Source organism: Paenibacillus sp. FSL P2-0322 (genome assembly GCF_037975315.1).
Classification (GTDB): Bacteria; Bacillota; Bacilli; order Paenibacillales; family Paenibacillaceae; genus Paenibacillus; species Paenibacillus polymyxa_B.
The window spans coordinates 1,142,501-1,200,171 of record NZ_CP150243.1; the positions used below are offsets into that span (position 1 = coordinate 1,142,501).

General features: G+C 48.9%; 37 protein-coding genes, 7 tRNA genes, 2 rRNA genes and 1 pseudogene (1 of these 47 cut by a window edge). 42 read left to right on the forward strand and 5 right to left on the reverse strand.

From position 1 onward, the window contains the following. The first annotated feature begins 29 nt into the window (after positions 1-29). The 9 genes from MKY24_RS05200 (at position 30) to MKY24_RS05240 (ending at position 3,877) form a co-directional block, all read left to right on the forward strand. Positions 30-2,957: ribosomal RNA gene (locus MKY24_RS05200) — 23S ribosomal RNA — on the forward strand. Between the two features lie 145 nt (positions 2,958-3,102). Beyond that, a 5S ribosomal RNA gene (rrf, locus tag MKY24_RS05205) occupies positions 3,103-3,219 on the forward strand. A 70-nt stretch (positions 3,220-3,289) separates the two neighbouring features. Continuing rightward, positions 3,290-3,363 (forward strand) — tRNA-Lys (locus MKY24_RS05210). Positions 3,364-3,374: 11 nt separating this feature from the next. Next, positions 3,375-3,455: transfer RNA gene (locus MKY24_RS05215), tRNA-Leu, on the forward strand. Between the two features lie 10 nt (positions 3,456-3,465). Then, positions 3,466-3,540: transfer RNA gene (locus MKY24_RS05220), tRNA-Gly, on the forward strand. A 7-nt stretch (positions 3,541-3,547) separates the two neighbouring features. After that, positions 3,548-3,624, forward strand: a tRNA-Arg gene (locus tag MKY24_RS05225). Between the two features lie 12 nt (positions 3,625-3,636). After that, a tRNA-Leu gene (locus tag MKY24_RS05230) sits at positions 3,637-3,716 on the forward strand. Between the two features lie 7 nt (positions 3,717-3,723). Further along, positions 3,724-3,797: transfer RNA gene (locus tag MKY24_RS05235), tRNA-Pro, on the forward strand. Positions 3,798-3,807: 10 nt separating this feature from the next. Continuing rightward, positions 3,808-3,877, forward strand: a tRNA-Gly gene (locus tag MKY24_RS05240). Positions 3,878-4,251: 374 nt separating this feature from the next. Here the strand turns inward: MKY24_RS05240 and MKY24_RS05245 are convergent. Continuing rightward, the gene (locus MKY24_RS05245; RefSeq protein ID WP_155613648.1) at positions 4,252-4,395 is read right to left on the reverse strand and encodes a hypothetical protein; all 144 of its coding nucleotides are present in this window, start codon (positions 4,393-4,395) and stop codon (positions 4,252-4,254) included. Positions 4,396-4,775: 380 nt separating this feature from the next. Here MKY24_RS05245 and MKY24_RS05250 point away from each other — a divergent pair. Beyond that, positions 4,776-5,238 (forward strand): annotated as a pseudogene (locus tag MKY24_RS05250) (phage tail protein). 497 nt (positions 5,239-5,735) lie between these two features. On the opposite strand, the gene MKY24_RS05255 reads toward MKY24_RS05250, so the two are convergent. Then, on the reverse strand, positions 5,736-6,125 hold the full coding sequence (locus MKY24_RS05255; RefSeq protein ID WP_226887791.1) for a hypothetical protein: 390 nt from the start codon (positions 6,123-6,125) through the stop codon (positions 5,736-5,738). A 7-nt stretch (positions 6,126-6,132) separates the two neighbouring features. Between MKY24_RS05255 and MKY24_RS05260 the strand changes: the two genes are divergently transcribed. Both MKY24_RS05260 and MKY24_RS05265 read left to right on the forward strand, forming a co-directional pair. Continuing rightward, a complete protein-coding gene (locus MKY24_RS05260; RefSeq protein ID WP_339201519.1) occupies positions 6,133-6,492 on the forward strand; it encodes a TetR-like C-terminal domain-containing protein in 360 nt (119 codons plus the stop codon). Positions 6,493-7,011: 519 nt separating this feature from the next. After that, the gene (locus MKY24_RS05265; RefSeq protein ID WP_339201521.1) at positions 7,012-8,124 is read left to right on the forward strand and encodes a collagen-like protein; all 1,113 of its coding nucleotides are present in this window, start codon (positions 7,012-7,014) and stop codon (positions 8,122-8,124) included. A 362-nt stretch (positions 8,125-8,486) separates the two neighbouring features. Here the strand turns inward: MKY24_RS05265 and MKY24_RS05270 are convergent, their stop codons facing one another. Both MKY24_RS05270 and MKY24_RS05275 read right to left on the reverse strand, forming a co-directional pair. Further along, positions 8,487-9,338, reverse strand: coding sequence for an aldo/keto reductase (locus MKY24_RS05270; protein ID WP_339201522.1), 852 nt, complete (start codon positions 9,336-9,338; stop codon positions 8,487-8,489). Positions 9,339-9,684: 346 nt separating this feature from the next. Continuing rightward, positions 9,685-10,167 (reverse strand): MerR family transcriptional regulator, encoded by a 483-nt coding sequence (locus MKY24_RS05275; RefSeq protein WP_023987240.1) that lies wholly within the window; start codon positions 10,165-10,167, stop codon positions 9,685-9,687. A gap of 176 nt (positions 10,168-10,343) precedes the next feature. On the opposite strand from MKY24_RS05275, the gene MKY24_RS05280 reads away from it, so the two are divergent. The 25 genes from MKY24_RS05280 (at position 10,344) to MKY24_RS05400 (ending at position 48,277) form a co-directional block, all read left to right on the forward strand. Beyond that, on the forward strand, positions 10,344-11,477 hold the full coding sequence (locus MKY24_RS05280) for an NADH-dependent flavin oxidoreductase (RefSeq protein ID WP_076157685.1): 1,134 nt from the start codon (positions 10,344-10,346) through the stop codon (positions 11,475-11,477). Positions 11,478-11,523: 46 nt separating this feature from the next. Then, entirely contained in the window at positions 11,524-12,264 is a 741-nt protein-coding gene (locus MKY24_RS05285) for an SDR family oxidoreductase (RefSeq protein ID WP_339201523.1), read from the forward strand. 671 nt (positions 12,265-12,935) lie between these two features. After that, positions 12,936-16,961: a DUF5695 domain-containing protein gene (locus MKY24_RS05290; protein WP_339201524.1), complete on the forward strand. Its 4,026-nt coding sequence runs from the start codon at positions 12,936-12,938 to the stop codon at positions 16,959-16,961. Positions 16,962-17,096: 135 nt separating this feature from the next. Continuing rightward, positions 17,097-18,395 (forward strand): alpha-glucosidase/alpha-galactosidase, encoded by a 1,299-nt coding sequence (locus MKY24_RS05295; RefSeq protein ID WP_069079686.1) that lies wholly within the window; start codon positions 17,097-17,099, stop codon positions 18,393-18,395. 13 nt (positions 18,396-18,408) lie between these two features. After that, complete coding sequence (locus MKY24_RS05300) at positions 18,409-20,235, forward strand: sensor histidine kinase (protein ID WP_339201526.1); 1,827 nt, start codon at positions 18,409-18,411, stop codon at positions 20,233-20,235. Between the two features lie 16 nt (positions 20,236-20,251). Continuing rightward, positions 20,252-21,844, forward strand: a complete 1,593-nt coding sequence (locus MKY24_RS05305; protein WP_339201528.1) for a response regulator — start codon at positions 20,252-20,254, stop codon at positions 21,842-21,844. A gap of 123 nt (positions 21,845-21,967) precedes the next feature. Next, positions 21,968-23,323 carry a sugar ABC transporter substrate-binding protein gene (locus MKY24_RS05310; protein ID WP_339201530.1) on the forward strand — a complete coding sequence of 452 codons (1,356 nt, stop codon included), beginning with the start codon at positions 21,968-21,970 and terminating at the stop codon, positions 23,321-23,323. A gap of 33 nt (positions 23,324-23,356) precedes the next feature. Continuing rightward, positions 23,357-24,262, forward strand: coding sequence for a sugar ABC transporter permease (locus MKY24_RS05315; protein ID WP_339201531.1), 906 nt, complete (start codon positions 23,357-23,359; stop codon positions 24,260-24,262). Continuing rightward, positions 24,259-25,185, forward strand: coding sequence for a carbohydrate ABC transporter permease (locus MKY24_RS05320; protein ID WP_339201533.1), 927 nt, complete (start codon positions 24,259-24,261; stop codon positions 25,183-25,185). Before MKY24_RS05315 ends, MKY24_RS05320 begins: the two co-directional genes overlap by 4 nt. Positions 25,186-25,405: 220 nt before the next feature. Beyond that, positions 25,406-26,461, forward strand: coding sequence for a Xaa-Pro peptidase family protein (locus tag MKY24_RS05325; RefSeq protein ID WP_338533689.1), 1,056 nt, complete (start codon positions 25,406-25,408; stop codon positions 26,459-26,461). Between the two features lie 69 nt (positions 26,462-26,530). Further along, positions 26,531-28,054, forward strand: coding sequence for an Ig domain-containing protein (locus tag MKY24_RS05330; protein ID WP_339201535.1), 1,524 nt, complete (start codon positions 26,531-26,533; stop codon positions 28,052-28,054). Between the two features lie 46 nt (positions 28,055-28,100). Beyond that, positions 28,101-29,309, forward strand: coding sequence for an FAD-dependent oxidoreductase (locus MKY24_RS05335; protein ID WP_023987252.1), 1,209 nt, complete (start codon positions 28,101-28,103; stop codon positions 29,307-29,309). Beyond that, entirely contained in the window at positions 29,306-30,307 is a 1,002-nt protein-coding gene (locus MKY24_RS05340; protein WP_071559122.1) for a proline racemase family protein, read from the forward strand. Before MKY24_RS05335 ends, MKY24_RS05340 begins: the two co-directional genes overlap by 4 nt. A 63-nt stretch (positions 30,308-30,370) precedes the next feature. Beyond that, the gene (locus tag MKY24_RS05345; RefSeq protein ID WP_028543234.1) at positions 30,371-31,258 is read left to right on the forward strand and encodes a dihydrodipicolinate synthase family protein; all 888 of its coding nucleotides are present in this window, start codon (positions 30,371-30,373) and stop codon (positions 31,256-31,258) included. A gap of 15 nt (positions 31,259-31,273) precedes the next feature. Next, entirely contained in the window at positions 31,274-32,710 is a 1,437-nt protein-coding gene (locus tag MKY24_RS05350; RefSeq protein WP_339201536.1) for an aldehyde dehydrogenase family protein, read from the forward strand. Further along, positions 32,703-33,017 carry a (2Fe-2S)-binding protein gene (locus MKY24_RS05355; protein WP_068938458.1) on the forward strand — a complete coding sequence of 105 codons (315 nt, stop codon included), beginning with the start codon at positions 32,703-32,705 and terminating at the stop codon, positions 33,015-33,017. The genes MKY24_RS05350 and MKY24_RS05355 overlap by 8 nt, the downstream gene beginning before the upstream one ends. After that, the gene (locus MKY24_RS05360; RefSeq protein ID WP_023987257.1) at positions 33,014-33,349 is read left to right on the forward strand and encodes a (2Fe-2S)-binding protein; all 336 of its coding nucleotides are present in this window, start codon (positions 33,014-33,016) and stop codon (positions 33,347-33,349) included. Before MKY24_RS05355 ends, MKY24_RS05360 begins: the two co-directional genes overlap by 4 nt. After that, positions 33,346-34,569, forward strand: coding sequence for an FAD-dependent oxidoreductase (locus tag MKY24_RS05365; RefSeq protein WP_254347658.1), 1,224 nt, complete (start codon positions 33,346-33,348; stop codon positions 34,567-34,569). Before MKY24_RS05360 ends, MKY24_RS05365 begins: the two co-directional genes overlap by 4 nt. Positions 34,570-34,655: 86 nt before the next feature. After that, the gene (locus tag MKY24_RS05370; protein WP_339202272.1) at positions 34,656-36,956 is read left to right on the forward strand and encodes a beta-L-arabinofuranosidase domain-containing protein; all 2,301 of its coding nucleotides are present in this window, start codon (positions 34,656-34,658) and stop codon (positions 36,954-36,956) included. A 437-nt stretch (positions 36,957-37,393) separates the two neighbouring features. Next, positions 37,394-38,338 carry a copper amine oxidase N-terminal domain-containing protein gene (locus MKY24_RS05375; protein ID WP_339201537.1) on the forward strand — a complete coding sequence of 315 codons (945 nt, stop codon included), beginning with the start codon at positions 37,394-37,396 and terminating at the stop codon, positions 38,336-38,338. Between the two features lie 7 nt (positions 38,339-38,345). Next, a complete protein-coding gene (locus MKY24_RS05380; protein WP_339201538.1) occupies positions 38,346-41,636 on the forward strand; it encodes a DUF5704 domain-containing protein in 3,291 nt (1,096 codons plus the stop codon). A gap of 193 nt (positions 41,637-41,829) precedes the next feature. Beyond that, complete coding sequence (locus MKY24_RS05385) at positions 41,830-42,717, forward strand: LysR family transcriptional regulator (RefSeq protein ID WP_048481493.1); 888 nt, start codon at positions 41,830-41,832, stop codon at positions 42,715-42,717. Positions 42,718-42,912: 195 nt separating this feature from the next. Then, entirely contained in the window at positions 42,913-44,133 is a 1,221-nt protein-coding gene (locus MKY24_RS05390; protein ID WP_339201539.1) for a M20 family metallopeptidase, read from the forward strand. Beyond that, positions 44,130-45,548: an AbgT family transporter gene (locus MKY24_RS05395; RefSeq protein WP_339201540.1), complete on the forward strand. Its 1,419-nt coding sequence runs from the start codon at positions 44,130-44,132 to the stop codon at positions 45,546-45,548. Before MKY24_RS05390 ends, MKY24_RS05395 begins: the two co-directional genes overlap by 4 nt. 236 nt (positions 45,549-45,784) lie before the next feature. Further along, positions 45,785-48,277, forward strand: a complete 2,493-nt coding sequence (locus MKY24_RS05400; RefSeq protein WP_339201542.1) for a rhamnogalacturonan lyase — start codon at positions 45,785-45,787, stop codon at positions 48,275-48,277. Positions 48,278-48,609: 332 nt separating this feature from the next. Here the strand turns inward: MKY24_RS05400 and MKY24_RS05405 are convergent, their stop codons facing one another. Next, complete coding sequence (locus MKY24_RS05405) at positions 48,610-49,659, reverse strand: substrate-binding domain-containing protein (RefSeq protein WP_068938462.1); 1,050 nt, start codon at positions 49,657-49,659, stop codon at positions 48,610-48,612. A 500-nt stretch (positions 49,660-50,159) separates the two neighbouring features. Here MKY24_RS05405 and MKY24_RS05410 point away from each other — a divergent pair, with 500 nt between their 5' ends. The 5 genes from MKY24_RS05410 to nifD form a co-directional block, all read left to right on the forward strand. Further along, positions 50,160-50,360 (forward strand): GH32 C-terminal domain-containing protein, encoded by a 201-nt coding sequence (locus tag MKY24_RS05410; RefSeq protein WP_023987267.1) that lies wholly within the window; start codon positions 50,160-50,162, stop codon positions 50,358-50,360. An 87-nt stretch (positions 50,361-50,447) separates the two neighbouring features. Beyond that, a complete protein-coding gene (locus tag MKY24_RS05415) occupies positions 50,448-53,705 on the forward strand; it encodes a GH32 C-terminal domain-containing protein (protein ID WP_339201544.1) in 3,258 nt (1,085 codons plus the stop codon). Positions 53,706-53,976: 271 nt separating this feature from the next. Beyond that, positions 53,977-55,476: a nitrogenase cofactor biosynthesis protein NifB gene (nifB, locus tag MKY24_RS05420; RefSeq protein WP_264454108.1), complete on the forward strand. Its 1,500-nt coding sequence runs from the start codon at positions 53,977-53,979 to the stop codon at positions 55,474-55,476. A gap of 6 nt (positions 55,477-55,482) precedes the next feature. Continuing rightward, a complete protein-coding gene (nifH, locus tag MKY24_RS05425; protein ID WP_023987270.1) occupies positions 55,483-56,349 on the forward strand; it encodes a nitrogenase iron protein in 867 nt (288 codons plus the stop codon). A gap of 88 nt (positions 56,350-56,437) precedes the next feature. Then, on the forward strand, positions 56,438-57,671 hold the 5' portion of the coding sequence (gene nifD / locus MKY24_RS05430; RefSeq protein WP_339201545.1) for a nitrogenase molybdenum-iron protein alpha chain. It continues 215 nt past the right edge of the window; 1,234 of the gene's 1,449 nt are visible here — the first part of the coding sequence; its start codon is at positions 56,438-56,440; its stop codon lies beyond the right edge, outside the window.

The following is a 57,671-nucleotide window of genomic DNA, read 5'->3' on the forward strand; positions in this document are numbered from 1 at the left end:
AGCGAATCGTATTTACGATGTAAATACTAGGTTAAGCTACAAAGAGCACACGGAGGATGCCTAGGCGCCAGGAGCCGACGAAGGACGTGGCGAACAACGATAAGGCCTCGGGGAGCTGTAAGCAAGCTTTGATCCGGGGATGTCCGAATGGGGAAACCCGGCTGTCTTCATCGACAGTCACTTTCTGCTGAATACATAGGCAGAATAGAGGCAGACCAGGGGAACTGAAACATCTAAGTACCCTGAGGAAGAGAAAACAATAGTGATTCCGTCAGTAGCGGCGAGCGAACGCGGATTAGCCCAAACCAAGGAGCTTGCTCCTTGGGGTTGTGGGACGTCTCACATGGAGTTACAAAGGAACCGGTTAGATGAAGAGGTCTGGAAAGGCCCGCCAGAGAAGGTAAAAGCCCTGTAGTTCAAAACTTGTTCTCTCCGAGACGGATCCCGAGTAGTGCGGGGCACGTGAAACCCCGTATGAATCCGGCAGGACCATCTGCCAAGGCTAAATACTCCCTGGCGACCGATAGTGAAGCAGTACCGTGAGGGAAAGGTGAAAAGCACCCCGGAAGGGGAGTGAAATAGATCCTGAAACCGTGTGCTTACAAGAAGTCAGAGCCCGATCTATGGGTGATGGCGTGCCTTTTGTAGAATGAACCGGCGAGTTACGTTCCCGTGCAAGGTTAAGGTGAAGAGCTGAAGCCGCAGCGAAAGCGAGTCTGAATAGGGCGATCTTGAGTACGTGGACGTAGACCCGAAACCGGGTGATCTACCCCTGTCCAGGGTGAAGGTGCGGTAACACGCACTGGAGGCCCGAACCCACGCATGTTGAAAAATGCGGGGATGAGGTGGGGGTAGCGGAGAAATTCCAATCGAACCCGGAGATAGCTGGTTCTCCCCGAAATAGCTTTAGGGCTAGCCTCGGAAAAAAGAATCGTGGAGGTAGAGCACTGATTGGGTGCGGGGCCCGCAAGGGTTACCAAGCTCAGTCAAACTCCGAATGCCATAGATTTAGTTCCGGGAGTCAGACAGTGAGTGCTAAGATCCATTGTCGAAAGGGAAACAGCCCAGACCATCAGCTAAGGTCCCCAAGTGTGTGTTAAGTGGGAAAGGATGTGGAGTTGCACAGACAACCAGGATGTTGGCTTAGAAGCAGCCACCATTGAAAGAGTGCGTAATAGCTCACTGGTCGAGTGACTCTGCGCCGAAAATGTAACGGGGCTAAACACACCACCGAAGCTATGGCTTGATGCTTGCATCAGGGGTAGGGGAGCGTTGAATGCGGGTTGAAGGTGTACCGTAAGGAGCGCTGGACTGCATTCAAGTGAGAATGCCGGTATGAGTAACGAAAAGATCTGTGAGAATCAGATCCGCCGAAAGCCTAAGGGTTCCTGAGGAAGGTTCGTCCGCTCAGGGTAAGTCGGGACCTAAGGCGAGGCCGATAGGCGTAGTCGAAGGACAACAGGTCGAAATTCCTGTACCACCGTAATCCGTTATGAGCGATGGGGTGACGCAGTAGGGTAGTGACGCGGACTGATGGATGTCCGTCTAAGCAGTGAGGCTGGTGTGTAGGCAAATCCGCACATCGTTAAGGCTGGGCTGTGATGGGGAGCGAAAATTGTAGTAGCGAAGGTCATGATCTCAGACTGCCAAGAAAAGCCTCTAGCCAGGAGAAGGTGCCCGTACCGCAAACCGACACAGGTAGGCGAGAAGAGAATTCTAAGGCGCGCGGAAGAACTCTCGTTAAGGAACTCGGCAAAATGACCCCGTAACTTCGGGAGAAGGGGTGCCTCGGTAGGGTGAATAGCCCGAGGGGGCCGCAGTGAAAAGGCCCAAGCGACTGTTTAGCAAAAACACAGGTCTGTGCGAAGCCGCAAGGCGAAGTATACGGGCTGACGCCTGCCCGGTGCTGGAAGGTTAAGGGGAGTGGTAAGCCTTCGGGCGAAGCTATGAACCGAAGCCCCAGTAAACGGCGGCCGTAACTATAACGGTCCTAAGGTAGCGAAATTCCTTGTCAGGTAAATTCTGACCCGCACGAATGGCGTAACGACTTGGGCGCTGTCTCAACGAGAGATCCGGTGAAATTTTAATACCTGTGAAGATGCAGGTTACCCGCGACAAGACGGAAAGACCCCATGGAGCTTTACTGCAGCTTGATATTGAATTTGGGTACGATCTGTACAGGATAGGTGGGAGCCGTTGAACCTTGAGCGCCAGCTTGAGAGGAGGCATCCTTGGGATACCACCCTGATCGTATCTAGGTTCTAACTTGGTACCGTGATCCGGTGCGAGGACAGTGTCAGGTGGGCAGTTTGACTGGGGCGGTCGCCTCCTAAAGAGTAACGGAGGCGCCCCAAGGTTCCCTCAGAATGGTTGGAAATCATTCGAAGAGTGCAAAGGCAGAAGGGAGCTTGACTGCGAGACCTACAAGTCGAGCAGGGACGAAAGTCGGGCTTAGTGATCCGGTGGTACCGCATGGAAGGGCCATCGCTCAACGGATAAAAGCTACCCTGGGGATAACAGGCTTATCTCCCCCAAGAGTCCACATCGACGGGGAGGTTTGGCACCTCGATGTCGGCTCATCGCATCCTGGGGCTGAAGTAGGTCCCAAGGGTTGGGCTGTTCGCCCATTAAAGCGGTACGCGAGCTGGGTTCAGAACGTCGTGAGACAGTTCGGTCCCTATCTGTCGTGGGCGTAGGAAATTTGAGAGGAGCTGTCCTTAGTACGAGAGGACCGGGATGGACGTACCGCTGGTGTACCAGTTGTTCCGCCAGGAGCACCGCTGGGTAGCTATGTACGGAAGGGATAAGCGCTGAAAGCATCTAAGCGTGAAGCCCCCCTCAAGATGAGATTTCCCAGTATGTAAGACCCCTTGAAGACGACGAGGTAGATAGGTTGGGGGTGGAAGTGCAGTAATGCATGGAGCTGACCAATACTAATCGGTCGAGGGCTTATCCTAAAATAAAACGCAAATAAGTTTCGGATCCAGTTTTCAGGGTGTAAGTTTTGTATTGTATAAGCTCAAGTAGCTTATATGAAACAAGCGAACACACAGCATTTGGCGATGCTGATTCCTGTTAAAGAATTTACGATGTAAATTCATGTTTGGTGGCGATAGCGGAGGGGTTCCACACGTACCCATCCCGAACACGACCGTTAAGCCCTCCAGCGCCGATGGTACTTGGACCGCAGGGTCCTGGGAGAGTAGGACGCCGCCAAGCAACCCCATAATGGGGATTTTTTTTCGCCTATCAGGCTATTGATTATACATACAAAATTAAATTTTTAGATGGGGCTATAGCTCAGTCGGTAGAGCACCTGACTTTTAATCAGGGTGTCGAAGGTTCGAGTCCTTCATGGCTCCCATTGTATTCATGCGCGTGTGGCGGAATTGGCAGACGCACTAGACTTAGGATCTAGCGTCATTGACGTGGGGGTTCAAGTCCCTCCACGCGCATCTTGTTTTTGCGGACGTGGCTCAGCGGTAGAGCATCGCCTTGCCAAGGCGAGGGTCGCGGGTTCGATTCCCGTCGTCCGCTCCACTTATTAGTCCCCTTAGCTCAGCTGGATAGAGCGTTTGACTACGAATCAAAAGGTCGGGAGTTCGAATCTCTCAGGGGACGCCATTAACTTCATAAGCCGGTGTGGCGGAATTGGCAGACGCGCGCGACTCAAAATCGTGAGGGAAACCGTGGAGGTTCGAGTCCTCTCACCGGCATCTATTTCGGGATGTAGCTCAGCTTGGTAGAGCACCTGGTTTGGGACCAGGGGGTCGTGTATTCAAATCGTGTCGTCCCGATAAATTAATGGCGGGTGTAGTTCAATGTAGAACTCCAGCCTTCCAAGCTGGTAGCGTGGGTTCGATTCCCATAACCCGCTTTATATAGATGAAAAAGAAGAGATGGCTTATTTTTATGCCATCTCTTCTTTTTTACTTTTAAACTATTCCTATCCACATGACAACCAGTAGAAACTCCAAGGCAATCTCCTCCGTTCCTTTGCGTTATTAACATACATAGGCAACTTCCAGAATTCTTATTTTCTGATCTCCTCCATATACTTAAGTTTCAGTTCGCAGTTCAGTTCTTGAAGGAAATATCAGCATGCAGACAGAAAATCTCATCAGAAATTGCCCCACCTCCTGCACCCCGCAACCTAACTTTGTTATCGGCGAGAGAAGCAACCGCTCCAGATCCAGACCTTCAATCTGCTTAACTATCGGTCAATGGGCTTTGAGCGAAGCGCTGACCGAGTCATCTTCGTCTGAGAAGCAGCCAGTACACCCCGCTCTGATCCCGGACCTCGAACAGGGTCACTACTTCAACAGTTGAAGATATCCGATCCGGGTAACGAAGAAGTCGCTCGGGTGGTGCCGAGCACATAGGCTTCGTACTCATTTGGTTTACGTATGCAGGTATTCCCCTTCCATGCAGAGGGGCTTTCCCAAACAAACATGGCCTAACGGCCACCATCATGAATGAAAATGTCTTGGCTTGTGAATCTGAACCTCCTTAATGGAAGTACAGGGCACAGGCCGAGATTTTTTTGGTAGGACATACTCTGAGTCCTTAATTTCCCGACCTCAAGGAACTATAGGCAGCATCGTATTGTCTCGCTGGTCGAATATTTAAAGCGGTGTTGGTGAATACCAGTCTATGTGAACACTATTTAACAAACTAACTAACAAATTCGCCATTCAAATCTTCTCTTGAATCGATTTTGGTGAAATGTGGACTCCTGCTGTTAGGGCGTAAAGAGAGAAGAGGAGGAATAGAAATTGTCGTATCTGGTTGATTTTAAAGATGTGTCTACGGTTGGTTTAGAGTCTTCACCTGTAGCAGAAGCGCTTGCGGGTTTACGTGCTAATGAAGCCCGTTATTTTATGAATAAATACAAGTATGAATTTACGGTTGTACCCGCTAGCGAAAGCCAGGAGAGCCTTGATTATGTGAACCGAATTTTGATAGAAGAACGTGATAATGCGTTTGCGGCTAAACCTTTAGAAACGTCGCGTTTTCAAGTGGAAAATATCCAATTCACCTACGTTTTTTATGAGGATGGTCTTGCAATCAATGTCATGTATACGGTGGATGACTCTAAAAAGCGGGCCGTTGGTTTTAAGCTTTCTGAGGGGATGGAGGTACCAAAAGAGTTAGAAGAGAAGTTTAAGTTTGCTAGGCAGGAGTCTAAACTAGCTGGAACAATCCGGGGCTTCTTTTGTAATTAAAGGACAATATTAAAGTAAGCAAAAGCGCAAACGGAGGAATCCATCCCCTTATTCTCTTTGCAAAAAAATGTGAAATCAAAGAAAGGGCTATCCCGCAAAAGGATGGCCCTTTCTTTGAAGGAATGATGAAAAGCAATTTTGATTGAGAAAATGCTAGAAATAATAGGGAAAGATACCGCTTATCATATGATTATCATACAGGAAGATCGCGGGTAGTCTCTGATAAGGAGGCTACTTTTCGAGAACTTGCCCTTCAGCCAACGTGGTGAACCATACCATAAGTAAAGACGAAAAATTTTCTTGGGGGAAGTGACCTAACAATACGATTAGCCAGAATAGTTCGATGCGAATGAAGATAACAACACTCAGTGTGGTATACATTCGTGTTGATCTCGTGTTTTAATATCCAAACTTCTATTTCATACATGTTGTTGCTAGTCTATGTCTTGCTTCGCTTTTCTCAAGTGCTTTATTAAGCGGCCCATGATCGATTCTCGGTCTCGCCTCCAATCAGTTGTTGAAGTAGTGAGACTGTTCGAGGTCGTGGATTAGTGCAGGCTGCACAGGCCGCCATCCCAGAAGTTCCTGAGTTGCAACGCTTGATCTTGGGATATCGAGCGCTGCAAGTGTACTGAGGAAGCCGAAGTGGGTGTCTGCTTCTTCACGGGAAATGCTGACTACAGGCACGTTCAGGTGTTTACCGATAACACTTGCGATGTCGCGAAATGGCACTCCTTCATCTGCGACCCCATTTAGTCGTGAACCTGCGGGCGCCTTTTCTAACGCAAGGCGGTATAGATGTGCGGCGTCAAGGCGGTGCACAGCCGGCCAGCGGTTGGTCCCCTCTTCCACATAGGCTGAGAAGCCCTTCGTTTTGGCAATGTTGATCAGTCTCGGCACAAATCCTGTGTCACCCTCACCGTGTACCGAAGGACAAAGCTCTACGATTGAACGAAAATTTCGTGTCCTAGCGGGCCTAGGCTCCTTTTTGCAGCATCCGGAATTTGCCGAAGCAGGAACAGCCGGGATTTTCGAGCCATGGGTTGTTGTGAACCGCGAGCTTATGAACCGAGCCGTCGTCCGCGGTGAAATTCCCGCTCACGCGGACATTGAGATGGCTTGTCAGGTCATTACTTCAATGGCTTCCTTTCGCGGACTCATCCAGCGCAAACCGTTCGACAAGCCTTTCTTCACAGTGCTAATCGATGGCATTCTACTGCCTGCACTCAAAAACCCGCAAACAGCTCCAAATATCATGGACAGATGATGACCAGGCGCTTACCAGAAGAATCTACAAGGTGGATCAATCACAGAAATGATTCAACTAACGGGAAACGATATTTGAATTTAGAACAGGGAGCACACTGCCACTGTGAGGTACAAAAAAAGACCCAAATGTGACTTAGGTTGACGCAATGAAGGATGATTTAAATTATGTAATCATACTGAAATAGTGTTGTGGCTTGTGGTATAACATCACCCTACTAAACACCCAATATTCTAAAAATGGTTTTTAGTCTAGCGAATAACCGGCTATTCGTCCATGCCTAAAATAAACAACTCACGTACACTGAACCATATTTATAGGGAGGTGTCGTTGTTGAGTTGTCTGGATAAAAAAAAACGTGCAAAAAGAAAACCACAATTGTTTGCCATCCAAAAGAAAAGAAAAAAGAAACGGTTGAGTTTTCTGGATAAAAAAAAATCGTGCAAAAAGAAAACCGCAATTGTTTGCCATCCAAAAGGGAAAAAAAAGAAACGACGTCTTCTAGTTATTAAAAAAATAGTGCGGGTACCGTGTCCCCCACCTAAAGGTCAGCAATTACTTCAAGGACTTGCGGGAGCAATTGCAGAAGCTGGACCTCAAGGGCTTGCAGGAGCACTTGGCCCCCAAGGATTGGCAGGGCTTGCAGGAGCGATAGGCGCACTTGGTCCCGAAGGACTTGCAGGAGCACTTGGCCCCCAAGGATTGGCAGGACTTGCAGGAGCGATAGGAGCACTTGGTCCCGAAGGACTTGCAGGAGCACTTGGCCCCCAAGGATTGGCAGGGATTGCAGGAGCGATAGGCGCACTTGGCCCCGAAGGACTTGCAGGAGCACTTGGTCCCCAAGGACTTGCAGGGATTGCAGGAGCACTTGGGGCGCTTGGCCCTCAAGGACTTGCAGGAGCACTTGGTCCCCAAGGACTGGCAGGGATTGCAGGAGCGATAGGTGCACTTGGCCCCGAAGGACTTGCAGGAGCACTTGGCCCACAGGGACTTGCAGGGATTGCAGGAGCAATTGGCGCAGCTGGATTGGCAGGACCAGCAGGACCAGCAGGACCAGCAGGACCAGCAGGGCCAGCGGGACCAGCAGGAGCAGCAGGACCAGCAGGGCCAGCGGGACCAGCAGGAGCAGCAGGGCTAACAGGTCCAGCAGGAGCAACAGGAGCAACAGGAGCAGCAGGAGCAACAGGAGCAGCAGGACCAGCAGGTGGAGTATTAGGCTTTGCAGATTTCTTTGCCTTGATGCCTCCTGATAATGCAGCAACTGTTGCTCCCGACACGGACGTGAGTTTTCCGCAAGATGGTCCAATCAGTGGGACTGCAATTACCCGTATAAATGCGAGTTCTTTTAACTTGGCTACAATTGGCACTTATCAGGTTTTGTTTCAGGTAGGTGTAAACGAACCGGGTCAACTCATTTTAACACTCAACGGCGCTGACCTGGCTTATACGGTGGTCGGGCGTGCAACAGGTACTTCTCAAATAGTAGGAATGGCTCTTGTACAAACAACGGTCATTAATTCAGTACTCACAGTGCGAAATCCTGCTGGCAATGCCGCGGCACTCACGATCACTCCATTAGCTGGAGGAACAAGACCAGTTTCCGCGCACCTTGTTATTACGCAGGTTGCATAGAGGGAAAGAAATGCAGTATTTTTCGATAATAATGCCAATATCAAATAGAGGCCGCCCTCAATATTTCTGCGGTGCAATAATTTGGTAAGGGGACATTGTGCTCCTACGACATAAATGTATTGCTTTGTAGCGATCACCGCCGACAGGGGCGTTTCTCCAGACATCTGTGATGGGGGACGTCCCTTCTTTGATAAATGTATTAAACTAACGGGGAACGATAGTTCAATAAATACATTGATACCGCAAACGAAAAAGAGGAGTAGATTTCCTTAGGGCATCTACTCCATACTTCTAACGGTTATTGTTAAATTGTTGGTTCTTTTGCCGTAATCAAAACCTACGGGTGATCTTTTGAAAGAGGGTTAGATATCGAGTTTACGGCTACCGATCCATTTCACCATGTCAGGATCGCGATGTGAAAAGAACAGGCTCTGTTTCGTATCTAACGTAGTAATCGACTCCATATCCTCATGGCTTAACTCAAAGTCAAAGATATCGAAGTTTTCGATAATTCTTTCTTTACGAACGGACTTTGGAATCACAACAACTTCTCTTTGTGTCAACCAGCGTAAAACCACCTGAGCAACGGATTTATTATACTTTTCAGCTATGGCTGCCAATATCTCATGCTGGAACAAGTTATTTTTCCCTTCAGCAAAAGGCGCCCAGGATTCGATCTGAACATTATTCTCTTTCATGAATTTTGCATTTTCAATTTGCTGATTGAATGGGTGCGTTTCAACCTGGTTTACGGCAGGAACTACTTCATTATGAATAATCAAATCGATCAGGCGATCCTCATGGAAGTTACTAACGCCGATTGCACGGACCTTTCCTTCACGATACAATTCCTCCATAGCTCGCCAAGAACCAAACACATCTCCATATGGCTGGTGAATTAAATACAAATCCAAATAATCCAACCGCAATCTTTCCAGTGATTTTTCAAATGCCTTTTTTGTACGCTCATAACCAGTATCCTGAACCCAAAGTTTCGTAGTGATAAATAACTCCTCTCTTGTCACGCCACTTCGATTAATCGCTCTGCCAACTGCTTCTTCATTTAAATAAGAGGCAGCGGTATCTATCAAACGATAGCCTGCCATAATAGCGTCATAAACGCTTTGTTCACATTCATTTGCATCTTGGATCTGATAAACACCAAAACCGAGTATAGGCATCTCAACACCATTGTTCAAAGTTACTTTTTGCATATAAAATCCTCCAGTATTTTTAATTATTATGTGTAAATCAACTACAATCCATATTCATAACAGACACCCACTTCACATCCTTATTATGCACCAGATGACAAAGCGATCGTTATCCCGTTCGTGCCAAATGTTTGCCTAATCCTCTCACTACCACCTACAACTTAATTTAATTCGGGGTTCAACTAACGGAAAACGATAGTTGAATTTAGAACAGGGAGCACACTGCCGCGGCAAATGCTCCCTCTTTCATTGAAGTAACAGGCAGATTGGTGCAATATCCGTCAAAATTAAATACACAAAAAAATTGACTTCGAGTGTACTCGAAGCCGTAGACTATCTTCTAAGATCAAGCATGAACTTTTGACGCTGATTTGATATGTTCCGGTATATCGTACTTTTCTCCACATTCTGGGTTATTGTTAACTGGATTCCAGGTATCGTCTAATTGACCAGCCAAAACACTTTCGTAGTAAGCCTTCTTCTCTTTTATGTGCATTAATTGAAGGTTGTACTCATGGATCTTCGCTTCTAGTTCTTTTTCTTGTTTTACAACAAGCTCAGCCCTTTCAGGAATCGTCTCATCACCTTGCAAACACATAGCAATGTAATGTTTGACTTCTGAAATCGGCAATCCTGAAATACGAAAGCAATGCACCATTCGCAACCAATCCAGATCATGTTCAGAGAATAAGCGATTGTTTCTGCCGTCTCTCGAAACGAAAGGTATTAATTGTTGGTCATCATAGTAACGGATCGTATGTTTTGTAAGGCCAGTTATTTCAGATACATCTTTTACCGTATATTTTGGTTCATGTAATGTCTGATTCAAAATTTCGAACCTCCTTGCTATTGACTTCGAGTTACTCGAATACTTTATGATGTCATTGTACCAATGTTGTGAGCGCTCATCAACTGGTAATCTCCTCTGGGAATGCGAATAAATGCTTTAACTTAAGACAACAATTACTACAGTTTATAAATGAATAACTAGAAAGAGGTTAGAAAATGAACGCAAAATATAACAAACTATTTGAATCCTTTACACTCAAAAATGGAATCGACCTTAGAAATCGAGTCATTATGGCGCCTATGACAACTTGGGCCAGTAATGACGATTACACGATTTCAGATGAAGAAGTAAATTATTATAAAAAAAGAGTGAACGGTGTAGGTTTGGTTATAACAGGCTGTACGCATGTCCAACCAAACGGTATAGGTTTTACGCATGAATTTGCAGGCTATGACGATACATTTATTCCAAGTTTACGAAAATTAGCCGATGCGGCGAAAAGTGGAGGAGCTCCTGCGGTACTTCAAGTTTTCCACGCAGGCAACAAAGCACTTCCGACCTTAACTCCAAATGGAGATGTGGTAAGCTCCAGTGCTGTACAGACTGAAGCTACGGCATTTGCTCCTTCTGTTTTGCCGAGAGCACTTTCACATGATGAGATCATGGAAGTAATTCGTGCATTTGGAGAAACAACAAGACGAGCCATTGAAGCAGGATTTGATGGCGTTGAAATTCATGGTGCACATGGATTTTTGCTGCAAAACTTCTTTTCTCCATTCTTCAACAGACGTGAGGATCAATGGGGAGGTTCTTTAGAAAATCGCTTGCGCTTTCCGTTGGCGGTTATTCAAGAAATGAAAAATGTGATTCGAAAATTTGCTACAAAACCGTTTATATTGGGTTACAGGCTTTCTCCTGATGAACCAATTGAAGGTGGTCTGCGAATGAAAGATACCTATACATTAATTGATCACCTGATTGAAGAAGGTGTCGATTATGTGCATGCTTCACTCGTAAATGCGCTCTCGTTAAAGCCGTTCGATAGTCAGGATGAAAAAACATATCTTGAATTAATTATAGAACATGTAAATGGCAGATTGTCTGTAATGGCAGCTGGTGCTATGGACACTCCGGATGACGTTGTAACGGCTTTAGATAAGGGGCTGTCCTTAGCGGCTATTGGTCATACGTTAATCATGAATCCAGACTGGGTAGAAAAGGTTCAAAGTGGACAAGAGTCTGAAATCCAAACAGCGATAAAGGCTTCAAAAGTTAGTGAGCTTGAGCTTCCGGAAAAACTTTGGGGTGTCATCCAAGCTTCAGGTCCATGGTTTCATATCGAAGAATAACATTTTTATTGTTATCACGTTTTCATCAAGAAAGGATGTGAATTATATGTCAAATATTCAAGATAAGGTTGTCATTATTACAGGTGCCTCAAGTGGAATTGGAGAAGCGACTGCAAAAGAACTTGCCTCTAAAGGTGCGAAGCTGGTACTGGCCGCTCGTTGTGAAGCTCGTTTGCAAAAGCTGCAAGAAGCAATTCAAAATAATGGCGGGCAAGCTGTTTATAAAGTGACGGATGTTTCCTCACATGAGCAGATGGAAGAGTTAGCGGATTATGCGCTTAAAGAGTTTGGAAAAATAGACGTAATGGTCAATAATGCAGGAGTCATGCCGTTATCCCCTGTTCATGAAAAGAAAATCAAAGAATGGGATTTGATGGTGGATGTTAACATAAAGGGTGTACTTTATGGTATTGCTGCCGTTCTTCCAACCATGAGAGAAAGAAGAGAAGGGCATATCATTAACGTTTCCTCTATAGCAGGGCACTTAGTATTCCCTGCTAGTTCAGTTTATAGTGGTACAAAGTTTGCTGTGCGTGCCATTACAGAAGGCCTTCGTAGAGAAGAGTGTATCAACAATATTCGAACGACTATTGTCTCGCCAGGATCGATTGATACAGAATTAACAGCAGCAATTTCAAACTCAGAGTTAAAAACAGCAATTAATGAGGTTATGAAAATTGCTATCGAGCCTTCTAACATTGCTCGTGCCATAGCATTTGCAATTGAACAGCCAGCCGATGTAGCAATTAATGAGATGATTATTCGTCCAACAATTCAAGAACTATAAAAATAGAAAAATAATGAGATATGTTGATACTGCCCTAAAAATAGATTTTGGGGCAGTATTTATATTTGTACGGTTTACATGCCTCTTGCTATTGCTATGGGATAGATATGATTTGTTAGCTCTATAAAATGGGGGTTGACCAATACAAAGCATACCATTGGAATCAGCCCAGTTTATAAATGCTTTCAGCAGATTTTTCCCCATACCCTATCCCCAAAATTCTTTACATACGCAGACTCCAAATTCTACCTTAGGAGCGAAACTATCTTAATAAATACCCTCGCATCTGAAAACCCAACGTATCGATTCCCCACTACAGCAGCTCAAAATAAATTCTCGATTTTATAGTGTCCGTTTGTATAATCTGATCACACCCCGATATATCTAAAAATGCCTCCTTGCTCCCTATCTAAATTTCTTTCTCTCCATCATCAGTAATCTTAATTCAGATAAATCTGTCGTAGCTTGGTTGATTGCCGATCTAACAGTATCCCTCTATTAGGTTGAAATCCTATATAAATCGGTTGAAAATGTTGATTTTACCAATGGACAAGGATTTGTACAATAGAGTTGTAACGCTTACATTTCCAAGGGGGGTGCGGCGAAATGAAGAGACTTCAGGTAATTGGCAAGCAAATCAGGACCCCGAGATCCAAAAGGAGGCCGTGTTGATGAAATTTAAGGGAATATTGGCGGCATTTTTGTTTTTAACCACAGCGTCTGTGTTGTTTGGGACGCATACGGCAGAGGCCCATGAACTATCCAATGACAAGCTGACGATTCAGACAGGTGAGCACGGTGAAATTTCATCCATACGTATCAAGGGAGATGCTTTCCCGACAGAGTACGTGATGAACGCAACGGTTACACCTGAGCAGAACACCGCAGATCATCAGTGGCTAGGGGAGCTGATGTTCACGTACCGCTTGGATGGAGGCAGCTGGACGAAGGCATGGACGAACAAGTCGGCAGACGCACGTAAGATCACAACCAGTGGTAACCGTGTCACTGTCACGTACGAGAATTCTACTAACGCAGAAGGCATACGCAATTTTAAAGTCATTGAAACGTATTCGGCAGAGTCGAATGGTTCGGTGCTGTGGAATATACAGGTGCAGAATACAAGTGGAAAAAAATTGGAGATTGGCGATTTCGGTTTGCCTCTGCCTTTTAATGAGCAGTGGACCAACGGTGATGCGATCTACGAAACTAGAGTGGTGACGCATTCCTTTGTCGGCAATAACAGCTCCTATATTACAGCTGGGCGTCCCAGCGGCATTGGTTCTTCCCTGCTGCTGATTCCTGATTCCACAACAGGTGCGGGTTTTGAATATCAGGATCACTGGCGGGATGAGGAGCATCCGGGCAGCAAATGGGCCTGGAATCCAGCCAACGAAGGTAAATGGCTGGAAGGCCTCAATGTATTTTATATTCATTCCAATGTCATCAAGTCCACGAATCGGGGGTACTTGCCCAATACAAGCCTGATCCTGAATCCTGGTCAAAGCAAAAACTATGGCTTCAAGTTTCTGGCGGTGAAGGACGAGCATGATGTAAAAGATACGTTGTACCAAGAAAACTTGGTGGATACAACAGTCGTACCCGGCATGATCGTGCCTACGAATCAAAAAGCGAAGGTGGACCTGCGCTCCAAGCAGGCGATCAGCAAAGTAACCTATCCAGACGGAACCGTTATTCCGCAGACAGATAGCAAGGCCGGAGGACATTACATTTATGAACTGAAATTTACTAAGCTGGGTCCGAACTTCATAACGGTAGAATACGGAAACGGCAACAAAACGGTGTTACAGTTCTATGCCATCGAGCCGATTGATCAGGCGTTGCAACGGCATGCTACATTTATGGTCGACAAAACCCAATGGAATGTACCGGGTGATCTGCGCGACAAGGTATTTGATGATTGGATGATGCATACCAAATCCAAACGCAACATTTTCAACGGCTATTGGGGCTGGGGAGACGATTGGGGTCTGACCCACGGACAGTTCCTGGCTGAGAAAAACACACTGTCTCCAGTCGCCAAAGAGGTGCGGGCAGTAGACGATTATTTGGAGACGGCGATCTGGACAAATCTGATGAACGGACATCATGAGGATTATTTAATTCATGATTTCTTGATGCCAGAACCTAACGATACACCGACCTATCGAGGGTATGCGTATCCGCACGTATACAACACGTATTTCAGCATGTACAAGATTGCCAAGGAATACCCGGACCTTGTCACTTACAAGCATCCAAAGGAAACCTATTTGCTGCGGGCGTATAACATTTTCAAAGCATTGTATGAAGGGCCAGTCGCGTACAACTGGGAAACAGGTTTGATGGGCGAACTGACCACACCGGATATTATTCAGGCACTTCATGATGAAGGCTATGATGATGAAGCGAATGATCTCAAGGAAAAAATGGAGCGTAAATATAACAATTTTAAAAATACAAAGTATCCTTACGGTTCTGAATATAGCTATGACAATACAGGGGAAGAGGCTGTATATACGTTAGCCAAGCAGAATATAGATACAGAGGGCGAGCAAAGTAAAGCCCTGGAAATGATGAGTAAAATTAATGCCAAAACCCGTGCGGCACGCGGTCATATGCCCGTATGGTACTACTACACCGATCCGGTGACGATTACCGGGGAGAACTGGTTTAACTTCCAGTACACGACTTCGCTTGCCGGATATGCGATGGATGACTGGATTCGCCATCATGAGGACAATCACCGTGAGGAACAACAGCGGTTGTCCTATGCAGCTAAAATTGCCAATGTTGGAGCGATTAACTCCGGGCAAATCAGCTCCGACCCTGAAAACATCGGGGCGGTCGCATGGACGTATCAAGCGGAAAAAGGCAATAACGGCACGAACGGCACTGGCGGCGGTAAAAATGTTCCGCTCTTTAACGGCTGGCGCGGCATGAGCGGTGAGGCTGATCTCGGATTGTTCGGTGCGCTCAAAACATTAAGTGCTGATATCGCGATTGATCCTATTTTTGGATTGACGGGCTACGGTGCAGAGGTGAGCAAAAGCGGCAACGTGTATACGATCAAGCCACTGGACGGCCTGTTCAAGCGGGTCAATCTGATCACGGAAAAGCTGTATATCGAGCTGGAAAAGGACCAATATACAGAAGCCAAGTTGGCAACATCCAAGGATTATGTATGGTTCCAACTGAAAAATCAAACGCCGGGCCAAGCCCATTCCACGTACGTTACATTTGACGGTTTGAAGAAAGGAACGTATTTGGTTAAAGTGGGCGGTCAATCGCAAGGAAAGTTTAATGCGTATGCGACCACCAACAAACTTAAATTGGAGATTGGTACAGCATCCTCCTATACGGTAGAGCTGACACCGACCACACCTGATCCGAACAAAGCACCTATCGTGGATGCTGGCAAAGATTCGAAGGTAAAGCTGCCGGATCAGATCATTCTGAAAGGCACGGCTACGGATGATGGACTTCCACAAGGTAAGGTGACGAGCGAGTGGAGTCTGGTCGAAGGACCACAGGACGCGAAGGTCACATTCAGTAACAAAACATCGCTGCGCACGAAGGTGGACGTTTCCGAGCCAGGAACGTATGTGTTCAAGCTGACAGCCAGCGATTCTCAGTTGTCAGCTGAGGCTAAAGTAACGGTGGTAGCTGAAGCGGCGGCTCCGTTACTTGAACAGCTTGCAGTTTACAAGTTTGATGAAACAAGCGGTTCTATAGTTGCGGATTCATCGGACAGTGGCAATGATGCTGCCGTGAAGGGAACGGCTGCATGGGCTGCGGGTAAAACAGGCAATGCTGTCAGCCTGAACGGCAAGGACAGCTATGTGCAGCTTCCGGCGGGTATTGTCAGTCGGACACAGCAATTGACCGTATCCGGCTGGGTCAAAGCGAACAGCCTGAGCGATTATGTGCGGATTTTTGACTTCGGCTCCGGGACGAATGAATATATGTTCCTGACGCCTAAAGCAGGAAACACCATGCTGTTTGCTATTACCAACCAAGGCAACGGGCAGGGACAGGAGCAGACGATTGAAGGCCCTGTACTGCCGACAGGCGTATGGAAGCATGTTGCGGTCACGCTTTCGGGTTCCACAGGTATTTTGTACGTGGATGGTAAAGAAGTGGGACGCAATACCAACCTGACCTTGAATCCTACCAGTCTGGGTCAGACCAAAAATAATTTCATCGGCAAATCTCAGTACCCTGATCCGTACTTCAATGGTCTGGTGGATGAATTCCGTATCTACAGCCGTGCTTTGAATGCAACCGAGGTGGCAGGACTGGCCTCTGGTACAGCACAGAATCTGGCGGCAACTGAGAAAATCACGGCTTTAAAAGAAGTAAACGTGACGACTCGTGCGGGTGAAAAACCCGAACTGCCAAGCGTCGTGGAAGCTACGTATGGAGAAGGCTCCACCAAATGGGTGGCTGTGGAATGGGAGGATATAGACCCTGCACAATATGCTGCTCCAGGTTCGTTTGAGTTGAAGGGTAAAGTAGAAGGGACAGAGTTAAAGGCAATTGCGAAGGTAACTGTGATTGAGGCTGGGGCTGCGGATTCATCGGTAACACCGGTTAGTCCGGAGAATTCAGTAACCCCGCCAACTACGACACCCTCGGTAACATCTGCCTTACCGCTTCGGCCTGTTAGCTCCGTTAAATCAGCGGGGGTATCCTGAATGGGAGGCAACAACGCATAGTTATGAGTAACCTTTCCCATCGTCACTTTCCTCCTGTAAAGGGGAGAGTGGCGGTGGGTATCCTTGCATTTGGAGTGCAAAGCTGCGAACAAAAATGTGAATGGGGGAAAAAGTATGAGCAAGATTACATTTCTGGGTGCAGGCAGTACGGTATTTGCTAAAAATGTGCTTGGCGATTGTATGTTGACGCCTGCTTTGCAGGGCTTTGAGTTGGCGTTGTTCGATATTGACCCCGTAAGGCTGAAAGATTCGGAAAATATTTTATCCAATTTGAAAAAAACAACAGGGAGCACCTGTGTGATTCGCTCCTACACTGACCGCAAGGAAGCACTGCGTGGGGCGACCTATGTGGTAAACGCCATCCAAGTAGGCGGCTATGATCCGTGTACAATTACGGATTTTGAAATTCCTAAAAAATATGGCCTGCGCCAAACGATTGCCGATACGGTCGGCATTGGCGGTATTTTCCGCAATTTACGTACGATTCCGGTGATGCTCGATTTTGCGGCAGATGTACGCGAGGTTTGCCCAGATGCATGGTTTCTCAACTACACGAATCCGATGGCAGTGCTAACGAATGTGATGAACGTTTATGGCGGTGTCCGTACGGTAGGGCTGTGTCATAGCGTGCAGGCGTGTATACCGGAACTGTTTAAAAGCCTCGGGCTGGAGCAGGAAGGTGTAAAGGCAAAAATCGCAGGCATTAATCATATGGCGTGGCTGCTCGAAGTGAGCAAGGACGGTGTGGATTTGTATCCTGAGATTAAAAAACGAGCCGCCGCTAAGCAGCAGGAAAAGCATCATGATATGGTGCGCTTTGAAATGATGCTAAAATTCGGCTATTACATTACGGAATCGTCCGAGCATAATGCGGAGTATCATCCGTATTTTATCAAACGGGCATACCCTGAGCTGATCGAGCGCTTCAATATTCCTTTGGATGAATACCCGCGTCGCTGTGTGAGCCAGATTGCACGATGGGAAACGATGCGTGAAGAGCTTTTGGGTAATCAGGATCTGCGTCATGAACGGTCAAACGAGTATGCCTCTTATATATTTGAGGCGATCGAAACGAATCAGCCTTTTGCCATTGGCGGCAATGTGATGAACACAGGCTTAATTACCAATCTGCCGAAGGAAGCCTGTGTGGAGGTACCTTGTCTGGTGAATCGTAACGGGGTTACGCCAACCTTTGTCGGGGATTTGCCACCCCAATGCGCTGCGCTGAACCGGACGAATATTAATACCCAGCTGTTAACGATTGAAGCTGCAATCACCGGGAAAAAGGAGCACATTTATCATGCTGCTATGTTGGACCCGCACACGTCCGCAGAGCTGTCCATGGATGATATCGTTTCTCTGTGTGATGACCTAATTGCAGCCCACGGGACATGGCTCCCAGCCTATGTGTAAGGGAGGCAGATGAATGGGAGGCCGTGGTCGTCAAAAGTTCGCCGGGATTCCTACAATCCGTGGGAAATTCATTGTACTGACGCTGGTACTCACCGTCATTCCGATGGTGGTACTGACCTTTACCTTTTACCGGATCGCGGCCCATTCCCTAGGTGAGAAATCGGAAGCGCTGGCTATGCAGTCCCGGCAAATGAGTGAAAATTACGTCAATGCGACGCTCTCCGATTTGAATGATCTAACCAATGCCATTCTCAGCAATCCTGATGTGCAGTCCACACTGGAGACCAAGCCGGAAGATGATTATGAATATTTACGGAACGATGAAACACTCAGTATGGTTGTCCGTACGCAAACCCAGACCAAGCCGTATATCACGTCCTCTCTCATATATGCCGCCAATGGCGGGCTTAAGCATTCTCTCTATCAGGGGAATGTTTCGGTCCGTTTTGGCGGTCTTCCTACATTACAGGAAGCACGTGTGTACTATCGCCGCCTACTCGCCGAACGGCCCATGATGTGGATGGCACATTCGCCGTTTGAATCCGGACGCGGGATGGCGGAGGATCGCATCTATGTGGGAAAGCTGCTTCGAAAAACGACTGGAGATTATGCACCACTCGGATTTTTGCTGCTGGAAATCGACAAGGCCAGTCTGTTTCGGGGGCTTGCTTTTCATGAAACAGATGGCAATACCCAGATGTGGGTGCTGGATCAGGAGGGCGAGCCTGTATACCGATTGCCGGAGCAGGGTGTTGCGGATCAAGCGCTATTGCGGCAGATTGCCAAATCGGCTGTGGATAGGCCTATGCTTACGAAGGACTGGAGAACATGGAACGGCCGCCAGACGATGATCTCTTACGGCCCGTTAAATGAAGGACAATGGACGCTGCTGCAAAAAGTCGATCAGTCTGTGCTGTTCGAGGATGCGCGGAAAATTGGTGCCTGGACCATCTGGACTTTTTTGATTGCACTGATGCTGGGCTGGATGCTGTCTTATCGGCTGAGTGACACGATTCGTCGCCCCCTGCTTCAATTAAGCCGATTAATGGCGGTCGATGGGAGTGTGAGCGCTACAGGCTCAGCCCAAGCTTTCGAAGCTCCTACTTCCGTTGTTTTTAATCCTAAGGATGAGGTAGGGCAGATTGGGGAGCGTTTTCTTCATATGATGCAAAAAAATCATGAACTGTACGGTCAGGTCTACGAAGCGTTGCTGTCGCGTAAGCAGGCTGAGTTCCGCGCGCTTCAGGCGCAGATTAATCCACATTTTTTGTACAACACGCTAGAATCCCTGAAGGGAATGGCCTTGGCGAATGGGCAACGGGATATGGCAGAGGTAATCGGTGCCTTTGGTAAATGTTTTCGTATTTCGCTAAGTTATGGCCGAGAGCAAATTAGTTTGGGACAGGAAGTCGAGCATGTAAGCGCCTATGTGAAGGTGCAGCAGTTCAGGTTTAGGAATTCGTTCGAGTGGATTTGCGAGGTCGAGGAGGATATTTGCGGATTTTATGTACCCAAACTAATCCTCCAGCCGCTCGTCGAAAATGCTATTTACCACGGCTTAAAAGGGCGCACCGACCGTGGCTATATCATGTTATCCGGTACAAGGGAAGGGGATATGTTGCGTTTGACGGTCAGTGATGATGGGGGCGGTATTGGAGTCGAGCGTCTGAACGATATCCGGAAGTCGCTGGATGCAGAACGGGGGAGTGCTATTGGCTTTGGGCTGCGCAATGTGCATGAACGTCTTCGGCATTATGGTCCGCAATATGGACTGTCCGTGACAAGCGAGCCGGGTCAATACACCTCGGTTACTTTGCTGGCACCCATTCGAACCGAATAAGAAAGGGGAGGATGGCATGTACCGGCTGCTGATTGTGGACGACGAATATCATATTCGGGAAGGACTGAAGCTGATGGTGGCGGAAAGTGGTCTGTCAGTGGAAGTCAGTGATGTGGCGGAGGACGGCGCGACGGCATTACGTTTGTATACGGAGCAGCGACCGGACATGATTTTACTGGATATTAATTTACCGGATATGAGTGGACTGGACGTAGCAAAAATCATTCGGGAAAAGGATCAGCAGACTCCGTTATTATTCCTGACAGGGTACGAATCTATGACATATATTCGTCAGGCAGTTTCGCTTCAAGCGGTCGATTATTTGCTCAAGCCGGTGACCAGCGAGGATTTCGAAGCGGCATTGAGCCGGGCAGAGGATCGCATTGCGCAATGGCGAAGAAGCGAGGAGGAAGCCATTCACCGCCATCGTTCATTGGAGCCATTGTACAGGGAGCATCTACTGCTGGATTTGCTCCAGCAGCGGCGTCCTGCAGCCGAGGTCATTCGGGAGATGGACGGGCTGGGATTTTTCGGCGAGACGAGTGGGCCTCCTTATACCGTGCTGTGCTGCGAGCTGGAGGAGGCGTCGCAGCAGGAGGCAACCGCCACTAGCAAGCCACACGGTTCCATGCATAAAAGCAGCCATGTATTCGCCGGACTGGCTAGGGAGGCTGCGGCAGCAGCCGGGGCGAAGGCGCATGGTGCGGCGGTTTCCCGCGATCGGCGTGTTGTGCTGCTGGCGACGGCATCTTGCAGGGCGGCGGAACGGACGGCACAGCAGATTCGGCAGGCCGTGCAGGAACGATTGAGCCAGGGCGTGTCCATCGGGATTAGCCGTCCCGTACAACGGATGGAGCAACTTCCCGAAGCGTATGAGGAAGCTGTGCAAGCGGCAGAGCATCGGGGGTGGGTGGGCTATAGCCAGATCATCCCCTATGAGAGTATTCAGGCGGCCGAGCCGAACAGCAGTCAATTACTGGAGAAGGAACTGCTAATGATTACGGAAATTCGAGCCGGCAATGATGCTGCCGTACATGCGATTTTACAGGAATGGTCAGGACAGTTGGCAGGGTTGCCCGTCAAGCAGGTGAAAATGATTGTCACTCAGCTCGTGCTGTTCGTCATGCGGATCGTTCAGAGTGATGCATCTGTAGGACAAACGTCCATGCAGGAGCAGGACCCGTTGTTGGAGCTGTCCCGATTACGGCATGGGCCCGAGATGATTGATTATGTATCGCGCTATTTTGTTCGGGTGGGTCGTCATGTCCGAGAATCACGTGAGAAGGGGATTCCACGCAAATTCCAACGGGCCAAGGAATGGATTCGCGAGCATCTTCAGGAGGATGGCGGGCTGAACCGTCTGGCAGAGTACATGAATATGAGCCCCAAATATTTGAGTGCCCGTTTCAAGCAAGTTACAGGTGAAAGCTTCGCCGACTACCAGACGCGTGTTCGCTTTGAGCGAGCCCGAGAACTGCTGCTGGACGCGAATCGCAAGGTGGCGGAGGTAGCGGAGGTTGTGGGATTCACAGATACCAACTATTTTAGCATTGCCTTTAAAAAGCATACCGGACTGACCCCGACGGAGTTTCGTAAAACATTTTTGTAAACGCGCTGTTAAAAAAATCATACCAAAACAAAGAGAGTCTGGAGTCGTTGGGTGGTCGGCTCTGGGCTCTCGGCGCATAATAGGCTTGTAAGGAGAAACCAGTTCAGGAAGGGGCCGGTTGATTTGCTGAAACGAAGGTTACGGACATGGATGGCTCTCGTGATGACGGCGATGTTGACAGGGCTGACGGCTTGCAGTGGTAACGCTGGCGAACCGGCTAATCCCAATGCGGTCGAACTCAAGTTCATGTACTGGGGAAGCAATGACGAGAAGCAGGCGATGGAAAAAATGATTCAAAGCTTTAATACATCCCACCCGAACATTCGGGTGAAGGGCGAGCATGTCCCTGGTGACTACACGACGAAAATTAACACGTTAATGGCTGCCAATCAGCTTCCTGATATCGCCTACTTGGGCGATTCCCTCACGATGAAATGGGCAAGTGAAGGCAGACTCCTGGATTTATCCTCTTATTATGACGAATATCCCGAATTAAAAAACAAGCTCAAATCCTCCTATCTCTACAGCGAACCCGGCAAGTCTATCGGAAATTACACCGCATTGGAAGTGATGCAGTTATTTTACAACAAGGAGTTGTTTACAGAAGCAGGGGTACCCGTCCCTCCGGCTGATCCTCAAAAAGCGTGGACATGGGATGAATTTCTGGAAATTGCCAAAAAGCTGACCAAGGATCAGAACGGCAAGCATCCGGGAGACAGTGGATTTGATCCGAAAAATATTGTGCAATACGGCTTTGCCTTTGGCAATGACCGCAGCTCCTGGGGGCCTCTTTTAGCGAGCAACGGTGGAGGTTTGACTGACAAAACGGGCAAGAAGTACACCCTGAACAGTCCTGAGTCGGTGGAGGTTTTTCAGAAGTTGCAGGATCTGGTTTTCAAGGAGCATGTTTCTCCTGATTTGATCCAGCAGCAGGACATGCCGTCCAATACGATTCGGCTTCAGACAAGAAAGGTCGCCATGGTGGTAGACGGGACATGGTCCCTGCTCGATTTTTCGAACAACAAGCAGCTGCAATGGAGTATCGGCGTTCTGCCGAAGCTAAAAGAGCCCAAAACGATGATTGTTGCGGGAGCCACGGTCATTTTCCAGAGCACCAAGCACCCGAAGGAAGCGCTCGAATTTTATTTGTACCATAACAATCCCGAAAAGGTGGATCTGTTCAAGTCCGGTCTTTGGATGCCTATCGAGGAAAAATATTATACCGATGAGCAGGCCATCCAGTCATGGACAAATAATGCCGCACATCCACCGGAATTTCAAAAGGCTGGCATTGAGTATGCCAGAGATTATGCGATCAAGCCGTCAACTTCGACCCTTCGCAACTGGCCTGATATCGGTTCCAAGCTGACCCCAGGGCTGGATCTGATTTGGACGAACAAGAAGACGCCGAAGCAGGCACTGGATGAACTGGAACCTATCATTCAGCCATTGCTTCAAGGAGTATACCCGGATGAATAATGCGGCGGGACAGCTGCGAAAGGAGAACGGCCCATGAAGCGACCAAAATCAGGAATGATGCGTATGGAGCGAAACTGGGGTCTGCTATTCGCGCTTCCTGCCATCCTCGGATTAATGATATTTACAATTGGACCGATCGCGGCCTCGTTCGTATTCAGCTTAACCGATTGGACGATTGGTGGAAAGATGACCTTTATTGGATTGGACAATTACCGAACCATTTTGACTGAGGACGCTACCTTTTCCCAATCCATGTTCGTGACCACATATTATGCACTGGGTAGCGTACCTCTAGGCTTGGCGGCAGCTTTTATCATTGCGCTGTTATTAAATCAAAAGGTGAAGGGTTTGTCGGTGTTCCGTACGATTTATTATTTACCTACCATTGTACCGAGTATTGCCAACACGATGCTGTGGCTATGGATGTTCAACCCGGATTTTGGTCTGTTAAATTCGCTGCTGGAGGGTGTTGGACTGCCGGGGAGCAAATGGATTTATGACGAGAACACTGCAATACCCTCGCTAATCATGATGAGCACCTGGGGGATCGGGAACACGGTCATTATCTTTTTGGCGGGACTTCAGTCGGTTCCCACCCATCTGTATGAGGCAGCTGAGGTAGACGGCGGCAATAGGTGGCACAAATTTTTTCACATTACCATTCCTTCGATGACACCAACCATTTTCTTCAATCTGGTCATGTCTTTAATCAGCACCTTTCAGGCATTCAATCAGGCGTATGTTATGACCAACGGAGGGCCTAACAATTCAACCCTGTTCTATGTGTTCTACTTGTGGCGTACGGCCTTTACGGAGACTAAAATCGGCTACGCCTCAGCGCTGGCCTGGATCTTATTTTTCGTCATCTTGGTCCTAACGGTTCTGATTTTCTCCACATCCAAAAAGTGGGTCCACTATGAAGGAGGGGAACGTTCATGAATCAGGTCACTTCTTCTGTCAATCCTTCAGAAACACCACAACATCCGCTTCCACAGCCTGAACGCTCCCGAAGTCCTGCTACTGCCACCCGTTCCAAACCATTCCCAATCAGCCGTGTTGTACTGTATGTCGTTTTAATTATAGGTAGTGTTTTAATGCTGTTGCCATTTGCATGGCTCATTCGCAGCTCGCTGATGGGGACATCCCAAATTTTCGTGTTCCCGCCAGAGTGGATACCCTCTCCTTTTCAATGGAGCAATTACCCGGAAGCGCTGACTTCGGTACCGTTCGGCAGGTATTTTATGAATACGTTCATCATTGAGGTATGTGTGCTGGCAGGAGTGATGCTGACTTCAATTATATCGGCGTTTACCTTTGCCCGCCTGCGCTGGCCTGGACGTAATCTGATCTTTTCTCTGCTGATCGGGTCGATGATGCTGCCTTACGCGGTGACGCTAATTCCCACTTTCGTGATGTGGCGTGAGCTGGGCGGTCTGAATACATTTCTGCCGCTGATTGTTCCTGCATGGTTCGGTGGAGGGGCGTTTAACATCTTTTTGATGCGACAATTCATGCTGACGATTCCACGCGATTTGGACGAAGCGGCTTATATGGACGGAGGTACGCCTCTGACTGTACTATGGCGCGTCATTATTCCTTTATCTTCGCCTGCATTGATCGTGATCGGAATATTTACATTTATTGATGTGTGGAATGATTTTTTGGGCCCGATTATTTACTTAAGTGACGAAAAGCATTTTACGCTAGCGCTGGGGCTAGCGACTTTTCGGGGATTGAACAATACCAACTGGCCTTACCTGATGGCGGCTTCCAGCACAATTTTGGCTCCCATCGTCCTGATATTTTTTATCGGACAGCGCTATTTTATCGAAGGCATCACATTGACAGGGATAAAAGGCTAAAAGGAAGCTGAGACGCGCTGGTATGCTTGAAAAAGAGACGGAGAATTGGGTGCAGGACTTACGGGAAAGCGGCAGCGAGAAGAGCATATATGTGTTCAAAAGCAAGTGGAGAGTATGTTCTAAGGCATATGCCCTGAAAAGAGATGTGGAATAAGGAGGCGTACGAGTGAAAGAGGAAGAGAGTCAAAAGACAAAACCGTTACAGGGTGTTCCTGGCAGACTGGCCCGGTTACGCTCGGAATTCCCGGCTCTAGGGATAGATGCACTGCTTATTACACATGGGCCTAATCGAAGATATATGACCGGATTTACAGGCTCCGCTGGAATTGCACTTGTTACGCAGGAAGAGGCTTTTTTAGTGACGGATTTCCGCTATATGATGCAGGCAACAGATCAGGCAGTGGAATATTCAGTGATTCGGCATGAGGCGCAAATCTTCCAAACCGTGGCCGATCTCACAAGTAAATTGGGTGTCCACAGACTGGGTTTGGAGAGCAGGCATGTCTCACTTCAACAGTCGGGACGGCTACAAGCCGCGCTGGGCTCGTTGGAGTACGTACAAACGGAGGATGTCATTGAACGGCTGCGCGATGTGAAAGACGAAGAAGAGATTCGCACCATTAGCGAAGCTGCGCGTATTACCGATGCCGCCTTCACGGAGGTGCTGAATTGTATTCAGCCTGGGGTTACAGAGCGGCGGATTGCGGCAGAGCTGGAATACCAGCTTCGGCTCGGAGGCGCGGAATCGGGTGGTTTTGCGTTCATTGTCGCTTCAGGTGAGCGTTCGGCGCTGCCGCACGGACTGGCCAGTGACAAGGAAATTGGTCAGAACGAGTTCGTCACAATGGATTTTGGCGCAAATGTGCGTGGTTATCTATCCGATATCACGCGTACCGTATTCGTAGGCCAGCCCTCAGAACGACATGAGAAATTGTATGCCATTGTGCTGGAAGCAAATATGAAGACGATTGCAGGACTTTGTCCCGGCATAAGCGGTCGGGAGGGAGACAGTCTGGGGCGGGATGTGATTGCTTCTTACGGCTATGGGGAGCAGTTCGGTCACGGGCTGGGCCACGGTTTTGGTCTGGAAATTCACGAGCAGGTACGGCTGTCCCGCGAAAGCAAGTCGGTGCTCGTACCGGGTCACGTCATTACCGTGGAACCGGGCATTTATATCCCAGGCTTCGGCGGGGTTCGGATTGAGGACGATGTGCTGATCACAGATGACGGTGTCAAGGTACTGACCTCTTCGCCTAAGGAACTGCTTTTATTATAAAACGCAGTGGCGTTATAGGTAACTGTCCATAGTTTGCAAGTCATTCAAAAATGAGATGGAGGGGATCAAATGAACACGCATAAAAGGCACACCAAAATATGGATGACTGCGCTGGCGGCTTCTCTCATTGTGGCTTTGACACCAGCTATTCCGGGTCAACAGGCTTATGCCGAGGCAGAGTCGGATGTAAAAGTCATCGACATCTTTAGTCGGACGGTGAACGATTATGGTATAGATTTGGTTGATTGGCAAGGATATCTGGCGAACCCGTATGTGAAGCTAAAAGTGAAGCCGCCAGCGGATGCCGCTTTTCCGTTAACGGTTACGTTAAATGCGCAGGGCACGTCCCGGCTGATGATGGATCTGCCAAGTACGTTGTCGGCGCAAGGTGCAAGCAAAACGCTAACTTTTGCCAATGCACAGGAGGAAAAAGATTTTCGGTTAGCCATCCATCCTGACCGGATTGGAGGAAACGGTGAAATAGAGAACTATACGTTGTCTATGTCCGTTGCCGGAAATGATGGTCACACGACTACTCAGTCCATTCCGATTCGCGTGTTGGATCAGGACGATAATGAAGAGCCCACAGTCCCTCTCCATTTTGATTACCGCTTCGATACTATCAGGCCTTATTTCAATGATGCAGCTACCAAAAAAGCCGCAGAGCTGGCGGTGAAGGACTGGTTCTATTTCTTTGATCTGGCGCCGTTCGATGAGGTTCCTGCCAACGCGGAGGTAAACCATCTGCCAGGAGACGATTGGCAAAATGAAATACAGGTGACAAATGACAAACCCTACAAAGGCATGTGGGTGTTTATGAGAGGGCTGAACGGGCCTTATTCTACGGGCTTTCCAGCCACGAACGGCAATTATCATACACGTAACGGTGTGACCGTCCCGGGGAACCTGAACCGTTCCTATAGTCTGATTCTGGATTTCTATGATGATGCGATTCCATTTACATCCGTGGACGATGAAGAATGGTATCAATCCGATCTGTCCAAAGTGACGGATGTGCATGGGCTGATCATGCATGAATTCGGTCATGCCATTGTGTTCAGCGACACATTCCCGGGTGTCAAAGCGCTGAAGGAAGCGGCGGGCAATGACCCGGATATTATGGCTTATCAGCACAGACCAGCCGCGCTGGACGACAGCTATCATCTCTCCGGAGAGCTTGCAGAAGTCGACCGATTGAGCGGTCAAAATGGAGGCTGGCGCCATCTGTTTCCGACCCGGCGTTGGATGAACACGAAGCTTTCGCTGCTGGTAGCAGAAAAAGCAGGCTGGCCGCTGCGTAAGGACCTGACTCCTTTCCTCGCGCCAGAAATCATGACGAAGGAATTGCCAGCACCCGTCAAAGGCAAAGCGTACACGGCCAAGCTGGAGGCCAAGGGAGGCGTTCCGTTTTACGATTGGACGGTGACAGGCGGTCAACTGCCCGAAGGGTTCACACTGAACCGCTTTACAGGAACGATTAGCGGAACAGCAGGCAGCGGAGCAGGCAACAAGACGTATACGTTCACCGTACAGTTACGGGATTATGATGAGCTGAGCAAGCCTGTGAAACAAAGCTTTACGCTCAAGCTGTAAAGAATACCTCACAAACAGATTAAAACGGTCGAAGGGAGGGAAGCGAATGAAATATGATGCCGCGGATCTGGTCATTGTAGGCGGCGGAATCATCGGTACAGCCATCGCTTATTATACGGCTAAGTCCGGTATGAAAGTCGTACTGGCTGAGCGAGGGGAGATTGCTGGAGGCACTTCGTCCCGTTGTGATGGAAATATATTGGCAATCGATAAAGAGCCCGGGTTTGACAGTCGAATGTCGTTGGTATCGCAGGAACTGGTGGCAGAGCTGGCTAGGGAACTGGAGGATGAGTTTGAGTATCGTGCGCCTGGCAGTATTCTGGTCTGTGAAAACGATCAGGAGATGCAAGCAGCTGAGCAGTGGGTAACCCGTCAAGAGCAGGAAGGACTTCCATTTCGCATGCTGGATCAGCAGGATTTGCGAGAGGAATGGCCGCATTTAGCCAAAGATTTGCCGGGCGGGCTGGAGTGTGCGACAGATTCCACTGTAAATCCGGTGTTGATGACGTATGCACTGGCCAGGGCCGCGCGTCGGATGGGGGCCAAGTTATTACCGCGCATGCCGATACAGTCCATCCTTCAGGACGAAAGGGGGAACGTCCGCGGGGTAGAGACGCCCAATGGCGTTATCCATGCCGGTGCAGTGGTATTGGCGACAGGTGTGTGGACACGCAGCATCGGTCATTCACTCGGTTTGGACCTTCCGATCATGCCGCGCAAAGGGCATATACTGGTGTCTGCCCGAATGCCTTCCATTGGGAACCGCAAGGTAATGGAGTTTGGCTATCTGATGAGCAAGTTTGGCGGTCAGCGGAGTGTGGATGAGCTTTATGAAAAATACGGTGTAGCGCTGGTGTTCGAGCCAACCGCATCCCAAAATATTCTGATCGGCAGCAGCCGTCAGTTTGTCGGTATGGACACAGGTGTCGATCAGCAAGTGATTCGCTTAATCGCCCGCAGAGCCATTCGCTTTTTCCCTGCTTTAGCCAATATACCGCTGATGCGGGCGTATACCGGCTTGCGTCCATGGACACCTGATCATTTGCCAATTGTATCGGCAGTGGACGAAGTACCGGGGCTGTATATCGCTTCTGGTCATGAGGGGGATGGCATTAGTCTTGCGGCGGTTACGGGTAAGCTGGTGACCGAAATGGTACGCAGTGAATCCACTTGTATTCCGGTGGAGCCGCTGCGATATGACCGATTTGGGGAGGCTTTTACCAGCCACGAGGTTCACGGGGAGGTAACCGGATGAGTGTACCGGGCAGAATTACTACCATTGATACCCATACGGGAGGCAATCCGACGCGGACGGTCATTCACGGCGCGCCTAAGCTGGTAGGTCATACGATGCTGGAAAAAATGACTTATATGGCAGCACATCATGATGATTTTCGCCGTTTGCTGATGTTCGAGCCGCGAGGGCATGAGGTGATGTCGGGCTGCATTTTAACAGAACCTTGTCATCCAGATGCAGATATCGGTGTGGTTTTTATAGAGACTGGCGGCTATTTACCGATGTGCGGTCACGATACGATTGGAGTATGTACAGCGCTGATGGAAGGCGGGCTGATTGCTGCGGATAAAAAATCAATATTGCTGGACACTCCGGCAGGCCCGGTTCATGTGCGGCTGAAGGTGGATGCGGGCAAGGTGCGACAAGTAACGTTCACGAACATCCCTTCTTTTGTGTACCGCCGTGAGGTTGAGGTCCAGGTAGAGGATATCGGTCAAGTCACGCTGGATATTGCGTATGGAGGCAACTTTTACGGCATTGTAGAGGCGGCTTCCATCGGTCTTGCACTGGAGCAGAGCAATGGGGCAAAAATTGTACGAACAGCAGTGCAGATTCGGGAGGCAGTGAATGCTGTTGTTGAGGTAGTACATCCTGAAAATCCGGTTATTCAAGGATTGACGCATATTGAATTCTACGGGGAGCCTGTGGCTCCACAGGCCGATTGCCGCAATGTCGTCGTCATCCCACCGGGAGGTATCGATCGTTCCCCTTGTGGCACAGGAACCTCGGCCAAGGTAGCGGTGCTGCACGCCAAGGGAAAACTGGGCTTAAATGAGCCGTTTGTACATGAAAGTATCACAGGTTCCATGTTTCGGGCTGAAATCGTGGGCGAGACGCAGATAGGTCCTTATCCGGCAGTCATTCCACAAATTACAGGCTCGGCTTGGGTGACGGGACATCATCAATTTGTGTTGGACCCCGAGGACCCGCTTAAAGAAGGTTTTTTGCTGGTGTGAGCATTTTATATCAATCCCGAATGCTGAATATGAAAATAAAGATGGGAAAGGGTTGGTAAGCATATGGCACGTTTTGAAGGTGTATATGTGGCCTTAGTTACACCGTTCACGGCAGAGCTGGAGGTAGACCATAAGCGTCTGACCGAGCTGTGCGAGCATCTGATTGCAAGCGGCATTAGTGGACTGGTTCCTACGGGATCGCTGGGGGAATATGCGGCTTTGTCCCCGGAGGAACGGTCGCAGGTTGTGCATACCGTAATTGACGCTGCGGCAGGGCGTGTCCCGGTTGTTGTCGGCTCGGCGGCTCCGTCCACCAAACAGGCGGTGCATTGGATTCAGCATGCGAAGGATGCCGGGGCTGCGGGTGTCATGGCACTGCCGCCCATTAATTACAATCCACTGCCTCACGAGGTAACGGCCCATTATGAAGCATTGTCGGAGGTGGGCTTGCCGATCATTGCGTATAACAACCCCCATGATTACAAGGTTGACTTGACTCCAGATATTCTTGCGGACTTGTCGCGAATTGAAAATATCGTAGCAGTCAAGGAATTTTCGGGTGATGTACGGCGTATTCACGCTATTTTGGATCAGACAGAGCTGGAGGTCATGGTCGGAGTAGATAATCTGGCGATGGAGGGGGCATTATTCGGCGCGACAGGCTGGATTTCGGGGGTACCTAATGCGCTGCCCAAGGAAGGGGTAGAGCTGTTCCGACTTGCGCAGGCGGGAAACATGGCGGAAGCGTCCGCGTTGTATCGCAGGCTGCTGCCGCTGTTCCACTATGATGCCAGCCCGCAATTGGTACAGTCCATCAAATATATGATGGAGCTGGCTGGATTTCCGGTCGGTCCGACACGTCCGCCCAGACTTGCGCTGCCGCAGGCGGATTATGACCGTATTCGCGAAGCATTTGAGGTGGCGGTTCGTCCAAGCGAAGTTTCATCCTGAATGGAGGTGAAGACGATGGAGAGCCGAAATTGGATCGGCGGTGAGTGGCTGAACCCTTCAGGCGAGGAAATGGTGGTTCACAATCCTTCGTCCTTGAAGGAGGAGGTCGGAGTCGTCCATTTTTCAGAAACGGGCGATATTACACAGGCCGGGGATGCGGCACGGCTGGCTCAGGCGGGTTGGGCCGCGTTAAGTCCCGCAGCACGGGGAGTTTATCTGTTCAAAGCAGCCGGGTTACTAGAGGCAACATTACCTGAATTGGCTGAGCTGGCCAGCCGTGAGATGGGCAAGCCGATTACCGAGATGCGCGGAGAGGTCATGCGAGGTGTCCATCTGCTCCGATACTACGCGGCAGAGGGCGTACGATCCATCGGTACAGTCATTCCTTCGAATGAGCCGGGGGTGCTCCAATACACGAAGCGCATTCCGCTGGGTGTAACGGCAGTCATTACGCCGTGGAATTTTCCGGTAGCTATTCCGCTATGGAAAATCGCCCCTGCACTCTTGTGCGGAAACACGGTCATCTGGAAGCCTGCCGAACATGCTTCATTAACTGCAGTACGGGTCGCCGAGCTATTCGAGGCGGTGCAGCTTCCGCCCGGCGTGCTGAACTTAGTCATTGGGCAAGGTAACCGTATTGGCGATGCCTTACTGGAGCATCCGGTACTGGATGCGGTCAGCTTCACGGGTTCTACTGCTACAGGTTTGGGCATTGCGGGACGGTGCGCACGCCGTAATATCAAGTACCAGACCGAGATGGGCGGTAAAAATGCCGCTGTGGTGCTGAAGGACGCGGATGTGGCGCAAGCAGTAGCGATGATTGTTAGCGGATCTTTCCGTTCAGCCGGGCAAAAATGCACGGCCACCAGTCGGGTGATTGTGGAACAGTCTGTCTATGAGACGTTCACGGAAGCCTTACGCCAAGCGGTGGAAAAAATCCAGATCGCCCCTGCACTGGACCCCAGTGCGTATCTTGGACCTGTGGCATCGGCAGGTCAGTATGAGAAGGTCATGTCCTATGTATCACTCGCCCGCCGGGAAGCCGATATTTTAGCCGAAGGTGGAGCCGCCGCCGGGACGGATAACGGATATTATGTGCGTCCGATGGTGGCGACTGGACTTGATTCGTCCCATCCATTGATTCAGGAGGAGATTTTTGGACCTGTGATGGGGGTAATGCAGGCGGACGACTTCGAGGATGCGATTCGACTGTGCAATGATTCTATTTATGGATTAAGTGCCTCTCTATTCACCCGCGATTTGCGGTTGGCTCACCGGTTTCTGGATGAGGCGAACGCCGGTATGGTCCGGGTTAATCAGGAGACGGCTGGTGTCGAATACCAGGCTCCGTTCGGCGGTCTGAAGCAATCCAGTTCACATACCCGGGAACAGGGCCAGGCGGCGCTGGATTTTTATTCAGCGATTAAAACCTGCGCGATCAGCTATGAGTAAGCGGGCGACGGGACGAAGTGAGACGGTTGAGAGCGCATCAGGTCATTTGCTCGTATGTCGCTGTGAAGAAGTGAGTATCGCACAGATGGAGCAGGCCTGCCGCATGGGCGTGGACACCGTGCGCCAGCTTAAAATGGCTACGCGGGTGACGATGGGGGCATGTCAGGGCAGGGTATGCCGACAATTGGTGGAGTCATGGTTTTACAATCAGGTTCCTGCTGCCCGCCGGGAGGCGGAGCTGTTGTCACAGAGGCCTCCCGTACGTCCCGTAACGTTCGGGCAGCTGGCAGAGGGAGGTTCCTTATGAGCCGCATGCGTATTGTAAATCACCCTATTTTGGGACCAAAGCCGGAACGGCGGCAGGTATCTTTTATTTTTGACGGTCGTCCTATGCAGGGATTGGCCGGAGAGCCATTGGCAGCAGCACTGCTGGCCAGCGGTGTCCGTCTGCTGAGAAGGCATGAGGAATCCGGTACGGCCAGAGGTGTATACTGCGCCATTGGGCATTGTAACGAGTGCCGCCTGACGGTCCATCCGTTCGGTACCGTCCGTTCCTGCCTGACCAAGCTGGAGGAAGGTATGGTGGTGGAAACTGGCCGGCAGCTTTCGAATGAAATCACAGGGAGAATTGTGACATGAATGAAATGGCGCATCTCATCGTCATTGGGGCAGGTCCCGCTGGATTGTCCGCAGCGGTATCGGCTGCTGAGCAAGGATTGCCAGTCACGGTACTGGATGAGTTTACAGAGCCGGGTGGACGTATGCCCGGGCAATATCATGAGGAAGGCAGTCAAGGCTGGTGGGTTGGAAAACACGTTTCGGATGAGCTGATTACCCGTTGCAGGGAACTTGGGGTGGACATTCGCTGCGGCGTTTCCGTACATGGTATGGAATATACAACGACGTGGGAAATTTCCACTTCCTGTGGATTGTTCACTGCGGATTACGTATTGCTGGCGACTGGAGCTGCTGAAATTCCCGTTCCGCTGGATGGCTGGACGCTGCCCGGCGTGATGTCCATCGGGGCCGCGCAGGTGATGACCAACGTTCATTACGTTAAGCCAGGAGAGCGAGGCATCATAGTGGGCATGAACGTATTGTCTATGGCGATTGCCCGCGAGCTGTCTGTCGCCGGGGTGAAGGTGGCGGCGATTACACTGCCGTGCGCTAATCCGCTGGCTGGTGCGGCGGCAGATCCGACAGCCTCCGCGAAGCTGCTGCTTCAGCTGTCGGGGCTGGCCCCTGCCGCCTGGATGCGTGCAGGCGGCAGGCTCGCAGCTGCGATGCGGATGGAGAAACTCATCGCGTGCTGCTATCCCCACAGAGGCTTCCGTCTGTGGGATATCCCGATCCGGTTGCGGACAGCAGTGCTGTCCGTCAACGGGCAGGACCGGGTCGAATCTGTGACCCTGATCCACGTTAAACCGGACGGCTCGCCTATTCCCGGCAGCGAGCGCGTCGAACCCGCCGACTTCGTGGCGTTGAGCGGCGGCTTGTACCCGCTCGCTGAGCTGGCGGCGGTAGCCGGGTGCAAGTTCGTGTACAGCCCTGAGCTAGGCGGGCATGTTCCACTGCATGGTGAGCGAATGGAAACCTCGCTCAAAGGGCTGTACGTTGCCGGCAATATTACCGGCATCGAAAGCGGGCTGGTCGCGATGGCCCAAGGTCGATTAGCCGCCGCTTCCATGCTCCATGCCGCTGGACTCGGCGGAGCAGGCGGGGAACAGCGGGTACAGGAGGCGATCCGTGAGGTCCATTTTGCACGCAAGCATGCGCTGATTCAGTTTCATCCCGGCATTACAGAGGCGAGAACGCAGCTGTACCAGCAGTGGGGGCAAACCTCTGGCAGCGGCGCGTAACGGCTCATTGTGTTTGATATGCATTTTTTTATCCCAAATTCGCCTTAAAGGAGGAACGGAAAGTGACTCTTAAAGCAAAAGCCCATATGAAAGCAAGGCCGTTCGCACTGAATGAGGTGGTATTGGCTGAAGGTCCCTTCAAACAGGCGATGGAGCTGAACCGATCTTATCTGTTGGAGCTTCAACCAGACCGCCTGCTGGCGCGTTTTCGGGAATATGCCGGACTTACGCCCAAAGCGCCTCAGTATGAAGGCTGGGAAGCGATGACTATTTCCGGTCATACACTGGGACATTACTTGTCCGCTTGCTCCATGATGTATGCTTCAACGGGCGATGAGCGTTTTAAAGAAATTGCTCATTACATTACGGATGAACTAGCCGTTTGTCAGGCGGCGCATGGTGACGGATATGTATCCGGTATTCCAGGGGGGAAGGAACTTTTTGAAGAGGTGTCTGCTGGAAATATTCGCTCGAAGGGCTTTGACCTGAACGGTGCCTGGGCACCCTTGTATACACTGCACAAGTTATTCGCTGGCCTGCGGGATGCGCATCATTTGACAGGGTGTGATAAGGCATTAGATGTAGAGCGCAAGCTGGCGGACTGGCTCGAAGGAATTATGAAGCCGATGAGCGATGAGCAGCTCCAGCAGATGATGTTTTGCGAATATGGAGGCATGAATGAGGTATTGGCCGATTTGTATGCGGATACCGGGGAAGAGCGCTACTTGTGGCTGGCTGAATGCTTCTGGCACAAGCTGGTGCTGGACCCGCTTAGCTCGCAGGAAGACTGTTTGCAGGGCATTCACGCCAATACACAGATTCCGAAGCTGATCGGGCTTGCCAAGGAATATGAGCTGACCAATGATACGAAACGCCGGGCAACGGTGGAGTTTTTTTGGGGGCGGGTGGTGGATCATCATTCGTATGTCATTGGCGGGAATAGCTTTGGAGAATATTTTGGCGCGCCAGATGGCTTGAATGATCGCATCGGGCCTCATACGACGGAGACGTGCAATACCTATAACATGCTCAAGCTGACAAATCATCTATTTCAATGGAATGTTTCCGCCAAGGAAGCGGACTTTTATGAGCGAGGTCTATTCAATCATATTTTGGCTTCGCAGGACCCGGTTCACGGGGGTGTAACGTATTTTCTATCTCTGGCGATGGGTGGGCACAAGCATTTTGAAAGCAAATTTGATGATTTCACGTGCTGTGTCGGCACAGGGATGGAAAACCATGCGAGCTACGGCAGCGGCATTTATTTTCACGATCACGATAAGCTATATGTCAATCAGTTCATTGCCTCCACGCTGGAATGGAAGGACACAGGCGTTACGCTAAAACAAAATACTTCCTATCCAGATACAGATCATACGACGCTGGAGATTCAATGCGATCAACCTGCCTCATTTATGCTACTCATCCGCTATCCATATTGGGCTAAACAAGGAATTACCATTCGTGTAAATGGCAAGGAACAATCGATTGTATCGGAACCGGGCAGCTTTGTCTCCATCGCCAGAACGTGGATTGACGGTGACGTTGTAGAGGTGACGATTCCGATGTCGCTGAGACTGGAGCAGATGCCAGATAACCCGGATCGGGCGGCTATCATGTATGGACCGTTGGTGCTGGCAGGCGACCTTGGACCCTTAGAAGATCCTAAAGCCAAGGATTTCCTGTACACACCAGTATTCATCCCCCAAACGGAAAAGCTGGATGCCTGGATTCAGCCCGTGGAGGGCAAGACCAATACGTTTCGTACCTTGAATGCAGGGCATCCCCGGGATGTGGAATTATCTCCTCTGTATAAAATGCATGACCGTACGTATTCCGTATACTGGGACATTTTTACCAAGGAAGCGTGGCAGGAGGCGGAACAGGAATATACAGCGGCACGCGAAAAGCTGGCGATTCTGGAGCAGTGCACGATTGATTTTGCCCAACCCGGAGAAATGCAGCCGGAGCGAGATCATAACTTCCAGGGAGATGCTTCGACTCGCACCGGATATGTGAATAACCGACCTTACCGGAATGCGGGAATTGACGGCTGGTTTTCTTTTGATCTGAATACAGATCCGTCTGCTCCGATGCTGTTGGTCATTACCTACACAGCTACACTGGAAATGCCTAACTGCGGTTTTGATATTTTGATTAACGGTCATCCGCTTGAGAATTTTAGTGAAGGCTTTGATGAGGCCGATAAGTTTTACAACGTTAATGCTGCTATTCCGGCTGCATATCTGGAGGGTAAGGATCAAGCGACGGTGACCTTCAAGGCCAAGCCGGGACAGCGTATCCGCAGATTGTTTGGGCTGAGGATGGTCAACAAGGACGTGTATGAGCAACGCTATCAAGCTGGAAGTTCAGGTATACATGAATGATCTTTGAAATGTTTCGTGAGAGAAAAGTAACGTTTGATTTTTAGTCCGGTATGATTTATGATGTAAGAAATATTGGATGATGCTGGAATAATCCATTTGGTGGTATGAGCTGATATATTCATAGTTTTGTTGCGCGTGAAGCACACGGGCTGTTTCTTCCTTCATAGGGAGAGGCAGCCCTTTTTTGTTGATATTTTGCGGAAATATAAACTTTTTTAAAGAGTCAGTTCTATGATTTAGGGGGAGGGATTGCTCAATAGAGTCTATTTGTTTGGAATGCTTTGTATTAGAAGTTTTTCTTATAGATTTTGTAATAGGGAAACCCTATAATATATAAGTTGTATCCAGTATTTTCCGAAAGTGGGGATGCGATAAGTTTATGAGATTAGAGATGATATACATAGTTTAAAGTTTAAGCTGACAAAGGGGATAGAGAGATGAGTATGAAAAAATGGATGTTGAGTTTGACCGCAGTCACGTTGCTATGGGGGGCGACAAGTACGATTCCAACGACGGAGGCAGCAAGCAGCACCAAACCGATTGAAGTCTTGTTAAACGCGAAAAAAATACAGTTTCCAGATGCTAAACCTTTTCAGGATAGCAACGATTATGTGATGGTTCCGATTCGTTTTGTATCCGAGGCATTGGGGGCTAAGGTTGGCTGGGAGAAAACAGACGGTCAATTGGCTGTGTCGATTAAAAATGATGCACATGCTGTTAACATGACAGTGGGTCAAAACACCGCTACCGTGGATGGGCAGACCAAAACGTATGAAACGAAGATTATTTTGAAGCAGAATCGTACTTTTGTGCCGCTGCGGTTGGTAAGTGAGGGTCTGGGGCAAACGGTGGAGTGGGATAAAGTTAGCCGCTGGGTCTGGATTGGAAAGAAGGAAATTGCTGCGCTGGAGGATACGGGGCATCAGGCGGTGAGTATTGAGCCGTATAAGAAGGCGTTCGGTTCAATACCTGCTCTTTTAAATAATAGCACTGACCAGCCATACGATAAAATAATGGTCTTTAAGCAGTCTGATCTACCTATTAAGCTGATTCGGGATGTTTATTCCGTTGAGCCCTACACAAGTCCGAAGGGTGTACCTTACTTAAAGATGAGAGTTAAAACGAAATCTACAGCAGGCAGCATTTTTTTCATAACCAAAAACCAGAATGCACGTCTCCGTCCTCCATTGAGAGAAATGACACAAGATAACGGGGACGGCACAAAGATGGTATATTACCCGATTTATTCATCTGCTGATGAACTCTTTCATGGAATAAAAAACTATAAATCTCTGAAACTAAAAGATATTGAGTACATTGGATTCCGCTTGCAAGCAGATAGTTATATTCCATTGATGGTCAATCCGTGGAAAGGAAATTAACAACAGCATGAAGAAGACGCAACGCATTCTGGCCGTATTGCTGGTGGGGGTACTGCTCTTATTGCAGCTCCCACCATTTTCTTTTCCTACCGACAAGGCGGTAGCTGATAACGAAATTACACCGCTGTCTTACTATGCCGATAAGAACGACCGTTATTTTGTTGGCATGATGTACTTCGACATGTGGAAAAATACCGCAGGTACTTGGGTCACAGGTGGCAAGGAGCCTGACAAGGACATGCAAGGTGAAGCAGAATTCACTTACAAATTTAATTTCCCTGGTCGTAAGATCAAGAAGATTGACGCACAATTGTATGATCCAGTAGCAGAAGTTAACAAAGGTAATCCTAATTATAAAAATTATTTTACAAAATCCCGATCCGATCTTTATGACGATTACAAAGACTACATGAGTAAAGGCACACAGGATTCAGATATTCGGCCTTTTCAAAAAAAGGGGATTGGAACGGATACAGCTACCATTCCAATCACTGTGAATATAAGATTAAATGCAGCAGTTCAAGCAGAAAATATAAAAGAAGAGAGTTGCCCTACCTGCGCAAAGGAAGTAGAAGCCTGGCGCATCTACCAGCCCATCCTGTTCAAGATCGAACTGGAGAGCAGCCTAATCGTCAAGCATTTTACCACTGATGGGAAATCGCTTAACAACGTATTTACACCAATAGAAGATGAATTAAAAGCTGATCAACTGTATGATTTTACCCCGCCAACCAACCCGAAATATGAGTATGTGGGTTATAAGAAAAGCACGACTGGTAAACCGCCAAGCGGAGATATTTTGCCGGGAATTGTACCCGGATTTACTTATGACGGTTCTTTTGAGCAGTTTACCGCTTATTTGTATTACAAAGAAGCTCAGGGCTGTCCTAAGCCTGGAGAAAGCCAAGAGGGAGCACCCTCAGATTGCCAAGATAATGAACAGCCAACAAAAGGTGTTGTCTGCTCCCGCCCCGTTCCAGGTCTGCGCTTGGAAACTGCCGAACTGGACCCGACAGTATCTGCCGTTATCAAAGCGGACCAGCGTGGTTGGGAACGATTTGACGTATCCAAAGGTATTCCTACATCTGAAAGCCTATACGGTCATGTGCAAGCGAAGAGATACCTTTTTCAACATAAGTTTGTGAACATGACAGGCCAGTGTACATATACGGTGAACGTAAAACGGGAATATCGATTGACCTGGCGGCCTAAGAAAAAATCTCGACGGAGTGAGACCGTGAAGCGAACCTATACTTACCAAATCGTCCGTCCATACTCATATTGGACGATAGATAATTTGGAGGTGTACGGCATTAAGGAGGCTACGCTCCGAAATTATGCGTTACCTAATGAAACAATCACCCAGCGTCCGCAATCCTATACACCCCCTTCCTATATTGCAGCGACTCAGGGCAATTTTTATCCGTCCCCTGCACCCGGGACAGTGGATGGCGGTAGCCGTAGCAAAAACGGTGGCAGCAGCAAGCCGAGTGTACCTGATGACCGTAGTGCACTGAAATCCAAGGCAGAGGGGGCTGTTAAGGAAATCGAAGTGGAAAACGACACTCTAACCTTTGAAAACAAGATCATTATGAATCCGGAGCGCGTTAAGGTGAATGGCCCTAGGCCAGGCGTTATACCCTCTTCCGGAGCGATTGGGCCGGATGTGCTGTACAGTCCGGGTCATGTGATTGATAAGTATAAGATAAATAAGTCCAATACGCCCAGCAGCGGTGACATCACTTACGCTATTCTCAAAGGAAATATCAATGGAGGTGCGGATAAAACGTTTCCGATACAGGGAATTAATACGGTGACTGTTCACACTCCCGTAGTGAATCTGTCTAAAGTGTCGGACGATGCTGCTCATAACCAGAAAACCCAACCTACGAAAGGACGATCCGCGCTTATTTTGGAGCGCCCTTTCCGGGTGACGATCTCGACAGCAGGCCCACATTTAAATATTCCTGGCTATGGTGATCGGGAGTATGCCAAATATGTACGAACCAAGCAGGTGCGATTTCCGTTCGATGTCTATGACAAAGGGAAGACACAATTTTATCCGCGGGGTACCTGGATCGACATTCCGGTGCAGCAGCTCGACACAGACTTTTATTTGCCCGTATGGGTGGATGAAGGCAACTATACAGTTGAGTTCCGTACCATTGCCGAAAATGCACCGGACGGGTTCACCGAACAACGCCATGCCAACACGGATATCGCCCATCATGTTGCCAATGATGTGGTGAATATTCAGGTCATCGGACGGATGTACGATTTTCATATCACGGATATTGCTGATTACCATTGGGAGCGGGTATTTCGACAGCGAAAAGGAAGCCCGACGCATAGTGGCCTGTCCTATTGGACGGGGCTTGGCAATATTGACGGGTTGCCTAGAGGGAACCCGGAGCCGTTCACCTTGCCCGTTCGTCCCGGCAGTCACCCATATGAAGGTTATGCAAATGTGGCGGTCAAGGCAGGCTATCATTTCAAGTTTGACCTCAAAACCAAAGGCAATATGTTTAGCGCCAAGGACGGTATTCGCATCACGCCATCGTTCTATTGGGTGAGCAAAGATGGGCGACAGCGGGAAGAGGTGGATCTGTATACACATTCCGGCAGTCGAAAATTTATCCGTTTGGGATCGGCGGAGGACCGGGAAAAGCGATATGTTATTTTGAATGAACGGCTACGCAATGTGCCGATGGAGGAAATGCAGGACACGTCAGCCTACCAATACAAGCATGAGCTGAGTGAAGCACAGCAAAGCCAGTTGACACTGGAACGTTATGTTTCCCTGTATGCCCACCGTATTGCACGCAGCAAGACCTGGATTGGACGTTACGACTGGCTGGTACTGCCTGCGGCTGTGCGTACCTTGATTGGTCCGAAGACAGACCTGCCAGATGGGGTCAACGTGGATCGCGCTAATGCGTCGATTCAGCGCTGGTATGGTGAATATAGCCTGCCTGCTGATGTATACGCAGTCACCAAAGGCACGGATTTGCGCGAGGTCAGTCGCCGTCAGGAGCTAAACGAGCATACAGATATATTCAAGAAAACGGGCTTTATCGTCGTCAACTTTAATGTGGAGTCACTGCGTCAGGGGGACACCGAGCATCCGCATTTACAGTATATAAATGGTCCGCTATTGAACCAGTGGCAACTGGAGGGTTACCGCCGAGAGATAAAAGACCCGTACGGGCATATCTTTCATTTACAGGACGGGGATGTAGTATTTTATCATGCGGATCAGTCCAGTCGGGACGATTTCAGTTCATTTGTCCCTCACTAGCTTGCAGTAATCAAGACGAATCCTAATCCATAACTAGCGCGAAAAATACGAAAACGGACAATGGAACAATCCACTGTCCGTTTTTTTATGCCTAAGTTTTTCATACGTTATAATAGACCGATATATCTGGGCTTTTTTTACGGAGAACAAAGGAACGGCTAAACAAAGGAATGATTGAATTGAAGGAGTGATCATGGTGGATGAAAAGGATTGTTTAATGTTGTGCTACATTGCAGAAGAACAGAGCATGAAACGTGCCGCCGAACGTCTATATATTACACAGCCTGCCTTGACCTACCGTCTGAACCAATTGGAAAAGGAGTTCGCTGTACCTCTCATTGTACGCGGGAACAGAGGAACGAAGCTGACCATGGAAGGGGAGCGACTGGTGGAGTATGCCAAACGGAATTTGAGGGAACTGACCGAATTAAAAGAAGCTGTCATTCACCTGAGAGGGGAAGTAAAAGGTACGCTGCGCTTGGGGATTTCAAGCTATTACGGACATTATCGGCTACCGCCGATTCTTAAAAGCTTTAAAGATATTTATCCTGACGTGCAATTTTCAGTCACCTGCGGACTCAGTGCGGAAATCTATGAGATGCTGCGCGGGGATGAAATTCATCTGGGTGTTATCCGCAATGATTACCCTTGGTCTGAGGGAAAGCATCTTCTTCATGAGGAGCATATCTGCGTGATCTCGAAAGAAGCTGTAGAGCTTGAGCAATTGCCGGAGCTTCCAATGATTCGTTATAAGGACCCGGGGAAGCCGCAACTTTCCGGTCATATGTATTCCTCGTTCAACGAATCGGTACAGGCATGGTGGAGTGAGAGAATAGGCCGTGCACCACGAGTTTCTATGGAGGTGGATAGCTACGAAACCTGCAAGGAAATGGTTCGGCACGGACTGGGATATTCAATCGTACCCGAAATATTTATCTCTCCCAAGGATGAACTGTATGCATTTAATTTGATTCGTAAAAATGGAGATCCTGTCCTGCGTAGAACATGGATGTTGTATAAAAATAAATCCAGCCGTCCTATGGCAGTGGAAAGATTTGTAGAATGGATGCTCCAGTCTTGAGGCTGTAAATACATTGAATATACGTAATTAATGGTGAAAAATAGCGTATATCAAGGACAAACATGTCATATATAAAATAATTTTAAGGATAAAGCCAAAAAATATTAAATTTACTTCACTGGTCTTCGCTTATACAATGTTGAATATTGGTTGTATAATTATTCGTTATTGCGAATGAAAGGCGGTATTCCATTGATGGATTTAACAACGAACGGACATAATGGCAGAACGTCATCCCATGAAGAGATTTTGAAGGCTGTAGATGCAAAGGATCATGAGTTGCGGGGGCTTGCCCGAACAATACATACCCATCCTGAATTGAGCTTTCATGAATATCAGGCTCAGGGATGGCTCACGAGTACACTGGAGCAAGCTGGTTTTGCTGTGGAAAAGGGGATTGCAGGACTGGAAACCTCCTTCCGCGCCGAATGGGAAGGGAAGCCCGGCGGACCGACAATTGCTTTGCTGGCAGAGTATGACGCACTTCCGGTGATCGGACATGCCTGCGGTCACAATCTGATCTGTACCGCATCGGTCGGAGCAGCCATAGCCCTAAAAGAAGCGATACCGGACCTACCCGGACGTATTGTGGTATTGGGCACACCCGCCGAGGAGGAGGGCGGCGGCAAAATCATGATGTGCGAGCATGGTGTGTTCGACGGCGTGGACGCCGTGATGATGGTGCATCCACAGAATAAAACGATGGTTTTACGCGGGGGACTGGCCTGCGTGGACGCCACCTTCACGTTTCATGGCAAGCAGGCTCATGCTGCATCCTCCCCGGAGAAAGGCATTAGCGCGCTGGATGCTATGATCAATGCCTTTGTGGCGATTAATTCGGTTCGCCAGTTCGTTACCAGCGACGTACGTATCCACGGCATTATTACCAAAGGCGGGGATGCTCCCAATGTCGTGCCGGAGCTGTGCGAGGCTGTGTTTATTTTACGGGCGCAAACCGTCGTCGGTCTGGCTGAGGTGAGGGACAAGGTGTATCGTGCTGTTCGTGCGGCGGCAGAAGGTATGGGCGCGACGGTGGATATTTCCGAGGGGCTTATTTATGCGGAGCGCAATACCAACAAGAAGCTGGCGGCTTTGTTCCAGAGCAAGTTGGAGCAGCTGGGTTTGGAGGTTCACGAGCCGCCTGCGCAGGGAGGGATCGGCTCGTCGGATATCGGCAATGTCAGCCAGATTACTGCAGCGATTCATCCTTATATCCGATTGGGTGACGCGTCCACGCACACGCCGGAATTTGCCCGGCTTGCAGGAGCAGAGGAAGGCATGATTGAAATGAATTATGCCGCCAAAGCGCTGGCGCTGACCGCTTATGATCTGGTAACCGATCCGGTGGCTTTGAGAGAGATACGGACTGAATTTGAACAATGGCAAGCGTTGAGAAACGGGGGAGCATCCGAATGAGTAGCAACACGACCGTACCGAGCGGTCCGAAGAAATGGCTGAAAATGCCGCACACCTTTGTCATTCTTATTTTTCTGACCTTAGTGGCTGGAATATTGACTTATGTCGTTCCCGCTGGAGAGTTTGAACGGGTTAAAAATGAAACGACCGGCAAAACGCTGCTCGTTCCCGGTTCGTACGCTCATGTCGATCCGAATCCGGTTACGTTGTGGGACATCCCAAAATCCATCGTATCCGGTCTAGTCGATTCGGCTGATGTTGTCTTTTTCATTCTAATCATTGGCGGTGTCTTTCAGATTATTACTTCCTCGGGCACAATTGAGGCGGTGACCGGAAGAGTTGCGAGGTCTTTTTCCAACAAGGGGTTATGGGTCATTCCCGTGTTTATCACCTTGTTTTCCGTAGGTGGTTTTACCATGGGAATGTCCACTGAGGTGATGGTATTCGTGCCGATTGGTATTGCCATCGCCCGGGCGTTGAAATTTGATGCGTTGACGGGTACAGCCATGATTTCGCTGGGAGCCTCCTGCGGGTTTACCGCCGGGCTGCTGAACCCGTTTAATGTCGGATTGGCACAGGCGATTGCGCAAATTCCTATTTTTTCAGGGCTGTGGCTTCGTGCCATCCTGTTGGTCATCCTGATCGTTATTACGAGCTTATATATTATGCGTTATGCCAGTAAAGTGAAGAAAAGCCCGGAAAGCAGCCTCGTTTACGAATTGGAAAAGAGCGCTGAAGACAAGCCGGTGGATCTATCCAATCTGCCTTCCATACAGCTTAAGCATATCCTGATCATTTTGACCGTTATAGTAAGCTTCGCGATGTTAATCTGGGGAGTGTCCAAAAAAGATTGGTGGATGGAGGAACTGGCTGCCCTGTTTCTTTCGATGGGAGTCATTTCCGGCTTTTGTGCAGGCTATGGGCCAAGTCGCATTGCGACAGAGTTTGCCAAAGGGGCCAAAGATATCACCTATGGTGCCCTGATCATTGGTTTTGCACGTTCTATCGTCGTCGTGCTGGATCACGGCAATGTGATTGATTCGATCGTTAACAGCCTTGCGATCATGGTGGGACATCTGCCGGAATCCGTGCAAGTGCTGGGTATGTATGTGTTCCAAAATATCATGAATGTATTTATTACCTCCGGTTCGGGGATGGCTGCGACGACGATGCCCATTATGGTGCCGCTGTCCGATCTGTTGGGTATTACACGGCAGACCACAGTCCTTGCATTCCAGTTGGGAGATGGATTTTCGAATATGATTTTGCCTACTTCCTCTGCCTTAATGGGGAGTTTGGCGGTGTCGGGTATTCCATATCAGAAATGGGTTCGCTTCTTTTGGCCGTTACTGGCCGCCTGGTTCGTACTGGGTGCAGTATTCGTGGTTGTAGCTCAAATTATTGGGTATCACTAAAATATAAAAGGAAAATTAGATATATATTGAGTCCTCAGTATGCCGTTAACAGGCTTGGTGAGGGCTGTTTTATTTGGAATGAGTAAACAACACGGTTTTGTGTAGAGAAATCCTCGGATATTTAAACGCGTTTGGGGGAACGGCAAAACTATAATAATAGGGAATTTAATTTATGTAAGCGCAATCATTTCAGGTATTTGCTTGTCATCACAATACATTCGAGGAGGACGACCTGGATGGCTCAAGGGAAAGGCGCATGGCGAAAGGGAAGCTTGACCGCCGCGTTGGCAGCGATGCTGGCGATGACGGGGACGACTGGAGGAGTGGCTGCGGAAGACTTGTCCGAACCGACGCTGCAGGCGGAATCAGCAATCGCAGTTGTACAGAACCGTAGCGGCAGCATTCAGCTGGAAAAGCTGGATCGCGGACTGGTAGCTGCGGTAACGCAGGAGGGGGTATTTTTAAGCTGGCGGTTATTGGCTCAAGAAGTGAACGGTTACGGTTCAACGGGGCTGACAGGAGCGGACTTTAACGTATATCGTGACGGTAAGAAGATCGCGACAGTGACCGACAGTACCAACTATGTGGATAAGGAAGGGAATGGGAAATCGGTATACAGAGTAGCTTCAGTCGTTAATGGGCGGGAAAAGGATCGTAGCGCCAAAGTGAAGCCATGGCAGCAGGGTTACTATGAACTTCCTCTCCAAAAGCCTGCCGATGGCGTAACACCAGCAGGTGAATCCTATACTTATTCGGCCAATGATATGAGTGTGGGAGATGTGGATGGAGATGGGCAATATGAATTTTTTGTAAAATGGGACCCGTCGAACTCCAAAGATGTATCTCAGAAGGGGTATACCGGAAATACGTATGTCGATGCGTATACGGCCGAAGGCAAGCTGTTGTATCGGATTGACCTGGGCGTGAATATTCGATCAGGTGCGCATTATACACAGATGATGGTGTACGATTTTGACGGCGATGGTAAAGCCGAGCTGATGTTCAAAACGGCTCCAGGGACCAAAACGATTTCTTTTGATAAGAAGGGCAAGCCGAAAAAAGAAAAATATATTACTCTGCCACGTGAGGATCGCAAAGCAGGGATTACACATGAGGACGATTACCGTTTGAGTCGCTCGGATTATTATGAGCATGTGGTGAACATGTTTATGAACTGGACGAAGCATGAAGAAGTGGTCAAGGGACAATGGCCTGCTACGCTGGAGGAATGCTTTGGTATCGCTCCGAAGTACAATTATCCGTTATCCCGAAAGGATGCGGAAAGCCTGACAGACTACTTTATGGACGTATACGCACCTTCACGGAGCGACAAAAACAAGCTTAGAGAGTTCGAGGGCTTCATCGTCGATGGACCGGAGTATTTGACGATTTTCAAAGGGAAAACGGGAGCTGAGCTGGATACCATCCGCTATGAGCCGGAGCGTCATGACGATGGCCTCATGTGGGGAGACTACGCCATGGCCCGAATTGAACCCGCCAATCGTGTAGACCGCTTCCTGGCAGGTGTGGCTTACTTGGACGGACGCAAGCCGTACGCCGTATTCGCACGCGGCTATTATACGCGTTCCACTTTGGCCACCTACACATGGGATGGTCGCCATCTCCAAAAACATTGGATGGTGGACAGTGGCTGGACACCGATGACCAATCCATTTAACGATAGTCCGCACGGGCGTGATGGAACGGACCCGAAATTTGGCACCTTGACCACACAGGGAGCGCATTCTTTGAGCGTGGTGGATGTGGACGGTGACGGCAAGGACGAAATCGTATACGGTTCCGCCACGATTGACCATGATGGCAGCCTGTTGTACAGCTCATTTGATGTCATGCCTCCTGAAAGCGCAACTCCAGGTCAAACCGCCAGATTGGGACATGGCGATGCGCTGCATGTGACCGATATTGACCCGGATCGCCCCGGCAAAGAAATCTTTATGGTACATGAAGGTGGCACCTACGCTCCATATGGCTATTCTTTGCGGGATGCCAAAACGGGTGAAATCATTTACGGCGCATATTCCGGCAAGGATACAGGTCGGGGAATGGTCGGTGACATAGATCCGGATCAGCGAGGTCTGGAGACGTGGGCCATAGGCCTGTGGACCGCAGCGGGTAAACAGCTGGATACGAAGATGCCAGGTACCAATATGAGTATCAAATGGGCAGCTGATATGACCACACAAATCGTAAACGGTGCAATTGATGTAACCCCAACCATTGAGGATTGGAAACGAGGTACATTGTTGACCGCCACTGGAACCAAAACGAACAACTATACGAAAGGAACTCCATCGCTGGTAGCCGACATTTTCGGAGACTGGCGGGAGGAAATGCTGGTCCGCACAGCGGATAGTTCAGCAATCCGTATCTATCTGAGCACAGAGCCTACGACGCATAAATTGTACACGTTGATGCATGATCCGCAATATCGCACGGATGTGGCGCGTCAAAATACCGGGTATAACCAACCTTCCTATACGAGCTTTTACTTTGCGTCCGATATGGATTGGGCGAATGTACCGATTCCCAAGCTCTACACGCCAAAAGCCTTGATGGAGGAAGAGAGCAGTGATGAGGTGGATGAGGCAAAGACAGCGGAGGTAGATGAAAAAGAAGTCGATGAAACGAAAATCGATGGGGCGGAAATAGATGCGAAGGAAATAGAGGGAGAGCCAGTAGTTCCAGTAGTTCCAGCAGAGGATTTATAAACCAATAGCTGAAGACTAAGATCTATTTCGGCGTATAAATTAGTTAATGGATTTAGAAAAAGGCAAGCCTCTGGATGATTTAGGGGTTTGCCTCTTTGCTTTCTTAGAGCTTTCACAGTAGAGGTAGCTCTATCCAAGGTCTGTATTGATGGTTAGAAAAGCCTTAATAGTGAGGGAAACGCTGAAAGCAGCGGAGAGGACGAAACGATTGAGAAAAAGCGTCAGCGGTCGCCTTTGTATCCGGATTTTTACCACTAGGCTATTTAATAAAATCCGGATACAACAGCGATTGGAGCAACGTTCCGTTCACGTAGCGTCGTCAGAACACCTTTTTACTTTTCTATTTGTAACACTGGAGTGGATTCTCTAAATATCGGCTCTGTTCTGATATGCGTGATCTGATAAGGTCTAGAAGGATTTTTGACCCGCGCCAATAGCATCTCAGCCGCTGTAATGCCCATTTCGTTGTTGTAGATATGCACGGTGGATAAATGAGGTTCCACAATCCGGGATTCAGGAGCGTTATCAAACCCAAACACAGCAATATCGTCAGGAATTTTCAAGTTTTTATTTTTGAGCGCTTTCATGACACTGACGGCAATAAAATCATTGGCGCACACGAACGCAGACGGTAGCACGTTCATGCCTTCCAATTGTTTATCCATCCAATCCGACTCGGAGAAAAAATTCCGGTCCTGATCGACGATACAGCAAGATAAATCCACATTTAGACCTGCTTCGATTAAAGCTCTGTTATATCCAAACCACCGTTCATTGAAGCTTTTGCAATGCTTATAATCCCCAGCAAACCCGATCCGCGTAAATCCACGATGAATCAGGCTTTTGGTGACAGAATAAACGCTATGTTCATTTTCCATCAGCAATAAATCCGCTTTCAAATCAGGATAAGAAATGTCCACAGAACAATCAATAAAGATCGTGGGCAGTCCCAAATCCGTAATAAGCTCACTATATTGTGGATCAAACATTTCAATACAAATAATTCCATCCACCTTGGAGGCTTCAAAATTATTAGGAAGCGTTCCTGCATGGATTTCATTTTCCCGCACAATATGAATCGACAGATTATACCCTTCTGCGCTTATTCTTTTCTCCAAACCACTGATGAGTAAGGAGCCAAAATGTGAGCTGTTCGGCAGATTGCATGTGACCAGGGCAATGTTACCTTGATTTTTCGGGATGATGCTCTCCGTTTCCACATAGGCAAATTGCTTATATTTAAGTTCTATCGCTTTTTTAATGACCTTGTTCCGAGTATCAACCGGGATGCTATCATTACCGTTAATCGCTTTGGACGCGGTATTTCGAGAGATTCCCAAAGCGTCAGCAATGTCTTGAATGGTGACTTTTTCTTTCTTCATAGACAGGTTCCACCTTCACTAATAATGGATTGCCTGAGAGGTACAGTTGCCTCTTACAGCTCTCCGTTTAGACCTTAAATGTATCTTAAATGTATAATAGTTCGCATGAAATAGCAATGTTTGCATTGCAAATGAACAAATAATATTTACATTTGTAAAGTTTATTTGATAACTTATATTTATCTCCATCGGATCGACAAATAAATTTAAATCCAATCTTATATAAGCTGGACAAAAAAAGTGCGCATGGGAAACAGAGAGGACAGATCCATGCTGTATAAGTAAAGCGGTCATTGTTTATGGTTAACTTTTAAAGTTGGATTATATACTATGACTGTTATCATTTCTTCTTACAAAAGCATAATTTATTAATGCTATATTTAGTCAAATGTCAATTATTTTTTTACAAAAATAATTGACGAATGACATTTCGATTTGGTAAATTGAAGATGGGAAATGTAAGCCTTTTCAAATTTGTTGTATAGGCGATTTATTACAGATTGGGGGAATTGCGAGTATCGGAAAAACAGGAGATGCTCGTCGGTTATGCTTCTGATACGCAGGAAGTATATGTAGACCGGACACGGTCAGGCTGTTCGGATTTCCATGAAGACTTTGCGGGAAGACACGCAGCCTCACTGGAAACAGTAGAAAACCGATTGGACATTCATATCTATGTGGATCGTTCGCCGTTGAAATGAGACGTTCTCCATGAAGATCTAAACAGCGGATTTTCCAATTATTTTGTAGTGGATGCGCGGTGTTGATCCGTACTAGAAGGTAGGGGGATGAAGGTGGAGTTTACTAACACGCGAACGAACCTGACCAATTGGCAGATTAAGGGACAGGTGCACAAAGAAGATAACATCCAGGGACTTTTGCTGAGGTCGGAGCCGCAGGAAAATGTGATGGCTATGTCCGGAACAACGTCTCAGGATTTTACTTTTGAGGGGGATGTGATGGTCACAGACACACAGGCGGATGCTACGCTAGTATTCCGTTCCAGTGAGGACGGGTGGTCTTCCTATATGCTCCAAATCGTGCCGGCTGCCGGATTGTTGCGGTTGCGGGATGCTGCCGGGGATATTGGAAGACTGAAAGAGGAACGTCAGGTCAATTTAAAAAAAGGAGCTATTTATCATCTTAAGGTGAGCGTAGAGGGCTCCCATCTTAAAGTGTTCTGGGATGAGGGATATAACCCGATTATAGATGTGGTCGATACGACTTATACATCAGGATATTTGGGGCTGAATGTCTGGAATGGATCGGCGTTATTTCAGAACATTCAAGTCAGTGATATGGATACGAATCTAAGCGGACCGCTTCTGATCCGTGGAAAATGGCAACCTGACCTGAAAGGGCAAAGGGCTGAGGGAACAAGTGCAGAAGATGCGTTGAAAATATATAGCTCCGCAGCTACAGACCTGGTGCTGGAAGGCGGTGTGACGCTGAATCCTTCTGAACCGGGAATGGAAGCAGGACTATTTTTCAGAGGGAGTCAGGATGGGAAAAATGGATATGTTGCTTCTGTGCAAGGCGAAGGCAATCAGGTTCGCGTACAACTGAAGAAGGCGGACGGAACGTTGATTACAAAGTCGGCGCAGACATATCCGGGTGGGTTCAGCAGCAAACACCACTTGGAAATCATCGCTCATGGAGAGCGGATTCAGGTATTTATAGATGGATATACTCCTGCGGCAATTGATATCATGGATAGCAGCAATACCAACGTCTTTGCAGGCTTGAAAGTGACCGAGGGAACTGCTTATTTTCAGGATATCTACCTTACCTCTGTCTCGAATTACTATACAGAAAAATATCGCCCGCAGTATCATTATTCTCCTGCCAGAGGCTCGGCGAGCGATCCGAACGGATTGGTTTATTTCGAGGGGGAGTATCACCTGTTCCATCAGGATGGTGGACAATGGGCGCATGCGGTCAGCCAGAATTTGCTGGATTGGAAAAGGCTTCCGTTTGCATTGAAGTGGAATGATCTTGGTCATATCTGGTCAGGCTCGGCTGTAGCCGATCTAACCAATACTTCCAGCTTGTTCGGTGACTACGGAGGAGCAGGGCTGATTGCCTATTACACTTCCTTCAATCCCGATCAGCTCAAGGGCAACCAGAGAATCGGCCTTGCTTACAGCACAGACCGGGGACGTACATGGCAATACCCGAAAGACCGTCCAATTGTAATAGAGAACCCGGGCCAAAGTGAAAACGATCCTGGCAATTGGGATTTCCGTGATCCTAAAGTAGTGTGGGATGAAGTCTATCAGCGCTGGATTATGGTAGTGTCGGGAGGCGATCATATCCGTTTTTTTACCTCCACCAACCTAATAGATTGGCACTGGACGGATAACTTTGGTTATGGTGATTATATACGTGGTGGAGTATGGGAATGCCCGGATCTATTTCAGCTTCCGGTAGACGATGGTAATACTTCTAAATGGGTGCTGATGGTTAGCACTGGAGCCAGCACAAACACTCAAGGCTCGGATACGGAATATTTTATCGGTGAACTGACGTCTGATGGCAAATTTCAAAACGATCATTCACCGGGGAAGGTGTTGAAAACCGATTGGGGCAAGGAATTCTACGCCTCAATGTCCTTCTCCGATGTACCCGACGGGCGGCGTATCATGCTGGCATGGATGACGAATTGGGACTATCCGTTCAGCTTTCCGACTTCTCCCTGGAAGGGACAGTTTAGCATCCCGAGAGAGTTATCGCTAAAAACAACTCGTGAAGGCATCCGTTTGATACAGCATCCGATATCCGAGCTGACTTCGCTGCGTTCCCGTTTATTTGCGATAGAAAATCAAAGTGTCACGGAATCTTATCCGAATATACTGGAAGGTTTGGATGCAGGTGCCTATGAGATTGAAGCGGTGTTCGAACTGCCTTCTGTTGGGGCTGCTTCAGCATTCGGGTTTTACGTGCGGGATGGCGGTGAGCAAAGAACGGCGGTCGGCTATACAACAGACATACAACAAATGTTTGTAAACCGTGCTGATTCAGGGCTTACAGATTTCTCTACTCTATTTTCAACGCTTCATAAAGCATCACTTGCACCTATCGGAAATCGAATCCAAATGCGTATATTTGTGGACGAATCCTCGGTTGAGGTGTTTGGGAATGATGGAGAGGTCGTATTTTCGGAGATTATTTTGCCCGATTCGGCGCGAAGAGGGATGGGCTTTTACACCCAGGGTGGTGAGGTGAAGGTTGTTTCCCTCCATGTTTATGCCTTGCGGAACAGCTGGAGGCTACCAGATGCTTCGTCTGCCAGTGTGATCATGGATCACACTTATGTGGAGCTTGCGAGGGAGCAGACGAAGCGTCTGTACGCGAGTGTGGAGGATGAGTCTGGAGAAAAAGAAATCTCGCTGATTTGGGTTTCTAACAATCCTGAGATTGTAAAGATCAATGCGTCCGAGGACGGGAGTGCGTTAATGGAGGCAGTTGCCCCGGGAGAAGCTGTTGTTACGGCTTCCGATTCGGAGGATAAGGTCCGCGGTAGTACCTTGGTTAAGGTGCACGGTGGGGTGTTTCATACCAACCTTACAGGTTGGAAGCCGGATGTTTCCGCATCGCGGTGGATCGTGACAACGGATGGGATACGAGGAAGCTATATCAGCGATGCGAATTATATGGCTGCTGAGCAGGCGGAAGATTTTACGTATGAGGCTGATATGAAGCTGCATGGAAATGGAAGTGCTGGATCCATGATTTTCCGCGCCAATGCTGACGGATCGAGTGGCTATTATCTGAATTTGGACCCCAATCTGAAATCGATTCGCCTATTTTTTAAAAAAGAGGGTCAATTTGAGGAGCAGCAGGTGCTTGCCAAGGTTCCAAGATTCGTTCTGCCGGAAATGTTTCATCATATTAAAATCGTGGCAGAGGGCCTGCGCATTCGCATTGACGTAGACGGTGAGCAGGTCATCGACCTGGAAGATAGTACGTTCGCCGAGGGGCATGTGGGTGTGAATGTATTTGGAGGGCAGGCGTTTTACCAACATGTAAGGATCGAGCCAATTTGAATTTCTTATTTCAAAAGGAGAGCCGTCTTAACGGACTCTCTTTTTTTACGTCTTGATGTTATTGAGAATATATAATGTAACCGCACACATGTAAATGGTATGACATATTACCTAACGTAAAATTTGACACATATGTGAAATGAGGATAAATGTCAGAGATTTCATGGAGAAGCGAATTGACTGGATTTGTCCCTGTCTCTAAGATGTAATTATATTCCAGACAATAACAGAGATTTGTGTAAGGGAATATAACGTGGAGAGGAGGGAATGAATGGACTCTTTAGCTGATCTCTCGGAAACCCCCTTAGCATTGGAAACCCTCAGACGACATCCCTGTTATAACGAAGAGGCACATCGCTATTTTGCGCGCATTCATCTTCCAGTAGCCCCGGCATGCAATATTCAATGCCATTATTGCAACCGCAAATTCGATTGCGTCAATGAAAGCCGTCCCGGCGTTGTTAGTGAACTGCTCACGCCGGAGCAGGCGGCGAGCAAGACCTATGGCGTAGCGGCACAGCTGATGCAGCTGTCCGTTGTCGGCATTGCGGGACCTGGAGATCCGCTGGCCAATGCGGAGGCAACCTTCGATACCTTCCGCCGGGTCCGTAAGACAGTTAAGGATGTCATATTCTGTCTCAGCACAAATGGCCTTACCTTGATCAGGCATATTGACAGGATTGTAGAGCTGGGTATTTCGCATGTCACGATCACGATCAATGCTGTAGATCCAGTGGTGGGGAGCCGCATTTATGGATGGGTCTACGATGAAGGAAAACGCTATGCAGGAGAGGAGGCCGCGCGGCTGTTGATTGACCGCCAGCTGGCAGGCTTGAAGATGCTGGCTTCGAGAGGCGTATTGTGCAAGGTGAACTCGGTGCTGATTCCCGAAGTCAATGATGCCCATCTGCCGGAGGTAGCCAGGGTAGTCAAGGAGCACGGCGCAGTGCTGCACAACATTATGCCGCTCATCATCGCACCTGGTAGCCGGTATGAGCAGGAAGGGATGCGGGCTCCCCGTCCCCGTCTGGTCCGGCAGCTGCAGGAGCAATGTGCTGAAGCGGGGGCTGTCATTATGCGCCATTGCCGTCAGTGCAGGGCGGATGCGATTGGACTGCTGGGCGAGGATCGGAATCAGGATTTTACATGGGAGAACATAGCGGCTGCTCCTCCCATGGATGAAGGGGCAAGGGCACAATTTCAGAAAGAACTGGATGAGAAGGTGAGAGTGAGAATGGAACGCAAGGAGGGACAATCACACCACAAACAACCGTCAACCGGGGCTGGCTGTAGCTGCCCGTTATCGGGAGATAAGCCTGAAGCGAGCTTCACCTCAAAGCCAGTCCTAATCGCAGTGGCCAGTCGTGGCGGAGGGAAGGTGAATCAGCATTTCGGCCGTGCCAAGGAATTTATGATCTATGAAAGCGACGGGACCATCGTAAATTTCATAGGCATTCGTAAGGTGCAATCCTACTGCCACGGGAAAGCCGATTGCAATGGGGACAAGGTCGAGACGATGAAGGAGATCCTTTCCATGGTGCATGACTGTGCATTGCTGCTGTCGTCCGGCATAGGCGAAGCCCCCAAAGAAGCATTGCAGGAAGCTGGCGTGCTGCCTATTGTATGCGGCGAGGATATTGAGGAATCGGTTCTGGAATATGTGAAATTTCTGCGTTATATGTATCCTGTGCAGAGCAATAAAGGAAGTAAGCGCAATAAGGGAGTTAAGGGCAATCATTCGGATTTACCCATTAAACATTTTGGAGGCTGAGAAAATATGAGACAAATTGCGTTTTACGGTAAGGGCGGTATCGGCAAATCGACAACTTCGCAGAATACACTGGCTCAGCTCGCGACCAAATTCAAACAAAAAATTATGATCGTAGGCTGTGATCCCAAGGCAGACTCCACCCGTCTTATTCTGAATACGAAGGCCCAACAGACAGTGCTACATCTGGCTGCTGAAAGGGGCACGGTAGAGGATTTGGAGCTGGAGGATGTTGTCCAGAAGGGCTTCGGTGACATTCTGAACGTGGAATGCGGCGGGCCAGAGCCCGGTGTCGGCTGTGCAGGACGCGGCATCATCACAGCCATTAATTTTCTGGAGGAAGAGGGCGCCTACGAAGGGCTGGATTTCGTATCCTACGATGTACTTGGGGACGTCGTGTGCGGGGGCTTCGCCATGCCGATCCGGGAGAAGAAGGCGCAGGAAATCTACATCGTATGCTCAGGCGAGATGATGGCTATGTACGCTGCCAACAATATTGCGCGTGGGATATTGAAGTATGCCAACAGCGGCGGGGTGCGTTTGGGCGGCTTAATCTGCAACAGCCGGAATACGGACCTGGAAGCGGAATTGATTACAGAGCTTGCGAGAAGACTGAACACGCAGATGATCCACTTTTTGCCGCGTGACAATGTTGTACAGCACGCTGAGCTGCGCCGTATGACCGTTACCCAATATAACCCGGAACATAAGCAGGCTGCGGAGTATGAAGAGCTGGCAGGTAAGATTTTGAATAACGATATGCTAACGGTTCCCACTCCCATTTCCATGGAAGATCTGGAGGATCTGTTGATGGAATTCGGCATTATTGAGGATGAAGAAACCGCAATTAACAAAGCTGAGGCGTCCGGGCAGTAGGCTCCAGCTAGAAGGCTTAATGACGGAACCAACGTGTGATGATGGAGGGAGCTGAACGCGTAGCTCGCAGGAGGGAGGAATAGGCCAAATGAGCAGTATTGTGGATAAGGGAAAGCAGATCGTAGAGAAGATACTGGAGGTATATCCCAAGAAGGCCAAGAAGGACCGGACCAAGCATTTTGAGATCGCGGATGAGGAGCTTGTGAACTGCGGGACCTGTTCTATTAAGTCCAACATGAAATCACGGCCCGGCGTCATGACAGCAAGGGGCTGTGCTTATGCAGGCTCCAAGGGTGTGGTATGGGGCCCGATTAAAGACATGGTGCACATTAGCCATGGTCCCATCGGCTGCGGGCAATACAGTTGGGGTACCCGACGCAATTATGCGAATGGGGTATTGGGAATCGATAATTTTACCGCCATGCAGATTACAAGCAATTTTCAGGAAAAGGATATCGTGTTCGGCGGAGATAAGAAGTTGGAGGTGATCTGCAGGGAAATTAAGGAGATGTTCCCGCTAGCTAAGGGCATCTCCGTGCAATCTGAATGTCCGGTCGGACTGATTGGTGATGATATCGGGGCCGTGGCTAAGAAGATGACAGAGGAGCTGGGCATTCCGGTCATTCCTGTACGCTGTGAGGGCTTTCGCGGGGTGAGTCAGTCTCTGGGCCATCACATTGCCAATGATGCTATCCGCGATTTTCTGATGGGGCGCCGCGAGCTAAAGGAGTCCGGGCCTTATGATGTCTCCATTATCGGGGACTACAATATCGGCGGTGATGCCTGGGCCTCGCGCATTTTGCTGGAGGAAATGGGACTGCGGGTTATAGCGCAGTGGTCAGGTGACGGTACGATCAATGAGCTGGGGATTGCGCATAAATCCAAGCTCAATCTAATCCATTGTCATCGTTCCATGAATTATATGTGCACAACGATGGAGCAGGAATACGGAATTCCCTGGATGGAATATAACTTCTTCGGCCCGACCAAGACGATGGAGAGCCTAAGAGCGATTGCTGCCCGCTTTGACGAGACGATTCAGGAAAAATGTGAGCAGGTCATTGCCCAATATATGCCGCAGATGGAGGCGGTCATCCGTAAATACCGCCCACGTCTGGAAGGCAAAAAGGTAATGCTTCTGATTGGCGGACTGCGGGCAAGGCATACCATTGGTGCCTATGAGGATCTGGGTATGGAAATTGTGGCTACAGGCTATGAATTTGCCCATAAGGATGATTACGAAAAGACGTTTCCCGATGTAAAAGAAGGCACCATTCTGTACGATGATCCAACTGCCTATGAGCTGGAGGAATTGGCCCAGC

Bases quoted from the DNA above. Each gene is read 5' to 3' on its own strand.
- MKY24_RS05390 (WP_339201539.1), top strand. From the start codon at position 42,913: ATGGATTTAACAACGAACGGACATAATGGCAGAACGTCATCCCATGAA.
- MKY24_RS05295 (WP_069079686.1), top strand. From the start codon at position 17,097: ATGAGCAAGATTACATTTCTGGGTGCAGGCAGTACGGTATTTGCTAAA.
- MKY24_RS05375 (WP_339201537.1), top strand. From the start codon at position 37,394: ATGAGTATGAAAAAATGGATGTTGAGTTTGACCGCAGTCACGTTGCTA.
- MKY24_RS05305 (WP_339201528.1), top strand. From the start codon at position 20,252: ATGTACCGGCTGCTGATTGTGGACGACGAATATCATATTCGGGAAGGA.
- nifB (WP_264454108.1), top strand. From the start codon at position 53,977: ATGGACTCTTTAGCTGATCTCTCGGAAACCCCCTTAGCATTGGAAACC.
- MKY24_RS05270 (WP_339201522.1), bottom strand. From the start codon at position 9,338: ATGCAAAAAGTAACTTTGAACAATGGTGTTGAGATGCCTATACTCGGT.
- MKY24_RS05315 (WP_339201531.1), top strand. From the start codon at position 23,357: ATGAAGCGACCAAAATCAGGAATGATGCGTATGGAGCGAAACTGGGGT.
- MKY24_RS05380 (WP_339201538.1), top strand. From the start codon at position 38,346: ATGAAGAAGACGCAACGCATTCTGGCCGTATTGCTGGTGGGGGTACTG.
- MKY24_RS05340 (WP_071559122.1), top strand. From the start codon at position 29,306: ATGAGTGTACCGGGCAGAATTACTACCATTGATACCCATACGGGAGGC.
- MKY24_RS05400 (WP_339201542.1), top strand. From the start codon at position 45,785: ATGGCTCAAGGGAAAGGCGCATGGCGAAAGGGAAGCTTGACCGCCGCG.
- MKY24_RS05355 (WP_068938458.1), top strand. From the start codon at position 32,703: ATGAGTAAGCGGGCGACGGGACGAAGTGAGACGGTTGAGAGCGCATCA.
- MKY24_RS05245 (WP_155613648.1), bottom strand. From the start codon at position 4,395: ATGAGTACGAAGCCTATGTGCTCGGCACCACCCGAGCGACTTCTTCGT.
- nifH (WP_023987270.1), top strand. From the start codon at position 55,483: ATGAGACAAATTGCGTTTTACGGTAAGGGCGGTATCGGCAAATCGACA.
- MKY24_RS05405 (WP_068938462.1), bottom strand. From the start codon at position 49,659: ATGAAGAAAGAAAAAGTCACCATTCAAGACATTGCTGACGCTTTGGGA.
- MKY24_RS05290 (WP_339201524.1), top strand. From the start codon at position 12,936: ATGAAATTTAAGGGAATATTGGCGGCATTTTTGTTTTTAACCACAGCG.
- MKY24_RS05365 (WP_254347658.1), top strand. From the start codon at position 33,346: ATGAATGAAATGGCGCATCTCATCGTCATTGGGGCAGGTCCCGCTGGA.
- MKY24_RS05285 (WP_339201523.1), top strand. From the start codon at position 11,524: ATGTCAAATATTCAAGATAAGGTTGTCATTATTACAGGTGCCTCAAGT.
- MKY24_RS05360 (WP_023987257.1), top strand. From the start codon at position 33,014: ATGAGCCGCATGCGTATTGTAAATCACCCTATTTTGGGACCAAAGCCG.
- MKY24_RS05415 (WP_339201544.1), top strand. From the start codon at position 50,448: ATGAAGGTGGAGTTTACTAACACGCGAACGAACCTGACCAATTGGCAG.
- MKY24_RS05370 (WP_339202272.1), top strand. From the start codon at position 34,656: ATGAAAGCAAGGCCGTTCGCACTGAATGAGGTGGTATTGGCTGAAGGT.
- MKY24_RS05330 (WP_339201535.1), top strand. From the start codon at position 26,531: ATGAACACGCATAAAAGGCACACCAAAATATGGATGACTGCGCTGGCG.
- MKY24_RS05280 (WP_076157685.1), top strand. From the start codon at position 10,344: ATGAACGCAAAATATAACAAACTATTTGAATCCTTTACACTCAAAAAT.
- MKY24_RS05395 (WP_339201540.1), top strand. From the start codon at position 44,130: ATGAGTAGCAACACGACCGTACCGAGCGGTCCGAAGAAATGGCTGAAA.
- MKY24_RS05350 (WP_339201536.1), top strand. From the start codon at position 31,274: ATGGAGAGCCGAAATTGGATCGGCGGTGAGTGGCTGAACCCTTCAGGC.
- MKY24_RS05320 (WP_339201533.1), top strand. From the start codon at position 24,259: ATGAATCAGGTCACTTCTTCTGTCAATCCTTCAGAAACACCACAACAT.
- MKY24_RS05335 (WP_023987252.1), top strand. From the start codon at position 28,101: ATGAAATATGATGCCGCGGATCTGGTCATTGTAGGCGGCGGAATCATC.
- MKY24_RS05345 (WP_028543234.1), top strand. From the start codon at position 30,371: ATGGCACGTTTTGAAGGTGTATATGTGGCCTTAGTTACACCGTTCACG.
- MKY24_RS05300 (WP_339201526.1), top strand. From the start codon at position 18,409: ATGGGAGGCCGTGGTCGTCAAAAGTTCGCCGGGATTCCTACAATCCGT.
- MKY24_RS05385 (WP_048481493.1), top strand. From the start codon at position 41,830: ATGGTGGATGAAAAGGATTGTTTAATGTTGTGCTACATTGCAGAAGAA.